Genomic DNA, 43,368 nt, shown 5'->3' with positions numbered 1-43,368 from the left:
CGGTCAAGCCGACTTCCATGAACTTGACCAGCGCATCCACTTCGTCGGGCGTGAGGTTGAGCGGTGTCATGTCCGGGTCGAGGTTCGAGGTGTTGTGCTGGTTGGCGCCTGGATGCTCGAAGCCGCTGGTGTTGTTGGCCTCCGAACCGCGCCGGTCGCCGCCACGGTTATAGAATTCGACCACTTGCTTGAGCGTCGAGCGGCTGCCGTTGTGGAAATACGGCCCGGTCAGCGCGATGTTGCGCAAGGTCGGGGTTTTGAACGCACCATCGATGGCATCGTGGAACCCGACGTTGGGTTTGAGCGTCGAGTCGCACGGCAGCCCCGCGCTCAGGAGCGCGTCAAAGGTGCAGACGTCGACGTCCAGCGGATCCGGTACGTTGCCGCCCTGCAATTGCGTGTTGTATTGGCGAGTGAACGACAGCGGATTGCCCCACGCGTCAGTCCCGCCGAGCGCCAGGTCCTCCGAGGTCGGGCGCACGCCGGTGTTATAGAAACCGTTGTCGTACAGCGCGGTCAGGTTGTCGGCCATTACCATCCGTTCGATGCGCTCGCGGGGATGGAACAGCAAGGGGCTGGCGGCGTTGGTCAGTTCCGCGCCGCCGTGGCAATTGACGCACTTGCCCTTGCCGAGAAACAGATTCATGCCCTGAACTTGCTGGGCGTTCAGCGCCTGTTGATTGCCTTGCAGATAGGCGTCGACGGGCGCCTGGTCCGAAACCAGCGTGGCTTCGTACAGTTGAATCGCCAGCCCGAAAAACAGCGGAAAGTTGGCCTCCATCTGGGTGTACGGCGCGCCACCGAGCGACACCTGCTGCGTGGCGTTCCACAACCGTGGCTGGAACGCGGCTTTGATCAGTTCACGGTAAGTCGGACGCCGTGCACCGGACACCGACGCCAATACCGAATCGGTGGAAGAAATCCGTTGCTGCTTGAGCATCAGCGTGTCGAGCATGCGGCGGCCGATGTCGGCGAAGGTGCGCCCGCCGCAAGACATTTCCACCGGGCTACCGGGAGGCCCGACGGCTTGCGAGGCGGCGGAAGCATCGTTGAGGGCCAGTCGCACTTTGGTCGCCACCCCGCTGCGGTCGCTGGTGACGAAAATCCCGGCATCGGGGTCGCGATTGCCGAACGGCGAGAAACCGTTGAACACGTTGTTGGCCCGCCCATCCCAGAAGTTGCGCACGTTGAACACGGCGTTGATCACCGTCGGCGCATTGCGCCCGGTACTGCGCCGGACATTGATGCCGCCGACCTGGAAAATGCCGTCCGGCTGCTGCGTGCACTTGTCGAAACGCGGCTGATTCGGCTTGACGAAGTTGGCGTCATAGACGCCTTGCGAGCCGACCACATCGTCGGTCGAGTAGAGAATGGGCGAGTTGCGGTCGAGCGGATCTGCCAGTACATGGGTCGGAAAATCGGTCTTCTTCAGCGTGTAATTCGGACCGCCCTTGCCGGCGGACAGGGTCGCATAGGACGCCACGTCGCCAGGGATGTCGGACGCTACGAAGGGTTTGTTGAAGATCGATGCCACGTTGGCATGGGTGCTCGCCTGGCCGGGGTTGATCTGGTTGGTGATTCGATGGTCGACGCCCGCGTGAAAGTGGCACGACGCGCACGCCGTGGAGCCATCGCTGCCGATCTCCATGTCCCAGAAAAGCGCCTTGCCCAAGAGGATGGCCGCGCTGCGATTGAGCACGTAATCGGTCATCAAATCGACTTTTCGCCCGCCTTCCGTTCCCGAGGGATCGGGCGGTGTGATGCCATGCAGCGTTTGCAGGGAAGGCACTTCGGGAACCGGCGGATCGACGTCTGGCGCGGTGGCGGCGAACGCGCCTTGGGCCGTTAAGGCGAGAAGGCAGGCCAAACGGATTATGCGAAGGATGTTCATGCGCTTCACCCTGACGACACTGGCGATTCATAGGCAGTTGTCAGTGGTTTTGCAATTAATCGGCCAAACCCTTAAAGGCGCATTCCGCGCGGCTCGGAACCCGCGAGGTCGCCTGTCACGCCCGATGTTGCTGGGGAAGAAACCCCAGAAACGGGGCCAATCCCAAGACAAAAAAAACCGCTGCTCCCGAAGGAACAGCGGTTTTTGAACAACCGCGTTAAGGCTTAGTAGCCCAGCGCGAAGTCTTCTTCTTTCATGTCCATCAGGTTGTTGGCGCCCGACAGCATGGTTGCCACGTGAGTGCGAGTACGCGGCAGGATGCGCTGGAAGTAGAAGCGCGCCGTTTGCAACTTGGCGGTGTAGAACGCGGTTTCGGAGGTGCCGGAGGCCAGTTTCTCGGCCGCCAGACGCGCCATGTCAGCCCAGAAATAGGCCAGGCAGGCGTAACCGGAATACATCAGGTAGTCCACGGAGGCCGCGCCGACTTCTTCGCGATCTTTCATGGCCGCCATACCGACCTTCATGGTCAGCTCGCCCCACTCTTTGTTCAGCGCAGCCAGCGGTGTCACGAATTCCTGAACGGCTTCGTTGCCTTCGTTGGTCTGGCAGAACTTGTGGACGATCTTGGTGAAGCCTTTCAGCGCCTCGCCTTGAGTCATCAGCACTTTACGGCCCAGCAGGTCGAGTGCCTGGATGCCGGTGGTGCCTTCGTACAGCATCGAAATGCGGCTGTCGCGAACGTTCTGCTCCATGCCCCACTCGGCGATGAAACCGTGACCGCCGTAGATTTGCACGCCGTGGTTGGCGGACTCGAAACCAACTTCAGTCATGAAGGCTTTGGCGATTGGCGTCATGAACGCCAGCAGCGCGTCGGCTTTCTTCTTCTCTTCTTCGTCCACGCCGTATTTGACGATGTCGACTTGTTTGGCGGTGAAGTAAACCATCGCGCGGTTGCCTTCGGCGAACGCCTTCATGGTCAACAGCATGCGACGCACATCTGGGTGCACGATGATCGGGTCAGCGGCTTTTTCCGGCGCTTTCGGGCCAGTCAGCGAGCGCATTTGCAAGCGATCACGAGCGTATTTCAGGCCGCCCTGGAAGCCGATCTCGGCGTGAGCCAGACCTTGCAGCGCAGTGCCCAGACGTGCGGTGTTCATAAAGGTGAACATGCAGTTCAGGCCTTTGTTCGCCGGGCCGATCAGGAAACCGGTAGCCGCGTCGAAGTTCATCACGCACGTGGCGTTGCCGTGGATGCCCATCTTGTGTTCCAGGGAACCACAGGTCACGGCGTTGCGCGCGCCGATCGAACCGTCTGCGTTCGGCATGAACTTCGGCACGATAAACAGGGAGATGCCTTTGGTGCCGGCCGGTGCATCCGGCAGACGTGCCAACACGATGTGGACGATGTTGTCGGCCATGTCGTGTTCACCGGCCGAGATGAAGATCTTGGTGCCGGAAACTTTGTAGGAACCGTCGGCCTGAGGCTCGGCCTTGGTGCGCAGCATGCCCAGGTCGGTGCCGCAATGCGGTTCGGTCAGGCACATGGTGCCGGTCCATTCGCCGGACACCAGTTTGGTCAGGTAGGCGTCTTGCTGCTCAGGCGTACCGTGTTCGGAAATGGTGTTCATCGCGCCGTGCGACAGGCCCGGGTACATGCCCCACGACCAGTTGGCTTCGCCAACCATTTCGCTGACCGCCAGCCCCAGGGACTCCGGCAGGCCTTGGCCGCCGTGTTCTACGTCGTGGGCCAGGCTTGGCCAGCCGCCTTCGACGAATTGCTTGTAGGCTTCTTTGAAGCCAGTCGGGGTTTTAACGCCGGACTCGCTCCAGGTGCAGCCTTCGATGTCACCCACGCGGTTCAGCGGAGCCAGCACCTGCTCACAAAACTTGGCGCCTTCTTCGAGAATGGCGTGAACCATGTCCGGAGTGGCATCTGCGCAAGCCGGAAGGCTCTGATAGTGCGCTTCGTAGCCGAGCAATTCGTCACGAACGAAGCGAATATCACGCAAGGGGGCCTTGTAGTCAGGCATAGCGATAAACCTCTGCTGATGTAACCGGGAATGAACGACCGCGTTGATTTGTTGTGACGGTCAAACAGTTGTTTGAAACATACGTTTACGCCCAAATCTTGTCAAGCATCGATCTTTTGCCGCTCGTCATCATCGCCACGGCAAATTGCACGCGCAGCCGCGCAACGCCGTTGAGTGAGCAACGTGTCGTCTATGAAAGATTAGTTGAGCGAGAAGGACTTACGCAGAAAAACGCCGCGAACAGACGCGGCGTTGGAGAAGCGGATTCAGCGAGTGATCAAGCGTAGGTATCAATCAACGTCCCAAGCATTTCATCGGAAGCCTTGGCGACTCGCACACCGGCTTCAACCTGAAACGTGCCTTGGGCCATTTCAATCATGTTGCTGGCCAGGTCCGATTGCTGGCTGCGATCAACCGAGAGCAAACGGTCGACCTGAACCTCGGAAGACTGACTGGTGACCGAACGCTCGATCGTATTGTTGGCGATCTGGCCGGCCGCCTGATCGACACGGTTCTGCCCAGTCTGAATAGTGCTCAGACCGGCATAAAAAGCGGTATTTCCTGAGATTTCCATGGGAGAACTCGTCCTGCAAAAGGGTCAACAGCCGCCATTGAAACAGAGATGATGGCAAAAGGCCCGTTAAAAACACTAATGGCACAGTGCCTTGTCATAGTTAAAAGCTCAAAGTCAAAACCTCAATCCAGCAAATCCAGTTGCAGATGCTCCGCCACCGCTTCTGCCGTCACAGACTTGAGCTTCGGCACCCGCCCAAGGCACGGCGCGGGAATGCGCTCGGCCAGTGTCGCGAGGTTTTCTTCCAGCCGCGAAGTCTTCGGATCGATGATGTTGGCCACCCAGCCCGCCAACTGCAAACCGTCCCGGGCAATCGCCTCGGCCGTCAGCAACGCGTGATTGATACAGCCCAAGCGCACGCCGACCACCAGAATCACCGGCAGATTCAACGCCTTCGCCAGGTCCGACAGATTGTCCTGATCCGCCAACGGCACGCGCCAGCCGCCGGCGCCTTCGATCAAGGTGAAATCCGCGTGCCGGTCGAGAATCTCGCGCATCGGCGTCAACAGCGACTGCACCGTCAGTGCCACACCGACCTCGCGCGCCGCCAGATGCGGCGCAATGGCAGGTTCGAACGCCACCGGATTGACCTGCGCATACGTCAGCGGCAGCGAACATTCGGCCAACAGCGCCAGCGCATCGGCGTTGCGCAAACCCTTGGGCGTCACCACGCAGCCGGAGGCAACCGGTTTGCCCGCCGCCGTGCTCATGCCGGCCGACCGCGCCGCGTGCAACAAGCCTGCTGCAACGGTGGTCTTGCCGACATCGGTATCCGTCCCGGTGATGAAATAGGCTTTGCTCATAGCGGTTTCTCCAACACGGCGTAGACCACTAGATAAGTCGCCGGCAATCCTTCGGCCTGACGAAACTGCTCATAAGCCTCGACCAGACCGAGGATCCGCGCCCGACCGGTCAAGCCACCCGGCCGGCCCGGGTTCAAATTGTGCGCGCCCAACGCCTTGAGTTCATGCGTCAGGCTGCGCACGTCCGGGTAATGCAGTACGTGAGCACGGGTTTGCAGGCTCACCACGTTCAAGCCGCTGACCGCGCACAGCTGCTGGTAAACACCGAACTCGCGGAAGCGGTTGACGTGCACCATGCCATCCACCTGACGCCAGCTGTCGCGCAACTCAAACAAGGTCCCAGCACAAAGACTAGCAAACGCGAAAATCCCGCCCGGTTTCAGCGTTCGATACGCCTCACTGAGAACCGATTCGAAATCCGCGCACCACTGCACCGCCAGGCTGGAGAAGATCAGATCGCAGGTCGAACCCTGTAACGGCAAACGCTCGGCGTCCCCGACGATGAAGTGCGTGGCACCGCCCAGTGGCCGCGCATGGTTGAGCATGCCTTCGGCAATATCCAGCGCCACACCGTGGCTGGCAGGAAAACGCACACCCAGCGCCCGACTGAAATGCCCGGTGCCGCAGCCCAGATCCAGCCAACGGCGCGGAACATATTCACTGGGCAAACGGCTGAGCAATTGGTTGCCGACGTCGCGCTGCAATTCAGCCACGCTGTCGTAGCTTGCCGCCGCACGGGAAAAGGAAGCCGCCACCTGGCGTTTGTCGGGCAAACCGCCGGAAAGGTTGGGAAGGGATAAATCAGTCATCACCGGACTCGTGCAAAAAGGCCTGAATCGCCCCCGCCACACCGTGGGGATCTTCCAGAAGAAACGCGTGGCTGGCCTGTTCAATCAGACCGATTTCAACATCCGGCAGCAACGCCAGCAGCTCGCCGGCAGCTTCAGCCGGAACCAGCGCGTCGAGGCCGGCGAATAAATGCAATTGAGGACCGCGGAACGCTTGCAGCGCCTGGCGATTATCCAGTTGTGCGAGCACTTCCAGACCGCTCATCAATATCGAAGCGCTGGTGTTTGGTGCGCCACCGAGCAACAACCGCGAGAGACCGCGTGAGTCTTCAGCGCCTTGCGCGCACAGCAACGAGAAACGCTTCAACGTCGTGCGCGGGTCGACCTGGCAGCCGGCCAGGAACGCGTCGAAAGTCGCGGCCGGCATCGCGCTCGGCCACTGCTCGTGAGCCACAAACGAAGGATTGCTCGCCAGAGTCAGCAAACCGCAGCAACGATCACCTCGCCGCGCCGCCAATTCAGAGGCGAGCATGCCGCCCAGGGACCAGCCGCCAAGCCAGGCGTCTTGCGGTATCGTCGAATCCAGTTCATCGAGCCATTCTTCAGGATCGCTCGATACCAGTTCCGGTAACGGTTCGATCTCGACCCGCAGGTGCTCATCCAGCCCTTGCAACGCGGCGGCCAACGGTTCCAGCGGCGAAATGCCCAGACCCCAGCCGGGCAGCAGAATCAGTCGGTCACGCATGGCTCGACTCCGATTCAAGGCGGGCAAAACAATCGGCCAGGCCATTCAACAACAGCAGCACCTGCGCTTCGCTGTGGGCGGCCGTCAGAGTGACCCGCAGTCGCGCACTGCCAGCGGGGACGGTGGGCGGGCGAATCGCCGTCACCATCAACCCGCGCTCGCGCAACATCTGCGACAGGCGCACCGCGCGTCCGGCATCGCCGATCATGATCGGCTGGATCGGCGTGAAGCTGTCCATCAACTCCAGGCCAATCTGCTCGGCGCCGTGACGGAATTGGCGGATCAACGCGTTCAGATGCTCACGACGCCAGTGTTCCGTGCGCAGCAGCTCGAGGCTTTTCAACGTCGCGCAAGCCAGGGCCGGGGGTTGGCTGGTGGTGTAGATGTAGGGCCGTGCGAACTGAATCAGGCTTTCGATCAGCTCTTCGCTGCCAGCCACGAACGCACCCGCCGTGCCGAACGCCTTGCCAAGTGTGCCGACCAACACCGGCACGTCTTCCTGGCTCAGACCAAAATGCTCGACGATCCCGCCACCCTTCGCCCCCAGCGGACCGAAGCCGTGAGCGTCATCGACCATCAGCCACGCACCTTTGGCCTTGGCTTCGCGCGCCAGCGCCGGCAGGTCGGCAATGTCACCGTCCATGCTGAACACGCCGTCGGTGACCACCAGCGTGTTGCCGGTGGCTTTTTCCAGACGCTTGGCCAGGCTGTCGGCGTCGTTGTGCAGGTAACGATTGAAACGGGCGTCGGACAGTAAACCGGCATCGAGCAACGAAGCATGATTGAGCCGGTCTTCGAGCACCGTATCGCCCTGCCCGACCAACGCCGTCACCGCACCGAGGTTGGCCATGTAACCGGTGGTGAACAGCAGCGCACGCGGACGCCCGGTCAGGTCAGCCAAGGCTTCTTCCAGTGCGTGATGCGGCGTGCTATGGCCGATGACCAGGTGCGAAGCGCCACCGCCGACGCCCCAACGGGACGCGCCGGCGCGCCAGGCTTCGATCACTTGCGGGTGATTGGCCAGGCCGAGGTAGTCGTTATTGCAAAACGCCAATAAAGGCTGGCCCTCGACCACCACTTCCGGGCCTTGGGGGCTTTCGAGCAATGGGCGCTGGCGGTAGAGGTTTTCGGCACGACGGGCAGCAAGGCGTGCGGCGAGATCGAAAGACATGCAGGCCTCGAAGATCAATATGGGTATGCACCCAGTCCCAATGTGGGAGCGGGCTTGCTCGCGAAGGCGTCAGCACAGTCGACATCAATGTTGAATGTCATACCGCTTTCGCGAGCAAGCCCGCTCCCACATTGGATTTGTGTCGGGTCAAACAGCAGCGTTATAGAACTGCTCGCTGCTCTTCTGCTCAACCAACGCCTGTTCGATAGCGGCCTGATGCACTTCATCGGCATGCTCTTCGCGGGCTTCCGGCAGGATGCCCAGACGCGAGAACAGCTGCATGTCCTTGTCGGCCTGCGGGTTGGCGGTGGTCAGCAGTTTGTCGCCGTAGAAAATCGAGTTCGCACCGGCGAAGAACGCCAGGGCCTGCATCTGCTCGTTCATCGCTTCGCGGCCAGCGGACAGGCGCACGTGGGATTGCGGCATCAGGATGCGGGCGACGGCGAGCATGCGAATGAAATCGAACGGGTCGATATCGTCGGCATTTTCCAGCGGCGTGCCCGCGACTTTCACCAGCATGTTGATCGGCACCGATTCCGGATGCTCCGGCAGGTTGGCCAACTGGATCAGCAGGTTGGCGCGGTCATCCAGCGACTCGCCCATGCCGAGGATGCCGCCAGAGCAGATCTTCATCCCCGAATCACGCACGTAAGCCAGCGTTTGCAGGCGCTCGCCGTAGGTGCGGGTGGTGATGATGCTGCCGTAGAACTCCGGCGAGGTGTCGAGGTTGTGGTTGTAGTAATCGAGGCCGGCCTGGGCCAGCGCTTCGGTCTGATCCTGGTCCAGACGACCGAGGGTCATGCAGGTTTCCAGGCCCATGGCTTTCACGCCCTTGACCATTTCCAGCACGTACGGCATGTCTTTGGCTGACGGGTGTTTCCATGCGGCGCCCATGCAGAAACGGGTCGAACCGATGGCCTTGGCGCGCGCGGCCTCTTCGAGGACCTTCTGCACTTCCATCAGTTTTTCTTTTTCCAGGCCGGTGTTGTAGTGACCGGACTGCGGACAATATTTGCAATCTTCCGGGCAGGCACCGGTTTTGATCGAGAGCAGCGTCGACACCTGGACCCGGTTGGCGTCGAAATGCGCGCGGTGCACTGTCTGCGCCTGGAATAACAGGTCGTTGAATGGCTGTACGAAGAGAGCTTTGACTTCGGCCAAAGACCAGTCATGACGCAGGGTTGCAGAGGTGCTGGCGCTCATGGGCGTTTCCTTGTTTATGCTTGGCAAGCGACTGAGGGACGTAATACCCACAGGCGCGACACGGATGTTCGGCATATTTAAGGAAGAGCGATGCGCTGTCAACCACGATACGTAGGACCGGTTTACATCTGGTTAAACAATGATCAACGCTGCTTGCTCTGCAACGAAGCCAGCGAAGAAATCAGGCCCATTTGCATGGCCTGCGAGGCCGACCTGCCCTGGCTCGGCGACCACTGTCAGACCTGCGCCCTGCCCTTGCCCGCGGCCGGCTTGACCTGCGGCCAATGCCTGAAGCGACCACCGGCCTTCGAACAGGTCGCCGCCCCATGGACCTACAGCTTTCCCGTCGACACGCTGATCACCCGTTTCAAACACGCGGCCAAGTGGCCGTTTGGCCACTTGCTCGCCGAACTTCTCGCCGAGTTCCTGCAACATCGCTTCGATGAAGACTTGAACCGACCTGACGCGTTAGTGCCCGTGCCGCTGGCCGGTAAACGCCTGCGTCAACGGGGTTTCAACCAAGCGGCGATGCTGGCTCGCTGGCTGGGCAGCCGTCTGGACATTCCTTGTGATGAAACGCTGTTGTCGAGAATCCAGGAGACCAGCGCGCAACAGGACCTGAATGCCGAGGCGCGGAACAAAAATCTGCGCAACGCCTTCGCGCTCACGTCTGATGCGTCGGTCAAAGGTCGCCACCTGGCACTCGTCGACGACGTGCTGACCACCGGGGCCACCGCTCAGGCGCTGGCGCGGTTGTTGATGGAGGCCGGGGCTGCGCGAGTTGATGTTTATTGCCTGGCCCGAACGCCCAAGCCTGGCGATGGGGTTTAACTCAAGGACACCATACCTGTGGGAGCGAGCTTGCTTTGGGCGGCGATCCGACGAAGAAGCCATAACATTCAGCATCCATGTCGAATTTCAAATTGCTTTCGCGAGCAAGCCCGCTCCCACAGGGAATTGCGCCTGACTTGACTCGCGCGTCTCAAGCGGCCAACGTCCCCTCCATCGCCACCGCCCAAAGCGTCTCGCCATGTCATTGCCTACATTGCTGTCCCAGCACATTGTCCGCCGCCCACAGCGCATCGCGTTGCTGCAACACATCGCCGAACAGGGCTCGATCACCCGCGCCGCAAAAAGCGCGGGCCTGAGTTACAAAGCGGCGTGGGACGCGATTGACGAGCTGAACAACCTCGCGCAAAAACCACTGGTGGAACGCAGTGTCGGCGGCAAGGGCGGTGGCGGCGCGAAACTGTCTGACGAAGGCCTGCGCGTGTTGCGTCTGTATCAAAAACTGCAAGCCTTGCAGGCCCAGGTGCTGGAAGCCGCCGAAGATGCCAGCGATCTCGACTTGCTGGGGCGGTTGATGCTCAGGACCAGCGCGCGCAACCAGTTGCACGGCAAAGTCGTGGCGATTGACGCTCAGGGCCGCAACGACCTGATTCGTCTGGAGTTGGCCGAAGGCTTGTGCATCGATGCGCAAATCACCCACGACAGTACGCTGCGTCTCGACCTGGCTCATGGCATGGCAGTCGTTGCACTGATCAAGGCCGGCTGGCTGGATCTGCTGGCCATCGAGCAAGCCGCAACACCTGGCAACAATCGCCTGAAGGGCGTTATCGAAGAGATTCTCGACGCCGAGGACGGGCCCTGCGAAGTGCGTATCGGCTTGCCCAACGGCCAAACGCTGTGCGCCCTGGCCGAGCCGCTGGATTTGAGAACTCGCGGGCTCAGCCTCCACAAACCGGTGCTGGTGCAGTTTTCACCGTCCAACGTTCTGCTCGGGACACCGCTCTGAAACAAAAGCGTCATTGAGGCTCTTTAAGGTGGCTGCAAAAACCCGCACGGAGCCTGATGTGAGCCTATTAGAAGAAAACCAGTCCACCGACCTTGAGCACATGGTCGGCTTCAGCCGCCGTGGTTTTATCAGCGCCGGCGCCCTGTGCGGGGCCGCGATGTTCCTCGGTGGCAACCTGCTGAGCCGCAGCGTGCTGGCCGCCAGTGTCAGTGCCGGCTCCAGCGAACTGCTGGGTTTCAACAGCATCCCCGCCGCCACCACCGACGCCATCACGCTGCCGCCGGGTTACAAAGCTTCGGTGCTGATCAGTTGGGGCCAGCCGTTGCAAAAGCATGGCCCGGCGTTCGACCCGAGTGGCCACGGCACCGCCGAGCATCAGGAAGTCCAGTTCGGCGACAACAACGACGGCATGAGCCTGTTCGAGTTTCCCGGTGATAAAAACCGCGCGCTGATGGCGATCAACAACGAATACACCAACTATCGCTACCTCTACCCGCACGGCGGCATGCCGCAATCGGCCGAAGAAGTACGCAAGGCGCTGGCTTGCGAAGGCGTGTCGGTGATTGAGGTGCAGCGCACCCGTGGCCAATGGCAGTTCGTCCAGGGCTCGCGCTACAACCGACGCATCCACGGCAACGCACCGATCAGCCTCAGCGGCCCGGCCGCCGGTCACGCCCTGGTGAAAACCAGCGCCGACCCGCAGGGCAAGAACGTCCTCGGCACCTTCCAGAACTGCGCCAACGGCAAAACACCGTGGGGCACTTACCTGACCTGCGAAGAGAACTTCACTGACTGCTTCGGCAGCAGCAATGCCGAGCAGACGTTCGACGCCGCCCAGAAACGCTACGGCGCCGTGGCCGCCAGCAAAGAAATCAACTGGCATCAACACGACGCGCGTTTCGACCTCGCAAAGAATCCCAACGAACTCAACCGTCACGGCTGGGTGGTGGAAATCGACCCGTTCGATCCGCAATCTACGCCGGTCAAGCGCACCGCCCTGGGCCGTTTCAAACATGAAAACGCCGCCCTGGCCGAGACCCATGACGGTCATGCCGTGGTGTACATGGGTGACGATGAGCGCGGTGAGTTCATCTACAAATTCGTCAGCCGCGACAAGATCAACCACAAAAACCCCAAGGCCAATCGCGACCTGCTGGATCACGGCACGCTGTACGTGGCGCGCTTCGACGCGGGCGACGGCAGCGCCGACCACCCCAAAGGTCAAGGCGAATGGATTGAACTGACCCACGGCAAGAATGGTATCGACGCCAGCAGTGGTTTTGCCGATCAGGCCGAGGTGCTGATTCACGCGCGCCTCGCCGCCAGCGTGGTGAAGGCCACGCGCATGGACCGTCCGGAGTGGATCGTCGTCAGCCCCAAGGATGGCCAGGTTTATTGCACGCTGACCAACAACGCCAAGCGTGGGGAGGACGGGCAACCGGTGGGCGGGCCGAACCCGCGCGAGAAGAATGTGTACGGGCAGATTCTGCGCTGGCGCACCGACCGCGATGATCACGGCGCCAAAAGCTTCGCCTGGGATCTGTTTGTGGTCGCCGGCAACCCGGGCGTCCACGCTGGCACGCCGAAGGGCGGATCGTCGAATATCACGCCGCAGAACATGTTCAACAGCCCGGACGGCCTGGGCTTCGACAAGGCCGGGCGGTTGTGGATTCTGACCGATGGCGATTCGAGCAATGCCGGGGATTTTGCGGGCATGGGCAATAACCAGATGTTGTGCGCCGATCCGGTGACGGGCGAGATTCGGCGATTCATGGTCGGGCCGATTGGCTGTGAAGTGACGGGGATCAGCTTTTCGCCGGATCAGAAGACGTTGTTTGTCGGGATTCAGCATCCGGGGGAGAACGGTGGTTCGACGTTCCCCGAGCATTTGCCGAATGGCAAGCCGCGGTCTTCGGTGATGGCTATTTCACGGGAGGATGGCGGGGTCGTCGGCGCCTGATCAATAGCCTTCGCGAGCAAGCCCGCTCCCACAGTAGTACTCAGGTGTGTCGCCAATCGCATTCACACTGAAGATCCACTGTGGGAGCGGGCTTGCTCGCGAAGGCGTCCGCCCAGACATCACTCATCTCAACCCCAACCACTATAGAAGCCCCGTCTGCGCTACCATGCTTGGCCCGACGCGGCAGCCTGCTGCGCGCAGGAGTCAGCATGGCCCACCCGTTTGCAACCCTCACCCCAGACCTCGTGCTCGATGCCGTCGAAAGCATCGGCTTTCTCAGCGACGCGCGCATTCTGGCGCTCAACAGTTACGAGAACCGCGTCTATCAGGTCGGCATCGAGGACTCCGAGCCGCTGATCGCCAAGTTCTACCGCCCGCAGCGCTGGACCAACGAAGCGATTCTCGAAGAACACCAATTCACCTTCGAACTCGCCGAGTGCGATGTCCCCGTGGTCGCGCCGATGATCCACAACGGCGCCAGCCTGCATGAACACGCCGGTTTTCGTTTCACCCTGTTCCCTCGCCGTGGCGGCCGCGCGCCGGAGCCGGGCAATCTCGATCAGCTGTATCGCCTCGGCCAATTGCTCGGTCGACTGCACGCCGTCGGTGCCACAAAACCGTTCGAACATCGCGAAGCGCTGGGCGTGAAGAACTTCGGTCACGACTCGCTGAACACCTTGCTCGAAGGCAATTTCGTGCCCAAGAGCCTGCTGCCGGCCTACGAGTCCGTCGCCCGCGACCTGCTCAAGCGGGTGGAAGAGGTGTACAAGGCCACGCCGCACCAAAACATCCGCATGCACGGCGATTGCCACCCCGGCAACATGATGTGCCGTGACGAGATGTTCCACATCGTCGACCTCGACGACTGCCGCATGGGCCCGGCAGTGCAGGACATCTGGATGATGCTCGCCGGGGATCGCCAGGAATGCCTGGGGCAATTGTCGGAATTGATGGACGGCTACAACGAGTTCCACGACTTCGACCCACGGGAACTGGCACTCATCGAACCGCTGCGCGCGTTGCGCCTGATGCACTACAGCGCCTGGCTCGCGCGTCGCTGGGACGACCCGGCGTTTCCACACAGCTTCCCGTGGTTCGGCAGCGAGCGGTATTGGGGTGATCAGGTGCTGGCGCTGCGTGAGCAGTTGTCGGCGCTCAATGAAGAACCGCTGAAACTCTTCTGATTCACCCCGCCCCCCTGTGGGAGTGGGCTTGCTCGCGAAAGCAGTTGTGCATTCAACATCAATGGCGACTGACCCGACGCCTTCGCGAGCAAGCCCCCACATTGGCCCGCGACCATTCCTACAAATCTCCTTACAATCCCCTCTTTGTTAGCTGCCTAAGCAAGGACTCTGCATGCAAGCCGCCAACCCCCGTCGCGGGTACATCCTGGGCCTGAGTGCCTACATCATTTGGGGACTTTTCCCGCTCTACTTCAAAGCCATCGCCAGCGTGCCTGCCGTCGAAATCATCATTCACCGCGTGCTCTGGTCCGCGCTGTTCGGCAGCTTGTTGCTGATGGTGTGGAAGCATCCCGGCTGGTGGCGCGAGCTGCGTGACAACCCCAAACGCCTGGCGATCCTCGCGCTGAGCGGCACCTTGATCGCGGCCAACTGGTTGACGTACGTCTGGTCGGTGAACAACGGACGGATGCTCGAAGCCAGCCTCGGCTATTACATCAATCCACTGGTGAACGTATTGCTGGGGATGTTGATTCTCGGCGAACGCTTGCGACGCATGCAGTGGCTGGCGGTCGGGCTGGCGGCGGTCGGTGTGGCGCAGCAAGTGTGGCAAGTCGGCAGCCTGCCATGGGTCTCGCTGGTGCTGGCGCTGACGTTTGGCTTCTACGGATTGATCCGCAAACAGGCGCCGGTCAAAGCGTTGCCTGGGCTGGTAGTGGAAACCTGGATGCTGGTGCCGATCGCCGTGGCGTGGCTGCTGTTCAATCCAACGGCAGCCAGCGCACAGCCTGCGTTCTGGACCACTTCCGAAGCCTGGTGGCTGGTGGCTGCCGGTCCGGTCACGTTGATACCGCTGGTGTGTTTCAACGCCGCCGCACGGCATTTGCCCTACACCACACTGGGATTTCTCCAATACCTGGCGCCGACGCTGGTGCTGCTGCAAGCCGTGCTGTTATTTGACGAGCATTTGTCGTCCAGCACCCTGGTGGCCTTCATCTTTATCTGGGCCGGTCTGGCGGTTTACAGCGTCGATGCGGTGATCAGCATGCGCCGCCGCAGCTGATCAAAAAACGTACAAACCTCTACAGGCCACGTCTGCCGTGGCCTGCATCGATCCTTCCCAAGGTTATCCACAGCGTGATCCCCGGCGTTTGTGCGCAACCTGTTGAAACTGATGGTTTTTTGATCAGATCCTGTAGAAGCCCGGCCGGCGTGGCCTGGCGGGCTGTCTCTACAGGTTATCCACAGGCAGGTGCACGTTTAACTTGGATAACACTGCCGGGACCGCTGGGTCAGGGTTCGCTGCGCAACACCAACTCAACCATCAAATCGTCCGCCAGGGTTTCCAGGCGCGACTGCAACACGTCCAGTGACAAGGTCAGGGGCACCGCAAGAATCGCCTCGGCGTGGAACAGCGGTTCGCTGCTCATCGGCGCCGGCCGGACTTCAGTGACCAGGCGCTCCAGGTTCACCCCCTGCTCGCTCAGCAAACGGGTGATGTCGCGCACGATACCCGGCCGGTCATTGCCGACCAGCTCCATGGCGATTGGCTTCCAGGTGCAGGATTGCTCGATGCCGCTCTCGGCAATCAGCACGCGAATGCCCTGGGCAGACAATGCCTGTAGGGCATCGACCAATTCGTCGTAGGCCTCGGCTGGCACACCTACTCGCAGAATCCCGGCGAACTGCCCGGCCATCCGTGACATGCGACTCTCCAGCCAGTTACCGCCATGCTCGGCGATGCATTGGGCGATGCGCTCGACCTGTCCGGGTTTGTCCGGTGCGAATACGGTGAGTACGAGGTGATCCATGGCGCAGCCCTCTTTTGTTATTGAGAGGGAAGTATAGGCAAGGGATGTTTCGGTGTCGGCGGTGCGTTCATTCGCGAGCAAGCCCGCTCCTACAGGTATTGCGCATGCCGTGTGGGAGCGGGCTTGCTCGCGAATGAAGGCACCGTCGACTGCTCTGAAAAAACAAATCGTGTACATGTTTTTATATTTAACTGGAACAATCCGATGGTTTTTTGAGAACATCCCGTTCCCCGACATGACTGCAATGCGTCATGGGGTCGCATAACGACGTAATTAGTCTAATTTTCACAAGCGCAATTGATCATGTAGTATGCCGCAGCGCGCACTACATAACGTTGGATCGATGTCTGCCACAGGCACACTCGCAACCCTGAAAGCCCTGTCAGCAAGGCCTCCAAGCCGTTGATCGGACCGAACCCAGCCGCCCGCGAGGGCATGTACTGGCGGACGGGTTTGTGGTTTAAATGGCCCGAGGCTTCATTGTCAAAATTGAAGAGCTGAAAAGCGAAATAGCTGAGCAGAGTGAGGCAAGCAATGACTGAACACGTTCAAGTCGGTGGCCTGCAGGTCGCCAAAGTCCTGTTCGACTTCGTGAACAACGAAGCCATTCCCGGTACCGGCCTCACCGCCGATAAGTTCTGGGCCGGTGCCGACAAGGTCATTCATGACCTGGCACCGAAGAACAAAGCCCTACTCGCCAAACGCGATGATTTCCAGGCTCGTGTCGACGGCTGGCACCAGGCACGTGCCGGTCAGGCGCATGACGCCGTGGCCTATAAAGCCTTCCTGCAAGACATCGGTTATCTGCTGCCAGAAGCGGCCGATTTCCAGGCAACGACGCAAAACGTCGATGACGAAATTGCCCGCATGGCCGGCCCGCAACTGGTGGTGCCGGTCATGAACGCCCGCTTCGCGCTCAACGCCTCGAACGCCCGCTGGGGTTCGCTGTACGACGCGCTCTACGGCACCGACGCGATCAGCGAAGCTGACGGCGCGGAAAAAGGCAAAGGCTACAACAAGGTTCGCGGCGATAAGGTCATTGCCTTCGCCCGCGCCTTCCTCGACGAAGCCGCGCCCTTGGCGGCCGGCTCGCATGTCGATTCCACCGGCTACAAGATCCTTGACGGCAAGCTGGTAGTCGCCCTTAAAGGCGGCAGCAACAGCGGCCTGCGCAACGATGCGCAACTGATCGGTTTCCACGGCGATGCCTCTGCACCGACGGCGATCCTGCTGAAAAACAACGGCCTGCACTTCGAGATCCAGATCGACGCCAGCACTCCGGTCGGCCAGACCGACGCGGCCGGCGTCAAAGACGTGCTGATGGAAGCCGCGCTGACCACCATCATGGACTGCGAAGATTCCGTCGCCGCCGTCGATGCCGATGACAAAGTGGTGATCTACCGCAACTGGCTGGGCCTGATGAAGGGCGACCTGTCGGAAGAAGTCGCCAAGGGCGGCAAGACCTTTACCCGCACCATGAACGCCGACCGCACTTACACCGGCGTCGACGGTAAAGAGCTGAGCCTGCACGGCCGCTCGCTGTTGTTCGTGCGCAACGTTGGCCACTTGATGACCATCGACGCGATCCTCGACAAGGACGGCAACGAAGTGCCGGAAGGCATTCTTGACGGTCTGGTGACGTGCCTTGCGGCAATCCACAGCCTCAACGGCCACAACTCGCGCAAGAACAGCCGCACCGGTTCGGTCTACATCGTGAAGCCGAAGATGCACGGCCCGGAAGAAGCCGCGTTCACCAACGAGCTGTTCGGCCGAATCGAAGACGTGCTCGACCTGCCGCGCAACACGCTGAAAGTCGGGATCATGGACGAGGAGCGCCGCACCACGGTCAACCTCAAGGCCTGCATCAAGGCAGCCAGCGAGCGCGTGGTGTTCATCAACACCGGGTTCCTCGACCGCACGGGCGATGAAATCCACACCTCCATGGAAGCCGGCCCGATGGTGCGCAAGGCTGACATGAAGGCAGAGAAGTGGATCGGCGCCTACGAAAACTGGAACGTCGATATCGGTTTGAGCACCGGCCTGCAAGGTCGCGCCCAGATCGGCAAAGGCATGTGGGCGATGCCCGACCTGATGGCGGCGATGCTCGAACAGAAAATCGCTCACCCGCTGGCCGGCGCCAATACCGCATGGGTCCCTTCGCCAACCGCCGCCGCCTTGCACGCGTTGCATTACCACAAGGTTGACGTGTTCGCGCGCCAGGCCGAACTGGCCAAACGTGCGCGCGCCTCGGTGGACGACATCCTGACCATCCCCCTGGCAGTGAACCCGCAGTGGACTGCCGAACAGATCAAGAACGAACTGGACAACAACGCCCAGGGCATTCTCGGTTATGTGGTGCGCTGGATCGATCAGGGTGTCGGTTGCTCGAAGGTGCCGGACATCAATGACATCGGCCTGATGGAAGACCGTGCAACGCTGCGGATTTCCAGCCAGCACATTGCCAACTGGCTGCGTCACGGCATCGTTACCGAAGCGCAAGTGATGGAAAGCCTCAAGCGCATGGCGCCGGTGGTTGACCGTCAAAACGCCAATGACCCGCTGTATCGCCCGCTGGCACCGAACTTCGACAGCAACATCGCCTTCCAGGCGGCGGTCGAACTGGTGATCGAAGGCACCAAACAGCCGAACGGCTACACCGAGCCGGTTCTGCACCGTCGTCGTCGCGAGTTCAAGGCTGCCAATGGCCTGTAACTGACTGCGGACGCCAGACATGAAAAAGCCCTGATCTTTAGATCAGGGCTTTTTCATTTGCGAATGCGATCTCCTGTGGGAGTGAGCCTGCCCTGTGGTGAGGGGGCTGGCCCTGTGGTGAGCGGGCTTTTGTGGCGAGGGGGCTTGCCCCCGTTCGGCTGCGCAGCAGTCGTAAAACCAGCGAACGCGGGATGTGAGGATAAATGAGGTAGCAGTCATTGGGGCCGCTTCGCAGCCCAACGGGGGCAAGCCCCCTCGCCACAAAAGCCCTTCAGCCTTCAGCCTTCAGCCTCAGAACTCAGAACTCAGAACTCAGAACTCAGACTTAAGAACTCAGCCCTCAGAACTCAGACTTCAGTGCAGCCCTCAGCCCTGAAACCTCAGGTAGCGTCAAGGCTCCATCCCCAACTCATGCTTGACCAGCGCCAGCAACTTGTCGGTATCAATCGGCTTGAGCAGGAAATCCACCACGCTCAAATGCATGGCGGCGATGGCGTCCTTCACGTCGGCATCGCCGGAGACGATGATGATCGGCATCGCCGCCCGGACCGACTCGCGCACCTGGCGGATAAGGTCCAGGCCATCCACATGCCCCATGCGCAGATCAGTAATCACCAGGCCGATCGAAGGTTTCTCGTCCAGCATCTTGAGTGCGGTTTCGCCACTGGCAGCGGTCATGCAATGAATGCCGTCAAGCGCGAGAATCTCTGACAGCAATTCCCGCGCATCCTTATCGTCGTCGACGATCAATACTCGCTGGGGCGGTAGATCGGGCAGCGACATGACGGCACTCAGCGCCTCGCGCTCGGCATCACTCAAAATATCTTGGTCGGACATGGTTTTCTCTACGGTTTCAATTCAATCCCCTAGCACATTCGTCAGACATCGCTAAGCAGGCCAACAATGTGCACTTCGTCGGAAACTTTTCCAAGAGGCAAATTGAGAGCTTTTTCGCTGATCTGCGTCAGGCACTTCCGAAATCGCGACCTGAATGGCCCATCCTAGACTTACGTCCAATGGGCACCCTGCATTCAGGGGCCGACCATGGCTGAGTCATCCGACAACCACAATTCCAAAAAGACTGCGGTAATGGTTATGAGTAAAGCGGACGCCTTCACACAGGCAGGGAAAACCGCGGTGTTGCAAAACATTCAGGGCACTTTGCAATTTCTTCAGCGCTTCCCGCCCTTCAATCAAATGGAACACGCTCACCTGGCGTACCTGGTTGAACAATGTCAGCTGCGTTTCTACGGCCCCGGCGAGAGCATCATCAAGCCTGCCGATGGCCCGGTTGAGCATTTTTATATCGTCAAACAGGGGCGCGTCGTTGGCGAACGTCCGCACACGGCCAAGGGCGGCACCGAAACCACTTTCGAAATCACCACCGGCGAGTGTTTCCCCCTCGCCGCGCTGCTGGGCGAGCGGGCGACGCGTACCGAGCACCTGGCCGCCGAAGACACCTTTTGCCTGCAACTGAACAAGCTGGCGTTCATCAAGCTGTTCGCGCTGTCCCACACCTTTCGCGACTTCGCCTTGCGCGGCGTCAGCAGCCTGCTGGATCAGGTCAACCAGCAAGTCCAGCAAAAAGCCGTGGAAACCCTCGGCACACAATATTCGCTGAATACCCGCCTGGGCGAACTGGCCATGCGTCACCCCGTGACGTGCAGCCCGGTCACGCCGCTGCGCGAAGCCGTGTCCCTGATGCACGAACAACAGGTCGGCAGCATTGTGGTGGTCGATGACCAGAAGGCGCCGCTGGGGATCTTCACCCTGCGCGACCTGCGCCAGGTGGTGGCCGACGGCACCAACGACTTCAACGAAGCCATCGAACGCCACATGACCCAGAAACCGTTTTCCCTGTCGCCGGACCACAGCGCCTTCGACGCGGCGATTGCCATGACCGAACGGCACATTGCGCATGTGTGTCTGGTCAAGGATCAGCGCCTGTGCGGCGTGGTGTCCGAGCGCGATCTGTTTTCCCTGCAACGGGTCGATCTGGTGCATCTGGCGCGGACCATCCGCAGCGCCCAGCGCGTGGAAAACCTGGTGGCGATGCGCGGCGAGATCGGCCAACTGGTCGAACGCATGCTCGCCCACGGCGCCTCTTCTACGCAGATCACTCACATCATTACGCTGCTCAACGACCACACCGTGTGCCGGGTCATTGAACTGACGCTCGCCGAGCGAGGCGACCCCGGCGTTCCCTTCAGTTGGCTGTGTTTCGGCAGCGAAGGCCGCCGCGAGCAGACGCTGCACACCGATCAGGACAACGGCATTCTGTTCGAAGCCCGGGACGCTGCGCACGCCGCCGAGATTCGCGGCAAGTTGCTGCCGATTGCCCAACAGATCAACCAGAGCCTGGCGCTCTGCGGCTTCACGTTGTGCAAAGGCAACATCATGGCCGGCAACCCCGAGCTGTGTTTATCCCGTGCCGAATGGGCGCGACGGTTTGCGGCGTTTATCCGCGAGGCAACCCCGGAGAACCTGCTGGGCTCGAGCATTTATTTCGATCTGCGGGTGGTGTGGGGCGATGAGCAAGGTTGCGAGCAATTGCGTCGCAGCATTCTCGATCAGGTCGGCGACAACCGTTTGTTCCAGCGGATGTTGGCCGACAACGCCTTGCGTCATCGGCCGCCGGTCGGTCGCTTCCGCGAGTTCGTGCTGGCGAAGAAGAATGGCGAGAAAGCCACGCTGGACCTGAAAGTCCAGGGACTGACGCCGTTTGTCGACGGTGCCCGGCTGCTCGCCTTGGCCAATGGCATCGAGGCGAACAACACCCTTGAGCGCTTCCGGCAACTGGTCGCCAAGGAGGTCATCGAGCGGCTGGACGGCGCGGCGTATGAAGAGGCTTATCACTTCATTCAGCAAACCCGCATGCAGCAGCACCAGCTACAGACCCGGGAGAATCTGCCCTATTCCAACCGCGTCGATCCGGACAGCCTCAATCATCTGGACCGACGGATCCTGCGTGAATCCCTGCGCCAGGCACAACGCCTGCAAAGCAGCCTGGCCCTGCGGTATCAGCTATGAGCCTGTTTTCATGGTTGCGCCCGGCAAGCCTGGTGCTGCCTGCCGAACTTCTGCGACGTCTTGAACGCTTGCCCGCCCTCGCCGAACTCAGCGAATGCAGCCTGCGCGAGCAGCGCTGGGTGGTGCTGGACCTGGAAACCACCGGGCTGAACCTGAACAGGGATCGGGTGCTGTCCATCGGCGCGGTGGTGATCGAGGACGGCGCCATCGATTTCAGCCAGCAGTTCGAGCGCACGCTGCAATGCGTCGACATGAAGCTGGCGCCCAGCGTGTTGATTCATGGGCTGGGCCCCAGCGCGATTGCCGCTGGCAGTGACCCGGCGCAGGCGCTGATCGAGTTCATGGAGTTCGTCGGCGACAGCCCGGTGCTGGCGTTTCATGCGCCGTTCGACCAGCACATGCTTGGGCGCGCGTTGAAAGATCATCTGGGCTACAAGTTGCAGCATCCGTTTCTGGACGTGGCGGAGATCGCGCCGCTGCTGTGCCCGCAGGCGAACATCAAGGAAGCCGGGCTGGATGAGTGGATCAGTTGGTTCAAGCTCGAAGTCTTCGAACGGCACAACGCCAGCGCCGATGCGCTGGCCACGGCGGAACTGGCGCTGATTCTGTTCAGCCGCGCGCGCCAGCAGCAGATTCATAGCCCGTTGAATTTGCAACAGCGGTTGAGCCAGTGGAAACGGCGCCAGCAAACGCCCTCCTTCTAATTGCCCCAGCGTCTTCGCGGCGCTCCGACGATCCGCCGCGAAAAAACGATAACGCGGTCTACCTGCCGCCCACCCGACCAGCGCCAATTGCTTACCTCCCGCGCCTCTGCCACAATCGCGAACAATTCTCGTTAGTTAACACTTCCCAAACGGTGATGCTGCGTGTCGTCAATCCCAAGCCCCCACAGTGAGCTGGTTGGTGCGTTATACCGCGACCATCGCGGTTGGCTATTGGCTTGGCTGCGACGTAACGTGGCCTGCCCGCAACGGGCCGAAGACCTGAGCCAGGACACCTTCGTGCGCTTGCTGGGGCGCGATGAGCTGAAGGAGCCTCGCGAACCGCGGGCGTTTCTGGTGGCGATTGCCAAGGGCCTGCTGTTCGACTATTTCCGCCGCGCCGCGCTGGAACAGGCCTACCTCACCGAACTGATGCTGATCCCCGAAGGCGAACAACCGTCGGTGGAAGAACAGCAGCTGATCCTCGAAGACCTCAAAGCCATCGACCGTCTGCTCGGCAAGCTCTCGAGCAAGGCGCGGGCAGCGTTTCTCTATAACCGTCTGGACGGCCTCGGCCACGCGGAAATCGCCCAGCGCCTGGGCGTGTCGGTACCGCGCGTGCGTCAGTACCTGGCCCAGGGCATTCGTCAGTGCTACATCGCGCTGTACGGTGAGCCGGTATGAGCCCGACCAGTTCCAAACCGGTGTCAGCCAAGGTGCTCGATGCCGCGATTGCCTGGCAACTCTCGCTGGATTCCGGCACGCCGGTCGAGCGCGAAGAGTTCGCCAAATGGCACGCCGCCCACGAAGAACACGCCCGCGCCTGGCGCCAATTGGGCATGCTCGATCAACGTTTCAGCGTGGCCAGCGGTCCGGCGCGCACGGCGTTGCTGCAATCGCGTGAAAGTATTCGCCGCCGGGTCCGCAAGCTTGGCAGCGGCGCGGCGAGCATCGTGGCGGTCATCGGGTTGGCGCTGTTTGCCGGCGAACGTTATCTGCCGCTCGACTATTGGCTGGCTGACGAACGCACCGCCACCGGCGAGCAACGCATGCTGCGCCTGACCGACGGGACCCTGATCAACCTCAACACCCACAGCGCCATCGATGTGCGTTTCGACGAGAAGCAGCGACGGATCGTCCTGCAGGAAGGCGAAATCCTCATCGAGACCGGTCATGGCGATGCCCGGCCGTTTATCGTCGAAACCCGCGAAGGCAGCATGCGCGCGCTGGGCACCCGGTTCCTGGTCAAGCGCGAGGAGGACGGCACGCGACTCAGCGTGTTGAAGTCCGCGGTGGCGGCGCACCCGGAGTCGACCCCTGAAGAACAGATCCTGCGCGAAGGCCAGCAAGTGCTGATACGCGGCAATGGCCTGGGGCCGATTGTCGCCCTCAACCTCGGCGCCGATGCCTGGACCCGTGGAATGCTGGTGGTGGACAACGCGCGGCTGGAAGACCTGGTGCACGAACTCGGGCGCTACCGTACCGGGCACCTGGGCGTCGCGCCCGAGGTCGCCGACCTGCGGATCACTGGCAGCTTCCCGCTGAACGACACGGACAAGGCGCTGAGTGCGTTGCTACCGACATTGCCCGTGCAGATCGAGCAACACACCCAGTGGTGGGTGACGGTGGCGAAGGCTGAAACCAGGCCCTGAGGTGTTGGGCGCCTGAGCCGACGCCTTCGCGAGCAAGCCCGCTCCCACATTCGAGCGCATTCCTCCAGGGAGAACTCGGTTAAATGTGGGAGATCAAGCAACACACCCAGTGGTGGGTGACGGTGGCGAAGGCTGAAACCAGGCCCTGAGGTGTTGGGCGCCTGAGCCGACGCCTTCGCGAGCAAGCCCGCTCCCACATTTAACCGAGTTCTCCCTGAAGGAATTGCGGGCAAATGTGGGAGCGGGCTTGCTCGCGAAGGGGCCCTCAGCGCCGCCACAAACCCCGGTTGGTTTAATGAATAAAAATTATTTCCATCCAGCCCTATCACTTTTCGACTCTCGTCCGGCACCAAGGCAATTGAGAAATATTTCCATTCAGGAGCCGCCGTATGTCCCGTTCGCTAGATACCTTGTTGCGCCCCAGCGTGTTGGCTGTCGCCATCGCCTTGTGCACCCCCTTGGCCAGCAGCCAGTTGATGGCCGCCGAGCAGGCGTCCAGCGTTCGCGCCTATAACGTGCCGGCCGCGCCACTGGCCAGCACGTTGAACCAGATCGCCAGTCAGGCCGGCCTGGCCCTGTCGCTGAATCCTTCGCTGGCGGCCGGCAAGACGTCCAATCCGGTCAAGGGCCAGTTCGATGCGGCCGGCGCCCTGCGTGAAGCTTTGCGCGGCACCGGTCTGCAACTGCAACAGAGCAGCGCCGGCACCTACAGCCTGATCGAGATTCCCGAGGGCGTGTTGGCGCTGCCGGAAACCGCGGTCATCGGCGTCGAGAACACCGAAAGCGCCTGGGGCCCGGTGGACGGTTACCTCGCCACTCGCACCGCCGCCGGCACCAAGACCGATACCTCTCTGCTCGAAGCGCCGCGCTCGATTTCGGTCGTGACTCGCCAGCAGATGGACGATCGCAATGTGCAAAACCTCGACGACGCCGTGCGCTACTTGCCCGGCACCACGGCCAGCAGCTACGGCAGCGATACCCGCGCCGACTGGCTGCGCGTTCGTGGTTTTGAACCGACCCAGTTCCTCGACGGCCTGCCACTGCCCAAAGGCGTGTACGCCAACCCGAAACAGGAAACCTGGAACCTCGACCGCCTTGCCGTGCTGCGCGGCCCGGCCTCCTCGGTGTACGGCCAGACCCCGCCGGGCGGCCTGCTGGACATGGTCAGCCGCCGTCCCACGGCTGAAGACAGCCACGAAATCCAGTTGCAATACGGCAGCGACAACCAGCGCCAGATCAACTTCGCCAGCACCGGCAAGATCGACGACGCAGGCCAGTTTCTCTACAGCCTGAGCGGCGTGGTGCGCGACAGCGGCACGCAGATCGACCACGTCGACAACAAGCGCTACAACATCGCGCCGAGCCTGACCTGGAACATCGACGAAGACACCAAGTTCACCCTGCTCACCCAATTCACCCGCGACGATACCGGCATCACCAGCCAGTTCCTGCCGGTGCAGGGCACGAAAATCGACATGCCGTTCGGCAAGGTGTCCCATCACAAAAATCTGGGCGATCCGGATTGGGAATACTACGACCGCACCTACTACGCGCTGGGCTATGCGTTCGAACATCGCCTGAACGATGTCTGGCAGTTCAAGCAGAACCTGCGTTACACCAAGTCGGACCTGTCGTTCCAGGCCCTGACCGTCGGCTCGTATCCGTTTACCCAAGTGGATGACCAAGGCAACGTCGGCCGCACCAGCACCGTCGTCGATGAAGACATCAGCCAGTTCGCCGTGGACAACAACTTCCAGGCCGACTTCGCCACCGGCGACATCCGTCACACCTTGCTCCTCGGTCTCGACCACCAGCGCAGCAACACCAACTACACCTCGATCTTCGGTGACGGTCTGACCACCAACGTCAACGACCCGATCTACGGCCAGCCGATCGTGCGTCCGCCACGCTCCAGCGCGTTCTACGACTACGACCAGAAGACTTACCAGACCGGCCTGTACGTGCAGGATCAAATGGCCCTCGACCAATGGCGCCTGACCCTGGGCGGCCGTGAAGACTGGGTCCACACCGGCACCGAGTTTTTCAACAAGGGCGATGCGACCAACACCCAGCGCGACAAGAACTTCAGCGGCAATGCGGCGATCAGCTATGTGTTTGAATCGGGCTTAGTGCCGTACCTGTCGTACGCCGAATCCTTCCAGCCAACCACCGGTGCTTCCGCCACGGCCACCGAGTCGTTCAAGCCGACCGAAGGCAAGCAATGGGAGCTGGGGGTCAAGTACCAGCCACCGGGCAGCAAAACCCTGCTCACCGCCGCCGTGTATGACCTGACCCAGAAAAACGTCTCGGTCACCACCACGGTCGGCGCCACGCCAATCACCAGCCAGACCGGCGAAGTGAAGGTCAAGGGCCTGGAACTGGAAGCCGTCTCCGACGTCACCGACAACCTGAAAATCACCGCGGCTTACACCTTGGCCAAGTCCGAAGTGCAAAAAGGCGACTACAAAGGCAACCGGCTGCAACTGATGCCCAACCAGCAAGCATCGCTGTGGGCCGATTACACCTGGCACAGCGGCGTGCTCGACGGTTTCGGCCTCGGCGCCGGCGCGCGCTACACCGGCAATACCTACGGCGACCAAGGCAATACCTGGCTGGGCAAGGCTGACGCCTATACCGTGTTCGACGCTGCCGTCCATTACGACCTCGGTCGCCTGGACAACAGCCTCAAAGGCGCGTCGTTGGCACTTAACGCCACCAACCTGCTGGACAAGGACTACATTTCCACCTGTGACAGTTTCTATTGCTACTACGGCGACCAACGCAGCGTCGTCGCCAGTGCCACTTACAAGTGGTAATCGCCTGACCTGACACGCCCAAGACCCGAGCCGTCCTTCATGGACGGCTTTGGTATTTCTGAAGGCTATGAAATGAAAAGTAAAACAATTCGCCGCTGGTCGTTCATCCACACCTGGACCAGCCTGATCTGCACCGTGTTCCTGCTGATGCTGGCGCTGACCGGTTTGCCGTTGATCTTCAGTCATGAGATCGACCACCTGCTGGGCAATGCGCCCGAGTTGAAGCAAATGCCAGCGGACACCCCGCAGCTGAATTTGCAGCAGTTGGTGCTGGCCGCGCAAAAGCATCGGCCCGGCGAGGTCATGCAGTATTTCGGCTTTGACGAAGAAGAGCCTAACGGCGCGTTTGCGATCATGGCGCCGACCGCCGGCACCGAGCCCAACTCGTCTCACACGTTCATGCTCGACGCCCGCACTGGCGAAGCGCTGGAAACGCCGTCGGCCAATGGCGGTTTCATGATGATCATGCTGCGCCTGCACGTGGACATGTTTGCCGGTTTGCCGGGCAAGTTGCTGTTGGCGTTCATGGGGCTGATGTTTGTCGTGGCCATCGTGTCCGGGACGGTGCTGTACCTGCCGTTCATGCGCCGGTTGAAATTCGCCACCGTGCGCAACGACAAATCCACGCGCCTGCGCTGGCTCGACCTGCATAACCTGATCGGCGTGGTCACCCTGACCTGGGCGCTGGTGGTGGGTGTGACCGGGGTGATCAGCGCCTGCGCCGACCTGCTGATCGCGGCGTGGCGCAATGACGCGCTGACCGCCATGATCGCGCCGTACCGCGATGCACCGCCGCTGACGCAACTGGCGCCGGCCACTCGCTTGCTCGACATCGCCAAGGACGTCGCGCCGGGCATGACGCCAGACTTCATTGCCTTCCCCGGCACCCGGTTTTCCAGCGAACACCACTACGCGGTGTTCATGAAAGGCAGCACGCACCTGACATCGCACCTGCTGACACCGGTGCTGATCGACGCCAGCACCCTGCAAGTCACCGCCGTCGCCGAGCGACCGTGGTACATGGACGCGATGGGCCTGTCGCAACCGCTGCACTTCGGTGATTACGGCGGCATGCCGATGAAAATCCTCTGGGCGACCCTGGATGTGCTGACCATCATCGTGCTCGGCAGCGGCGTTTATCTGTGGGTGGTGCGGCGCAAAGCGGCGAAACCTGTGCTCGAACAGACGAAGGCCAACGCATGAAGCCGAGGCAGTCGAACTTCTGGAAAGTCTTCGGCACCCCTACGGTGATCGCCCTGCTCAGTGGCGCGGGATTGTTTGCCGCGCTGCTCGGCGACGGAATCTGGGATGCCTTTAGCTGGCTCGGCCTCGGCGTGCCGGCCGCTTTCGCCCTGCGCGGCCTGCTGCAACGCCGCTGATCCATGGGTGGGAGCAACACGCTCCCACATTTGGCATGCATGCCTCTGTGGCAACGAATTTCCTGAAGTCATAGGACGACATCGCACGCCATCCTTCGCCTCACCCCGCAAGCCCGCCGACATATCTATTGACAATTTAGCCGTTGCACTTCTATAAAGGCGCATGTTGTACGACAACTTACAACAACGCTGCACGACACCAAAATCCAAAAATAATCCTGGTGAAGTAATGAAAGTCAAAGGCATCCGCTGGTGGATGGTCGGTCTGGTGACGGCCGGCCTGATGGTCAACTACCTGGCTCGCAATACCCTCTCAGTGGCCGCCCCGACCCTGATGAGCGAAATGAACATCTCCACCGAGCAGTACTCGCACATCGTGGTCGCGTGGCAGGTTTGCTATGCGCTGATGCAGCCAGTCGCCGGTTACATCATCGATGCCATCGGCACCAAAATGGGCTTCGCCATCTTCGCCTTTTCCTGGTCGGTCGCGTGTGCGCTGGCAGCGCTGGCCACGGGCTGGCAGGGGCTGGCGTTTGTCCGTGGCCTGCTCGGCCTGACGGAAGCGGCCGGTTTGCCGGCAGCGGTCAAAGCCTCCACCGAGTGGTTTCCGGCCAAGGAGCGCTCCGTCGCGATTGGCTGGTTCAACATCGGTTCGTCGATTGGCGCACTGCTCGCGCCACCACTGGTGGTCTGGGCCATTCTGCACAGCGGCTGGGAACTGGCGTTCCTGATCGTCGGCGGTCTGGGCGTGGTCTGGAGTTTTCTCTGGCTGATCCTCTACAAACACCCGCGCGACCAGAAGCGCCTGAGCGATGAAGAACGCGACTACATCCTCAGCGGCCAGGAAGATCACTTCAAAGACCCGACCAGCAAAAAGGGCAGCTGGAAGAAGATCATCGGCAGCCGCAACTTCTACGCCATCGCCAGCGCCCGGATGCTCTCCGAGCCGGCCTGGCAGACGTTCAACGCGTGGATCCCGCTGTACCTGATGACCGAACGTCACATGAACATCAAGGAAATCGCGATGTTCGCCTGGCTGCCGTTCCTGGCGGCCGACCTTGGCTGCGTCCTCGGCGGTTACCTGAGCCCGTTCTTCCACAAACACCTGAAAGTGTCGTTGTTCACCTCGCGCAAAATGGTCTTGCTGTTCGGCGCCTCGTGCATGATCGGCCCGGCCTGTATCGGTCTGGTGGCCAGCCCTTACACCGCGATTGCGCTGCTGTGCATCGGTGGTTTCGCCCACCAGACATTGTCCGGCGCGCTGTATGCGATCACCTCCGACTCCTTTGGCAAAAACGAAGTGGCCACGGCCACCGGCATGGGCGGTATGTTCGGCTACTTGGGCGCGGCGGCGTTCACCCTGGTGTTCGGCGTGATGGTGACCAAGATCGGCTACAGCCCGCTGTTCGTGGTGCTGGCGATTTTCGACATCGTGGCGGCGTTCATCGTCTGGACCGTGGCGCGTGAACTGAAGCCGCAACACACCGGGCCGGGTCTGCAAACCGCAGTGCCCGCCAGATAAGACGCGTAACCCTGTGGGAGCGGGCTTGCTCGCGAAGGCGGTGTGTCAGTCGAAATCGATGTTGACTGACCTGACGCCTTCGCGAGCAAGCCCGCTCCCACACGTGTGATCTTGAGCAATCGGACCAACGCGCTATGCTGCCCGGCACTGCCCCTACCGAGACGCGACCATGTCCACCCCGAGCATGACCCTGTTCCACAACTCGCTATCGCCCTTCGTCCGCAAAGTCATGGTGCTGCTGCACGAAACCGGTCAGACCGACCGCGTCGCCCTGCAAGACTGCGTCCTGTCCCCGGTCAGCCCTGACCCGGCCCTGAACGAAGACAACCCGATCGGCAAGATCCCGGCCCTGCGCCTGGCCGACGGCAACGTGATTCATGACAGCCGGGTGATCCTCGATTACCTCGACCAGCAACACGTCGGCAACCCGCTGATCCCGCGTGAAGGTTCGGCCCGCTGGCGGCGCCTGACCCTGGCCTCCCTGGCCGACGGGATCATGGACGCCGCGGTGATGGTTCGCTATGAACTGGCCCTGCGCGCGCCCGAGAAACACTGGGAAGCGTGGCTCGAAGGTCAGCGCGAGAAGATTCGTCGCGCCTTGGCGTTGCTGGAAAAAGACGCGATTGCCGAGCTGACCAGCCATTTCGATGTGGCGGCGATCAGTGTGGCCTGCGCCTTGGGTTACCTCGACTTGCGCCATGCGGATCTGGCATGGCGCGAGGCGAATCCGCAGTTGGCGGCGTGGTATTTCGAGGTCAGTCAGCGGCCTTCGATGGTGGCGACGATGCCCAAGGTTTAAATTTTCGCCAGCCTTACCGGCCTCTTCGCGAGCGAGCCCGCTCCCACAGGATATCTGCGGTTTGCACACACTTTGTGTTCACTGGAGATCCAGTGTGGGAGCGGGCTTGCTCGCGAAGGGACCACACCGGATCCACCGGAAACAACCCAACGATCAGCGCCGCCAACACCGCCCCCACCCGCTGATCTTCGCGCAACCCCAACGACCGGCTCATTGCACCGCCCCGAGATCAAACTCAAGCGGCTTGGCCGTCTTCTGCCCGATCCCGTACCAGTCCAGTTTGCGGGTCAGCACCATGAACACCCCGAGCAAACCGAACAGCAGCAACGAGCCCATCAACAACGCGTAATCCTCGGCACTCAACAAGCCGTAGAGCAAGCCATACAACGCCGCCAACCCCGCCGAAAAACTCAAGCCGTGGCGCACGCTGCGCAGCACGTGACAGACATAGAACCCGATCAACAGCACACAACCGCTCGCCGACACCAGGTACGCCAAGGCAAAACCAATGTGCTCGGACAGCGACAGCAACAACAGATAGAAGAACGCCAGCGCCACACCCACCAACGCGTACTGCACCGGGTGCACCGCCAGGCTTTTCAGCACTTCAAAGAGGAAGAAACCGGCGAAGGTCAGGACGATGAACAGCAGCGCGTATTTGATCGCCCGATCGCTCTTCAGGTATTGATCCACCGGGTTGATGAAACTCACGCCGAAGCTACGGTCGTTGTACGCCTCGCAGCCACCGCCCGACACGCAAGTGCTCAGCGCTTCTTGCAGGTTGGTGGAGAAAAACGAGGTCTGCCAATTGGCCGTGAACCCTTGATCGTTCACCTCTCGCTGGGCCGGCAAGTAGTTACCGATAAAGCTCGGGTGCGGCCAGTTGGCGGTCAGCGACACCTTGCTGGTTTTGCCCACCGGCAGCACTTGCAACTGGCCGGTGCCTTGCAGGCGCAGGTCGAAACCGAACGCCAGTTCCGTGGCTTGTCTGGTGTCCAGCGCCGGCAGCGTCACGTGCACGCCCTCACCCAGCCAGCCGACCTGACTGCCCGGAACGAAGTCCAGGCTCTGGCCATTGAGGTCGAGTTTCAAGGCGTTTTCGATGCCACGAATGTCGCTGATCCCGACCGCCAGGAACGGCTGATCGAACTGGTAATCGTCGAAGTCTTCCTTGATGCCCAATTGCGCCGGGACCGAAAAGTGCCCGCTGATGTGGTTGTCGGCGTGGAACAGGCGCGCTTCGTAAATGCCGCGCGCGCGCAGTTCGGTCTGGACCTGGCCATCGAGTTCGAAGTGCTCGGGGAGGAAATACAAGCGCCCGCGCTCTTCACCGACTTCCTGGTAACGCACGTTGGTTTTCTCGTTGAGCTTCCAGGTGCGCACCACTTTGCGGTATGGCACCACCATCAGCGGGCCGCTCAGTTGCTGGCTGAAACTGGAGCTGCGGGCGATGTCTTCGAGCACGCCGTCTCGCAGTTGCTGGCGGTCCTGGATGATGCCGTTGATCATCAGCAACGGGATCAGCAGTAGCAGGATCAAAAGGGCAATGGCCCCGAGTTTTAGAGTCAGGCTGCGGTTCATGTGGGTCTCTCCCTGTTCGAATGAGGGAGAGTCTGGCTTCGCTGTGTGGAGGCTTTGTGGGGGAAATGTGGAGAGTGTGTGGAAACTGAATGCCCTTCGCGAGCAAGCCCGCTCCCACAGTTGAACCGGATACTTCAGCAGAATGCGATCAACTGTGGGAGCGGGCTTGCTCGCGAAGGCGGCAACTCGGTCCTAAGCCAGGCACACCCTGACTTCAACCCCGCCCTCGACATTGCCAATGCTCATTGAGCCACCGTGTAACTGCACCACTTCTTCAACAAAGTTGAGTCCCAACCCGGTGCTCTTGCGCCCGGTGTCCGGACGCGGCAACGAATAGAACCGCTCGCTCAATCGCGGCAGCGCATAGTCCGGAATCGCCTCGGCCTGGTTGAACAGCCGGAACTCAATCGCCTGCCCGACCCGCTCGGCGCTGAAGCGCAACACCCCCAGGGCCGGGGTGAAATCCAGCGCGTTTTCCAGCAGATTTCCCAGCGCCTGACGCAGCAGAAACGGCTCGCCGGTGATCGCCAGCTCCGCTGCAATCGTCTGTTCCACACGCAACTGTTTGCCTTCGATTCGCCCGGCCTGAGCCTCCAGCAACTCGTCCACCAACGCGGCCAAGGGCACCTCGACGCGTTCTTCCAGCCCTTGACGCTGTTCAACCTGAGCCAGCGTCAACAACCGTTCAATCAACTGCTGCATCCGCACGCTTTCGTTGTCGATGTTGCTGACAAAGCGCTGCCGCTGCGCCAACGGCATGTCGCCTTGCAGCAATTCTGCCGCGCCGCGAATCGCCGCCAGCGGGCTCTTCAATTCGTGGGTCAGGGTGTGCACGTAACGCTCGACGTACGCCTTGCCTTCCAGCTGCGTGCGCATCTGCTCCACTGCCGACGCCAACTGCTGCAGTTCGCCGCCGCGATAATGCGGAACCTCGACCCGCCGCCCCTCGCTCACCGCTTGTGCATAAGCGGTCAAGCGCCGCAGTGCCGCGCTCAACCACCACGACAACAGCGCGCCGAACAGCAGGCCCAGGCCGATCAGCCCGGCGCCGTAAGCCAGCAAGCGGCGCTCGGTGCGATCCACGTAAGGCTGCAACGAGCTGTTGGGCTTGGCCACGGTGACCACGCCGATGATCTGGCCGTTGTCGCGAATCGGTGCGCCGACGTGCATCACCGATGAGTTCGCATCGCCGGGATCGCTGCGGGTGGACCGCGCGCCGTATTCACCGCGCAAGGTCAGGTAGACGTCGTTCCAGCGCGAGTAATCCTGGCCCACCGCGACGCCGCTGGAATCCAGCACCACGATGCCTTTGGCGTCGGTGACGTAGATGCGGTGGTTGACCTGGTTTTTCGGCAGGCCCCAGATGCTCGCCTTCGGTTGTCGCTCGCCGTAAGCCTTGAGCAGTTGCGGCCAGCGATTCTGGTTGAGGGTGCCGGCCTTGAAATCATCGCGCAGGATTTCGGCCATCAGGTTCGCGGTGTCGACCAGGGTTTCTTCGGTGGACTGGCGCACGCCGGGGCGGATTTCTTCCATCACGGTGTTGAGCACGAAGTAGCCGGTCAGACCGATGAACAACACGTACACGAGGAAAATCCGGATCCCCAGCGGCATCAGCTGTGCCCCGGGCTGTAGCTGTAGCCGAGGCCGCGATGGGTCTGGATCGGCTCGGCGTCGGCGTTCACCCGGCGTAATTTGGCGCGCAGGCTTTTGATGTGGCTGTCGATGCTGCGCTCGTAACCGGCGTCGGCGGCAACGCCCAACGCATCGAGCAGTTGCTCGCGGCTGAACACGCGTTCGGGTTGTTCCAGCAGGCATTGCAGCAGACGGAATTCGTGGCGCGTCAGGTTCAGCACCTGAGCGCGATAGCTGATCTGCACGCGCTCGCTGTCGACACTGAACAACGTCGATTCCGCTTCGACCACGGCACGCGGGGCCGCGCGCTTGAGAATCGCCCGGACCCGCGCCGCCACTTCCCGTGGGCTGAATGGCTTGACCACGTAATCGTCGGCGCCGATTTCCAGGCCCACCACGCGATCGATTTCCGCCTCGCGGGCGCTGAGAAAAATCACCGGCACTTCGCTGAAGCGGCGCAGTTGCTTGCAGGTCTCGAAGCCGCTGATGTCCGGCAGACCGATGTCGAGGATGATCAGGTCGGCGGGCGTCGCCCGCTGGTGCTCAAGCGCAGCGGCGCCGAGGCTCAGCCACGTGGTGGTGAACCCCTCGCACTGCAAGGCGAATATCAGGGTGTCGGCAATCGCCGCTTCGTCTTCGACTATCAGGATATGAGGCATGGCGTCCGAGCCCGGCAGTTAAGTGGGCGAACGGTGCCCCAAGCCTCACATCCCGTCAATCAGCAGTCGGGTTTGTCGGCGGTGAAACGCCGCGCCGGGTTCACCGCCGCGCCGAACTCACGCAAGGCTTTGGCGCCGATCAGCAACGGGTAGTTGAAGCTGCTGCGGTCGGTCAGGTTGACCTCGACGGTGCGCTTGACGTTGCCCAGGCACAGCTCCAGATCGACCACCGGGCGCTTGGTGGGTGCGACGACTTCACTGTCGTCCTCGTCTTCTTCGGAACGGGTCTTGATCTTGCTGATCCGCGCAACCTTGTGTTCGTAGACCTTATTGCTGGCGTCTTTGGTGGCGAGACGGAAACGCACCCAGTCTTCGCCGTCGCGGGTGAAGAGTTCGATGTCCTTGGCCGACAGCGACGCGGTCAGGGCGCCGGTGTCCATTTTGGCCTTGAGCACTTCACCGCCGATTTCCGGCAACGCGATGTATTCGTACCGTCCGTACAGGGTCGGCTCGGCGGCCAGGGCAGGCAGGGCCACCAGGGAAAGCAGTGCGAGGAGCGATTTCACGTAATGGGCATCCTTGGAAAATTGGGGCGTCGAACGCGAGATTTTAGACAGTCGGCAAGGGATTCGTTCGTTCCGGAGATCTTTCGCGAGCAAGCCCGCTCCCACAGGGGGCCAGGGCCATCACTCCACGACCCGCGCCGGATCAATATCACTCAAGCATATCGCTGCAAACGTGAAACATTCGTCGTCACGGATTTGGCCTGTCGCCCGAAGCTGCTTATCATGGCGCGCCCAAATGATTTCAAGAGTTACTTATGCGCCGCCTGCTCACCGGCTGTTTCGTTACCCTGCTGCTGTTGCTCAACACCCTGGTCCTGTTCGGGCCGCTGATGGTGTTTGCCCTGCTCAAACTGGTCCTGCCCGGGCGTTTGCGCGATTACGCCTCATGGGCGGTGATGTGGATCGCCGAGACCTGGGCCGAAATCGACAAGCTGATCTTCCGCCTGTGCATCCCCACGCAATGGGAGATTCGCGGCAGCGCCGACCTGCGGGTCGACACCTCGTACCTGGTGATCAGCAACCATCAATCCTGGGTCGATATCCCGGCGCTGATCCAGACGCTCAACCGGCGCACGCCGTTCTTCAAGTTCTTCCTCAAGAAAGAATTGATCTGGGTACCGTTCCTGGGCCTGGCCTGGTGGGCGCTGGATTATCCGTTCATGAAGCGCTACACCAAGGCGTTTCTGGCGAAGCACCCGGAACTGGCCGGCAAGGACCTGGAAATCACCAAAGCCGCGTGCGAGCTGTACAAGCGCCAGCCGGTGACGGTGGTCAATTACCTGGAAGGCACGCGATTTACCCCTGCAAAACGCCAGCAACAGCAGTCACCCTTCACCCATCTGCTGAAACCCAAGGCCGGCGGCGTGGCGTTTGTATTGGCGGCGATGGGCGAACAGCTGGACGCCATTCTGGACGTGACGGTGGTGTATCCACAGCCGAAAATTCCGGGTTTCTGGGATTTGATCAGCGGCAATGTGCCGAGGGTGATCATCGACATCAAGACCCGCGAGCTCGACCCGGCGCTGTGGCAAGGCGATTACGAAAACGACCCGCAGTTCCGTGAAACGGTGCAGAACTGGGTCAACCAGCTCTGGACCGAAAAGGATCTGCGCATCGACGCGTTGCGCGCCGAAAGCCGCTGAATCAGCTACCGGAACCGGCGCCCCAGATGCCGCCGAGGTTCTGCAGCAACGAACCGCCGACGCCCTGATCGCCCAGGTATTTGAGGATCACCGGGGCAAACTGGCCGACCATGCTGTTGTCCATGCCCAGCGCGCTGAAGGCACTGTTCAGGTCGTTGGTGTTTTTCACATTGCCCAGGGCATTTTCCAGGCCGGCCGACTTGCCGGACGAACCGAGCATCCCGGCCAGGGCGCCCATCTGACCGCCGCCGGACAGTTTGTCCAGCCCCGGCACCTCTTTGGCCAGTTGCGAGTAATCGGTCGAACTCAGTTGATTCTTCGCCAGCCCCAGCATCGCGCCAGTGCCGCCGACGGCTTGTTGCGGGGTGACGTTCAATTGCGAAGTCAGCGCGCCAAGCAGGCCAGCGGTTTCCTTCGTCGGTGCGGCAGCCGTCGCGGCGTTACCGCCTTGCATGCTCGCCGCCGCTTTGGTCACATCATCCAGGCTGAAACCGGCGAAGACCGGGCTGGCGGCCAGACTCATCAGCGAAGCCAGTGCAAAACCGCGTGAAATCTTCATCCAGACATCCTCTTTAGGCATAAAAACCACCCACCCGTGGGTGGCGCAAAAACTGTGTGTTCGACTGGCATCCCCGGGGATTGTTCCCAATCCACCTGTGGGAGCGGGCTTTGTGGTGAGGGGGCTTTTGTGGTGATGGGGCTTTCGTGGCGAGGGGGCTTGCCCCCGTTCGGCTGCGTAGCAGTCGTGAATCCAGAAAACGCGGTGTGTCAGTCAAACCGCGCTTATCAGAATTTAGGGCCGCTGCGCGACCCAACGGGGGCAAGCCCCCTCGCCACAGCAAGCCCCCTCGCCACAGCAAGCCTCCTCGCCACAATTGACCACAGTCGAAAAGAATCCCGTTGTGTTGCATCCAGTCTAGCCCGCCCCGCGTATATCAAGCACGGACAGAAACGTCTGGCCGGCTCTCCCCCTCAAGGGTTCCCCCGTGAATGGAACAACGGCGCGCCGTGAACTAACCTCTGCCTGCAACCGGCACCGCACGCAGCACAGCGCCATTCCCCCGATTGTCTGGAGAACCGTTATTTCCGTCGCCGATACCGACCAGCTCCGGCAGCTTCTGGCCCAGTGTTCGCTGGGTGACCGCCGCGCCTTCGAGACGCTTTACCGCAGCGTCGGCCCGCAGCTGCATGGCGTTGCCCTGCGTTTCATGGGCCGCCCGGATCTCGCCGAAGAAGTGTTGCAGGAAAGTTTTGTGCGCATCTGGAACAACGCTTCGCGCTACGAAGCGCACCTGTCGGCGCCAATGACCTGGATGATCAACATCACCCGCAACCAGGCCATCGACCAGTTGCGCAAACACCGCGACCGACCGCTGAGCGATCTCGAAGAACAGGCGCTGGTGGATGAAAGTCCCTCGGCCCACGAACAATTGAGCAGCGCCCGCGAGGCCAACGCCTTGAACCGCTGCCTGGACAGCCTCGACGGCATGCAGCGTGAATCGATCACCGTGGCGTACTTTCAGGGGCTGTCGTGCTCTGAACTGGCGCAACACCTGGCCGCACCGCTGGGCTCGGTGAAGTCCTGGATTCGTCGCGGCATGGAGCGCCTGCGCAGGTGCCTTGAATCATGAACTATCAAACCCCGACCCTGCGCCGCGCCCTCGCCGCCGATTACGCCATCGGCCTGATGCCGGGGGGCGCTCGCCGACGTTTTGAGCAGCTGTTGCTGGACGATGCCGCGTTGCGCGGGGAACTGGCGCAGTGGCAAGAAAGCCTCGCCAGCCTGACGCAAGCATTGCCCGAACAACCGGTGCCGGATCGCGTGTGGCACGGGATTACCGCGCGTATCGATCCGCAAGTGCTGCACGTGCCTGAGCAACGTCCGTTCTGGAACTGGCTGCGCGTAATGGCGGCGATTTGTACGTTGGCGGTGGTCGTGTTCCTGAGCGTGCTCTACAACCGCGATGAGCCGCGATACAGCGCCACATTGCTGACCGCCGACGCGCAGCCTGCGCTGAAAGTCGAAGCTCACGAAAACTACCTGAACGTCGAGCCGCTGACGTTGGCGGCCGTGACACCGGAGCAAAGCCTGGAGCTGTGGGCAATTCCGGCGGATGGCAAGCCGATTTCGCTGGGGGTCATTCCGGCGGGGGGCAAGGGTCGCGTAGCGCTAAGCGATGCGCAGCGGGCATTGATCGGCAAACCGATTGCGCTGGCGGTGAGTCTGGAACCGAAGGGTGGTTCGCCAACCGGGCAGCCGACCGGGCCGGTCCTGTATCAAGGCGCACTGGCCGCACTTTGACTTGCTTTTTGTGGTGAGGGGGCTTGCCCCCGTTGGGTCGCGCAGCGGCCCCAAATCCGCATAAACGCGGTGTGTCAGTCAAACCGCGTGTATCGGGATTTGGGGCTGCTTCGCAGCCCAACGGGGGCAAGCCCCCTCGCCACAGAAGCCTCCTCCCCACAGCAAGCCTCCTCCCACAGCAAGCCCCCTTGCCACAGCAATCCTCCTCACCACAGCAAGCCCCCTTGCCACAGAAGCCCCAAACCACAGTAGGCCCCTTGGCCATAGGGTTTTGGTGATCCCAATAAAAACGGCGACCCGAAGGTCGCCGTTTTGCTTTGCGTGAAGCCTTACGCCGCGCTGAACAGCTTATGCGGATCAATCACAAACTTCTTCGGCACACCCGCATCGAACTCGCCATACCCACGTGGCGCGTCATCCAGGCTGATGACTTCCACACCAACGATGTCGGCGATATGAATGCGGTCCCACATGATCGCCTGCATCAACTGGCGGTTGTACTTCATCACCGGCGTCTGGCCGGTGTGGAAGCTGTGGGATTTGGCCCAGCCCAGACCGAAGCGAATGCTCAGGCTGCCCATTTTCGCCGCAGCATCCACCGCACCCGGATCTTCCGTCACGTACAGGCCCGGAATACCGATTTTGCCTGCCACGCGCACCACGCCCATCAGCGAGTTGAGCACGGTGGCCGGGGCTTCGTGTTTCACACCGTCATGACCGTGGCCGCGCGCCTCGAAGCCCACGGCGTCGACGGCGCAATCCACTTCAGGCTCGCCCAGCAGTGCGGCGATTTGCTCGTGCAACGGAGTGTCGAGGGACAGGTCGGCGATTTCAAAACCCTGGGCCTTGGCGTGGGCCAGGCGGACGGTGTTGACGTCACCGATGATCACCACTGCCGCGCCCAACAGGCGAGCGGAAGCGGCAGCCGCCAGACCCACCGGACCCGCGCCGGCGATGTACACCGTGCTGCCCGGACCCACGCCCGCCGTTACGGCGCCGTGATAACCGGTGGGCAGGATGTCGGAGAGGCACGTCAGGTCGCGGATTTTCTCCATTGCGCGGTCGCGGTCCGGCAGTTTCAGCAGGTTGAAGTCGGCGTACGGCACCATCGCGTATTCAGCCTGGCCACCGGTCCAGTCGCCCATGTCGACGTAACCATAAGCGCCGCCTGGACGGGCCGGGTTGACGCTGAGGCAGACCCCGGTGTGCATTTCCTTGCAGGAACGGCAGCGCCCGCAAGCCACGTTGAACGGAACAGAGACCAGGTCGCCGATCTGCAGGTTCTCGACGTCACTGCCCTTCTCGATCACTTCGCCAGTGATTTCGTGGCCCAGCACCAGACCGGTCTGAGCGGTGGTACGACCGCGCACCATGTGCTGATCGGAACCACAGATGTTGGTGGACACCACACGCAGGATCACGGCGTGGTTAATCTTCCTGCCGCGCGGGTCCTGCATTTTCGGATAGTCGATTTTCTGTATTTCGACCTTGCCATTGCCGAGATACACCACACCACGATTGCCAGACATGCTTTCACCTCGCTGTTGTTTTTATGTAGCGGTCGCGTCGCCATGGAGCGGCGGCGCGTTGATTGCTCGGGTTATTGCCTGTGTGTCTTGTGTTGTTTGTTATGGCCTCTTCGCGAGCAAGCCCGCTCCCACAGTGGATCGGGGTGTACACAAGGTTTGCGATCCACACAAAACCCTGTGGGAGCGGGCTTGCTCGCGAAGGCGATCTAGAGAACAACCGTGCGATTGGCGTTAAGAAACACCCGTCGCTCAATGTGATAACCCACCGCCCGCGCCAACGTCAGGCCCTCGATATCCCGCCCCTTGGCGATCAAGTCTTCCGGGTAATGACTGTGGTCCACCACCTCGACGCCCTGGGCGATGATCGGGCCTTCGTCGAGGTCGTTGTTGATGTAATGCGCGGTCGCGCCGACCAGTTTCACGCCTTTGTTGTAGGCCTGGTGATACGGCTTGGCGCCTTTGAAACCGGGCAGCAGGGAGTGGTGAATATTGATCGCCTTGCCGTCGAGTTTGCGGCACAGCTCGGGCGACAGGACTTGCATGTAACGGGCAAGGATCACCAGTTCGGCACCGGACTCTTCGATCACTTGCCACACCTGGCGCTCTTGCGACGGTTTGTCGTTCGGGTCCAGCGGGAAATGGTGATAGGGAATCTGATGCCAGTCGGCCAACGGCTTGAGGTCCGGGTGGTTGGAAACCACGGCGGCGACGTCCATCGACAACTGGCCGATGCGCTGGCGGTAGAGCAAGTCGTTGAGGCAGTGATCGGCCTTGGAGACCATGATCACCACTTTTGGCCGGTAGTTCGGCGCGGTGAGTTCGAAGATCATCCCGAAATTCGCACCACGCTCTTCGAGGCCGGCGCGAAAGGCTTGTTCGTCGAAGCCGTCGGGCTGGCGGAATTCCACGCGAATGAAGAAACGGCCCGAGAGCCGGTCATCGAAGGAATGGTGCTCGGTGACGTAGCAGCCCTGCTCGAACAGAAAGCGGGTCACCGCGTCCACGGTGCCGAGGACACTGGGGCAATCGGCGGTCAGAATCCATGTGTCTGGGGCGCGGCTCATAGTGCGGTGACTCCTGCTGCGAAAACGGTGAACAGAGCGAACTCTGTGGCGAGGGGGCTTTTGAACTGGAGAGCTTTTGTGGCTAGGGACCTTTGTAACTAGAGCCCTTTGTGGCTAAGGGCTTGGTGTGGTGAGGAGCTTTTGTGGCGAGGGGGCTTGCCCCCGTTCGGCTGCGAAGCAGTCGTGAATCCAGAAAACGCGGTGTGTCAGTCAAACCGCGTTTATCAGGATTTGGGGCCGCTGCGCGACCCAACGGGGGCAAGCCCCCTCGCCACAAAAGCTTCCTCACCACACCAAGCCTCCTTGCCACAGAAGCCCCAAACCACAGCAAGCCTCCTTCCCACAAAAGCTCTTCTCCACAGCAAGCCACCTGCCACAAAAAGCTCTGGCGCCGCGATTACGCCTGGACGCTAAGTCCGTACTCAGCCGCTGCGTCCTGCAACCACAACCACCAGTAATCCGAGAAGCTGCGGCGGATCAGCAGTTCCCAGGTGTCTTCGGCGGTGTGGCGGATCACCAGTTGCGACTTGGCGAACACGGTGCCGACAGCCTTGCCCACCGGGAAGCTGTTGGGGTGCACGTCGTAGCTGGTGGATTTCATCAGCACCTGGCGCACGTTCGGGCCGCTCAGTTCGAGGATCTGCTGGCCGCCGCTGACGTTGACGATCTGGATGTGCAGGTCGCCCAATGCTTCACGCAGCTTTTGCTCGGCGGCGAATTCTTCACCGGTCGGCACGATGAGCAGCCATTCATCCGGCCCCATCCATTGCAGGCTGGTTTCGCCTTTGACGATAACGGTCAGCGCGCCCGGCAATTCGATGCCCAACGCCTTGTGCACGCCAGCGCTGAACGCCGCATCGTGACCATCGCCACGGAGGGTCAGGTGGCCGAGGAGTTTTTTCTCACGCACGATCACGCCGGCGCTTTTGCGGCCCTTGCCCACCAGGCTGGCGAGGTCGGCATGATGCAGCGACGACTCGGCCTTAGCCCCGGTGGCTGGGCGTTGTTGGTAAACGTTGGCTGTGGTCATAAAGCACCTGTTCCTGAATTCTGTTGTGCGGTTGGTCTCAACCCTGTGGTGACTGGGCTGCCGTCTTCGCCAGCAAGCCCGCTCCCACATTTGGACCGCGTTCCCCTGTGGGAGCGGGCTTGCTCGCGAATGGGCCGACTCGGTGTCATTGCCCATCCACAAGCTCTAGAGCCACTAGATGTTCTGGCGATCACCCTTCGGATCGAAGAACACCGAAGAAACAATCTCCGCCTCGATCACGCGGCCATCCGCCAGCGGTGCAAACACGCGCTCACCGATGCGCTTCAAGCCGCCCTTGACCACGCCCATGGCAAACGAATAGCCCAAGGAGTTGTGCAAGTAGCTGGACGTGACGTGACCGACCATCGTCATCGGGATGGTCTGCTTGGGGTTGAACACCAACTGCGCGCCTTCCGGCAGCCATTGGGTCGGATCGATCGGCTTCAGACCGACCAGCTGTTTGCGTTGATCACGCACGCAGTCTTCGCGGTTCATGCCACGCCAGCCGATCCACGAGAAAGGTTTGGTGCGACCGACACACCACCCCATGTTCAAGTCGTCCGGGGTCATCGAGCCGTCGGTGTCCTGGCCGACGATGATGAACCCCTTCTCGGCCCGCAGGATGTGCATGGTTTCGGTGCCGTACGGCGTCAGGTTGTACTGCTTGCCGGCCTCGACGATTTTTTCGAGCACGCCCATGGCGTAATCGGCTTGCACGTTGACTTCGTACGACAGCTCGCCGGTAAACGAGATCCGGAACACCCGCGCCGGCACACCGCCGACCAGGCCTTCTTTCCAGGTCATGAACGGGAACGCTTCGTTGCTCAGGTCAATGTCGGTCACTTCGGCGAGCAGCTTGCGGCTGTTCGGCCCGGACAGGGTCATGGTTGCCCAGTGATCGGTCACGGAGGTGAAGTACACCTTCAGGTCTGGCCATTCGGTCTGTTGGTAGATTTCCAGCCATTGCAGCACGCGTGCCGCGCCGCCGGTGGTGGTGGTCATCACGAAATGGTTGTCGGCCAGGCACGCCGTTACGCCGTCGTCGAAGACCATGCCGTCTTCTTTGCACATCAGGCCGTAACGCGCCTTGCCCACGTCGAGCTTGGTCCAGGCGTTGGTGTAGATGCGGTTGAGGAACTCGCGGGCATCCGGGCCTTGAATGTCGATCTTGCCGAGGGTCGAGGCATCCAGCAGGCCGACGCTGTCGCGCACGGCTTTGCATTCGCGTTTCACGGCGGCGTGAATGTCTTCACCGTTTTTCGGGAAGTACCACGGACGTTTCCACTGCCCGACGTCTTCG

Annotated in this window: 37 protein-coding genes; 18 read left to right on the top strand and 19 right to left on the bottom strand. The window is 61.3% G+C overall.

Going from position 1 to position 43,368, the window contains the following annotated elements; all coding sequences use genetic code 11:
- The 8 genes from ACQKP4_RS17235 to bioB all read right to left on the bottom strand — a co-directional run.
- A partial coding sequence (locus ACQKP4_RS17235) for a cytochrome-c peroxidase (RefSeq protein WP_427634865.1) occupies window positions 1–1,891 on the bottom strand: 1,891 nt, incomplete at its 3' end.
- Between the two features lie 224 nt (window positions 1,892–2,115).
- The gene (locus tag ACQKP4_RS17230; protein ID WP_427634864.1) at window positions 2,116–3,921 is read right to left on the bottom strand and encodes a phenylacyl-CoA dehydrogenase; all 1,806 of its coding nucleotides are present in this window, start codon (window positions 3,919–3,921) and stop codon (window positions 2,116–2,118) included.
- A 277-nt stretch (window positions 3,922–4,198) separates the two neighbouring features.
- A complete protein-coding gene (locus tag ACQKP4_RS17225) occupies window positions 4,199–4,495 on the bottom strand; it encodes a pyrroloquinoline quinone biosynthesis protein PqqE (protein ID WP_427634863.1) in 297 nt (98 codons plus the stop codon).
- 122 nt (window positions 4,496–4,617) lie between these two features.
- Entirely contained in the window at window positions 4,618–5,298 is a 681-nt protein-coding gene (gene bioD, locus ACQKP4_RS17220; RefSeq protein ID WP_427634862.1) for a dethiobiotin synthase, read from the bottom strand.
- The gene (bioC, locus tag ACQKP4_RS17215; protein ID WP_427634861.1) at window positions 5,295–6,107 is read right to left on the bottom strand and encodes a malonyl-ACP O-methyltransferase BioC; all 813 of its coding nucleotides are present in this window, start codon (window positions 6,105–6,107) and stop codon (window positions 5,295–5,297) included. The genes bioD and bioC overlap by 4 nt, the downstream gene beginning before the upstream one ends.
- Window positions 6,100–6,831, bottom strand: a complete 732-nt coding sequence (locus ACQKP4_RS17210) for an alpha/beta fold hydrolase (protein WP_427634860.1) — start codon at window positions 6,829–6,831, stop codon at window positions 6,100–6,102. Before ACQKP4_RS17210 ends, bioC begins: the two co-directional genes overlap by 8 nt.
- Window positions 6,824–8,002: an 8-amino-7-oxononanoate synthase gene (gene bioF, locus ACQKP4_RS17205; protein WP_427634859.1), complete on the bottom strand. Its 1,179-nt coding sequence runs from the start codon at window positions 8,000–8,002 to the stop codon at window positions 6,824–6,826. The genes ACQKP4_RS17210 and bioF overlap by 8 nt, the downstream gene beginning before the upstream one ends.
- A gap of 147 nt (window positions 8,003–8,149) precedes the next feature.
- On the bottom strand, window positions 8,150–9,205 hold the full coding sequence (bioB, locus tag ACQKP4_RS17200; RefSeq protein WP_427634858.1) for a biotin synthase BioB: 1,056 nt from the start codon (window positions 9,203–9,205) through the stop codon (window positions 8,150–8,152).
- 90 nt (window positions 9,206–9,295) lie between these two features.
- On the opposite strand from bioB, the gene ACQKP4_RS17195 reads away from it, so the two are divergent.
- The 5 genes from ACQKP4_RS17195 (at window position 9,296) to rarD (ending at window position 15,204) form a co-directional block, all read left to right on the top strand.
- A complete protein-coding gene (locus ACQKP4_RS17195; protein ID WP_427634857.1) occupies window positions 9,296–10,036 on the top strand; it encodes a phosphoribosyltransferase family protein in 741 nt (246 codons plus the stop codon).
- Window positions 10,037–10,235: 199 nt separating this feature from the next.
- Window positions 10,236–11,000, top strand: coding sequence for a TOBE domain-containing protein (locus ACQKP4_RS17190; RefSeq protein WP_427634856.1), 765 nt, complete (start codon window positions 10,236–10,238; stop codon window positions 10,998–11,000).
- A gap of 58 nt (window positions 11,001–11,058) precedes the next feature.
- Window positions 11,059–12,960: a PhoX family protein gene (locus ACQKP4_RS17185; RefSeq protein WP_427634855.1), complete on the top strand. Its 1,902-nt coding sequence runs from the start codon at window positions 11,059–11,061 to the stop codon at window positions 12,958–12,960.
- 209 nt (window positions 12,961–13,169) lie between these two features.
- On the top strand, window positions 13,170–14,144 hold the full coding sequence (locus ACQKP4_RS17180; protein WP_054616850.1) for a serine/threonine protein kinase: 975 nt from the start codon (window positions 13,170–13,172) through the stop codon (window positions 14,142–14,144).
- A 172-nt stretch (window positions 14,145–14,316) separates the two neighbouring features.
- On the top strand, window positions 14,317–15,204 hold the full coding sequence (rarD, locus tag ACQKP4_RS17175) for an EamA family transporter RarD (RefSeq protein WP_427634854.1): 888 nt from the start codon (window positions 14,317–14,319) through the stop codon (window positions 15,202–15,204).
- A 229-nt stretch (window positions 15,205–15,433) separates the two neighbouring features.
- On the opposite strand, the gene ACQKP4_RS17170 is transcribed toward rarD, so the two are convergent.
- Window positions 15,434–15,952, bottom strand: a complete 519-nt coding sequence (locus tag ACQKP4_RS17170) for a glycine cleavage system protein R (protein ID WP_046029919.1) — start codon at window positions 15,950–15,952, stop codon at window positions 15,434–15,436.
- A gap of 534 nt (window positions 15,953–16,486) precedes the next feature.
- On the opposite strand from ACQKP4_RS17170, the gene ACQKP4_RS17165 reads away from it, so the two are divergent.
- Entirely contained in the window at window positions 16,487–18,664 is a 2,178-nt protein-coding gene (locus ACQKP4_RS17165; protein WP_427634853.1) for a malate synthase G, read from the top strand.
- A 390-nt stretch (window positions 18,665–19,054) separates the two neighbouring features.
- Here the strand turns inward: ACQKP4_RS17165 and ACQKP4_RS17160 are convergent, their stop codons facing one another.
- Window positions 19,055–19,501, bottom strand: a complete 447-nt coding sequence (locus tag ACQKP4_RS17160) for a response regulator (protein ID WP_427634852.1) — start codon at window positions 19,499–19,501, stop codon at window positions 19,055–19,057.
- Window positions 19,502–19,753: 252 nt separating this feature from the next.
- Between ACQKP4_RS17160 and ACQKP4_RS17155 the strand changes: the two genes are divergently transcribed.
- The 9 genes from ACQKP4_RS17155 (at window position 19,754) to ACQKP4_RS17115 (ending at window position 30,563) form a co-directional block, all read left to right on the top strand.
- A complete protein-coding gene (locus ACQKP4_RS17155; protein WP_427634851.1) occupies window positions 19,754–21,694 on the top strand; it encodes a putative nucleotidyltransferase substrate binding domain-containing protein in 1,941 nt (646 codons plus the stop codon).
- Window positions 21,691–22,398 carry a 3'-5' exonuclease gene (locus tag ACQKP4_RS17150; protein WP_427634850.1) on the top strand — a complete coding sequence of 236 codons (708 nt, stop codon included), beginning with the start codon at window positions 21,691–21,693 and terminating at the stop codon, window positions 22,396–22,398. The genes ACQKP4_RS17155 and ACQKP4_RS17150 overlap by 4 nt, the downstream gene beginning before the upstream one ends.
- A gap of 162 nt (window positions 22,399–22,560) precedes the next feature.
- Window positions 22,561–23,079, top strand: coding sequence for an RNA polymerase sigma factor (locus ACQKP4_RS17145; RefSeq protein WP_427634849.1), 519 nt, complete (start codon window positions 22,561–22,563; stop codon window positions 23,077–23,079).
- Window positions 23,076–24,047 (top strand): FecR domain-containing protein, encoded by a 972-nt coding sequence (locus tag ACQKP4_RS17140; protein ID WP_427634848.1) that lies wholly within the window; start codon window positions 23,076–23,078, stop codon window positions 24,045–24,047. Before ACQKP4_RS17145 ends, ACQKP4_RS17140 begins: the two co-directional genes overlap by 4 nt.
- 389 nt (window positions 24,048–24,436) lie before the next feature.
- On the top strand, window positions 24,437–26,863 hold the full coding sequence (locus ACQKP4_RS17135) for a TonB-dependent siderophore receptor (protein ID WP_427634847.1): 2,427 nt from the start codon (window positions 24,437–24,439) through the stop codon (window positions 26,861–26,863).
- 72 nt (window positions 26,864–26,935) lie between these two features.
- Window positions 26,936–28,066, top strand: coding sequence for a PepSY-associated TM helix domain-containing protein (locus ACQKP4_RS17130; protein WP_427634846.1), 1,131 nt, complete (start codon window positions 26,936–26,938; stop codon window positions 28,064–28,066).
- Window positions 28,063–28,242: a hypothetical protein gene (locus ACQKP4_RS17125; RefSeq protein ID WP_427634845.1), complete on the top strand. Its 180-nt coding sequence runs from the start codon at window positions 28,063–28,065 to the stop codon at window positions 28,240–28,242. The genes ACQKP4_RS17130 and ACQKP4_RS17125 overlap by 4 nt, the downstream gene beginning before the upstream one ends.
- A gap of 229 nt (window positions 28,243–28,471) precedes the next feature.
- On the top strand, window positions 28,472–29,764 hold the full coding sequence (locus tag ACQKP4_RS17120) for an MFS transporter (protein WP_427634844.1): 1,293 nt from the start codon (window positions 28,472–28,474) through the stop codon (window positions 29,762–29,764).
- A gap of 169 nt (window positions 29,765–29,933) precedes the next feature.
- Window positions 29,934–30,563 (top strand): glutathione S-transferase, encoded by a 630-nt coding sequence (locus ACQKP4_RS17115; RefSeq protein ID WP_427634843.1) that lies wholly within the window; start codon window positions 29,934–29,936, stop codon window positions 30,561–30,563.
- 210 nt (window positions 30,564–30,773) lie between these two features.
- Here ACQKP4_RS17115 and creD read toward each other — a convergent pair whose 3' ends face one another.
- From creD to ACQKP4_RS17095, 4 genes are all read right to left on the bottom strand, one after another.
- Entirely contained in the window at window positions 30,774–32,144 is a 1,371-nt protein-coding gene (gene creD, locus ACQKP4_RS17110) for a cell envelope integrity protein CreD (protein WP_427634842.1), read from the bottom strand.
- 192 nt (window positions 32,145–32,336) lie between these two features.
- Window positions 32,337–33,755 (bottom strand): two-component system sensor histidine kinase CreC, encoded by a 1,419-nt coding sequence (gene creC, locus ACQKP4_RS17105; RefSeq protein WP_427634841.1) that lies wholly within the window; start codon window positions 33,753–33,755, stop codon window positions 32,337–32,339.
- Window positions 33,755–34,435: a two-component system response regulator CreB gene (gene creB / locus ACQKP4_RS17100; RefSeq protein ID WP_427634840.1), complete on the bottom strand. Its 681-nt coding sequence runs from the start codon at window positions 34,433–34,435 to the stop codon at window positions 33,755–33,757. Before creB ends, creC begins: the two co-directional genes overlap by 1 nt.
- A 59-nt stretch (window positions 34,436–34,494) precedes the next feature.
- On the bottom strand, window positions 34,495–35,001 hold the full coding sequence (locus tag ACQKP4_RS17095; RefSeq protein ID WP_427634839.1) for an ATP-dependent zinc protease family protein: 507 nt from the start codon (window positions 34,999–35,001) through the stop codon (window positions 34,495–34,497).
- Window positions 35,002–35,255: 254 nt separating this feature from the next.
- Between ACQKP4_RS17095 and ACQKP4_RS17090 the strand changes: the two genes are divergently transcribed.
- A complete protein-coding gene (locus ACQKP4_RS17090) occupies window positions 35,256–36,143 on the top strand; it encodes an acyltransferase (RefSeq protein WP_427634838.1) in 888 nt (295 codons plus the stop codon).
- Window position 36,144: 1 nt separating this feature from the next.
- On the opposite strand, the gene ACQKP4_RS17085 is transcribed toward ACQKP4_RS17090, so the two are convergent.
- Complete coding sequence (locus ACQKP4_RS17085) at window positions 36,145–36,702, bottom strand: DUF2780 domain-containing protein (RefSeq protein WP_427634837.1); 558 nt, start codon at window positions 36,700–36,702, stop codon at window positions 36,145–36,147.
- Window positions 36,703–37,129: 427 nt separating this feature from the next.
- Between ACQKP4_RS17085 and ACQKP4_RS17080 the strand changes: the two genes are divergently transcribed.
- Together ACQKP4_RS17080 and ACQKP4_RS17075 are read left to right on the top strand one after the other, a co-directional pair.
- Window positions 37,130–37,774 carry a sigma-70 family RNA polymerase sigma factor gene (locus ACQKP4_RS17080; protein WP_427634836.1) on the top strand — a complete coding sequence of 215 codons (645 nt, stop codon included), beginning with the start codon at window positions 37,130–37,132 and terminating at the stop codon, window positions 37,772–37,774.
- A complete protein-coding gene (locus tag ACQKP4_RS17075) occupies window positions 37,771–38,445 on the top strand; it encodes an anti-sigma factor (RefSeq protein ID WP_427634835.1) in 675 nt (224 codons plus the stop codon). The genes ACQKP4_RS17080 and ACQKP4_RS17075 overlap by 4 nt, the downstream gene beginning before the upstream one ends.
- 329 nt (window positions 38,446–38,774) lie before the next feature.
- Here ACQKP4_RS17075 and fdhA read toward each other — a convergent pair whose 3' ends face one another.
- The 4 genes from fdhA to ACQKP4_RS17055 form a co-directional block, all read right to left on the bottom strand.
- Window positions 38,775–39,974 (bottom strand): formaldehyde dehydrogenase, glutathione-independent, encoded by a 1,200-nt coding sequence (gene fdhA / locus ACQKP4_RS17070; RefSeq protein ID WP_007947729.1) that lies wholly within the window; start codon window positions 39,972–39,974, stop codon window positions 38,775–38,777.
- A gap of 206 nt (window positions 39,975–40,180) precedes the next feature.
- Window positions 40,181–41,038, bottom strand: a complete 858-nt coding sequence (gene purU / locus ACQKP4_RS17065; protein WP_427634834.1) for a formyltetrahydrofolate deformylase — start codon at window positions 41,036–41,038, stop codon at window positions 40,181–40,183.
- Window positions 41,039–41,435: 397 nt separating this feature from the next.
- On the bottom strand, window positions 41,436–42,068 hold the full coding sequence (locus tag ACQKP4_RS17060) for a sarcosine oxidase subunit gamma (protein WP_427634833.1): 633 nt from the start codon (window positions 42,066–42,068) through the stop codon (window positions 41,436–41,438).
- Between the two features lie 174 nt (window positions 42,069–42,242).
- Window positions 42,243–43,368: glycine cleavage T C-terminal barrel domain-containing protein (locus tag ACQKP4_RS17055; protein WP_427634832.1), on the bottom strand; the 1,126-nt coding region annotated here is incomplete at its 5' end.

The sequence above is a fragment of the Pseudomonas sp. NPDC086278 genome (assembly GCF_050280905.1).
Lineage (GTDB): Bacteria > Pseudomonadota > Gammaproteobacteria > Pseudomonadales > Pseudomonadaceae > Aquipseudomonas.
This window is presented reverse-complemented; position numbering and strand designations above follow the sequence as displayed.

Coding starts and splice junctions, on each gene's coding strand:
- ACQKP4_RS17140 (WP_427634848.1), top strand. CDS start 23,076: ATGAGCCCGACCAGTTCCAAACCGGTGTCAGCCAAGGTGCTCGATGCC.
- bioD (WP_427634862.1), bottom strand. CDS start 5,298: ATGAGCAAAGCCTATTTCATCACCGGGACGGATACCGATGTCGGCAAG.
- bioC (WP_427634861.1), bottom strand. CDS start 6,107: ATGACTGATTTATCCCTTCCCAACCTTTCCGGCGGTTTGCCCGACAAA.
- ACQKP4_RS17190 (WP_427634856.1), top strand. CDS start 10,236: ATGTCATTGCCTACATTGCTGTCCCAGCACATTGTCCGCCGCCCACAG.
- purU (WP_427634834.1), bottom strand. CDS start 41,038: ATGAGCCGCGCCCCAGACACATGGATTCTGACCGCCGATTGCCCCAGT.
- ACQKP4_RS17230 (WP_427634864.1), bottom strand. CDS start 3,921: ATGCCTGACTACAAGGCCCCCTTGCGTGATATTCGCTTCGTTCGTGAC.
- ACQKP4_RS17120 (WP_427634844.1), top strand. CDS start 28,472: ATGAAAGTCAAAGGCATCCGCTGGTGGATGGTCGGTCTGGTGACGGCC.
- creC (WP_427634841.1), bottom strand. CDS start 33,755: ATGCCGCTGGGGATCCGGATTTTCCTCGTGTACGTGTTGTTCATCGGT.
- ACQKP4_RS17150 (WP_427634850.1), top strand. CDS start 21,691: ATGAGCCTGTTTTCATGGTTGCGCCCGGCAAGCCTGGTGCTGCCTGCC.
- creB (WP_427634840.1), bottom strand. CDS start 34,435: ATGCCTCATATCCTGATAGTCGAAGACGAAGCGGCGATTGCCGACACC.
- fdhA (WP_007947729.1), bottom strand. CDS start 39,974: ATGTCTGGCAATCGTGGTGTGGTGTATCTCGGCAATGGCAAGGTCGAA.
- ACQKP4_RS17195 (WP_427634857.1), top strand. CDS start 9,296: ATGCGCTGTCAACCACGATACGTAGGACCGGTTTACATCTGGTTAAAC.
- ACQKP4_RS17135 (WP_427634847.1), top strand. CDS start 24,437: ATGTCCCGTTCGCTAGATACCTTGTTGCGCCCCAGCGTGTTGGCTGTC.
- ACQKP4_RS17180 (WP_054616850.1), top strand. CDS start 13,170: ATGGCCCACCCGTTTGCAACCCTCACCCCAGACCTCGTGCTCGATGCC.
- ACQKP4_RS17075 (WP_427634835.1), top strand. CDS start 37,771: ATGAACTATCAAACCCCGACCCTGCGCCGCGCCCTCGCCGCCGATTAC.
- ACQKP4_RS17210 (WP_427634860.1), bottom strand. CDS start 6,831: ATGCGTGACCGACTGATTCTGCTGCCCGGCTGGGGTCTGGGCATTTCG.
- ACQKP4_RS17155 (WP_427634851.1), top strand. CDS start 19,754: ATGGTTATGAGTAAAGCGGACGCCTTCACACAGGCAGGGAAAACCGCG.
- ACQKP4_RS17165 (WP_427634853.1), top strand. CDS start 16,487: ATGACTGAACACGTTCAAGTCGGTGGCCTGCAGGTCGCCAAAGTCCTG.
- creD (WP_427634842.1), bottom strand. CDS start 32,144: ATGAACCGCAGCCTGACTCTAAAACTCGGGGCCATTGCCCTTTTGATC.
- ACQKP4_RS17125 (WP_427634845.1), top strand. CDS start 28,063: ATGAAGCCGAGGCAGTCGAACTTCTGGAAAGTCTTCGGCACCCCTACG.
- ACQKP4_RS17085 (WP_427634837.1), bottom strand. CDS start 36,702: ATGAAGATTTCACGCGGTTTTGCACTGGCTTCGCTGATGAGTCTGGCC.
- ACQKP4_RS17160 (WP_427634852.1), bottom strand. CDS start 19,501: ATGTCCGACCAAGATATTTTGAGTGATGCCGAGCGCGAGGCGCTGAGT.
- bioB (WP_427634858.1), bottom strand. CDS start 9,205: ATGAGCGCCAGCACCTCTGCAACCCTGCGTCATGACTGGTCTTTGGCC.
- ACQKP4_RS17115 (WP_427634843.1), top strand. CDS start 29,934: ATGTCCACCCCGAGCATGACCCTGTTCCACAACTCGCTATCGCCCTTC.
- rarD (WP_427634854.1), top strand. CDS start 14,317: ATGCAAGCCGCCAACCCCCGTCGCGGGTACATCCTGGGCCTGAGTGCC.
- ACQKP4_RS17060 (WP_427634833.1), bottom strand. CDS start 42,068: ATGACCACAGCCAACGTTTACCAACAACGCCCAGCCACCGGGGCTAAG.
- bioF (WP_427634859.1), bottom strand. CDS start 8,002: ATGTCTTTCGATCTCGCCGCACGCCTTGCTGCCCGTCGTGCCGAAAAC.
- ACQKP4_RS17130 (WP_427634846.1), top strand. CDS start 26,936: ATGAAAAGTAAAACAATTCGCCGCTGGTCGTTCATCCACACCTGGACC.
- ACQKP4_RS17090 (WP_427634838.1), top strand. CDS start 35,256: ATGCGCCGCCTGCTCACCGGCTGTTTCGTTACCCTGCTGCTGTTGCTC.
- ACQKP4_RS17225 (WP_427634863.1), bottom strand. CDS start 4,495: ATGGAAATCTCAGGAAATACCGCTTTTTATGCCGGTCTGAGCACTATT.
- ACQKP4_RS17170 (WP_046029919.1), bottom strand. CDS start 15,952: ATGGATCACCTCGTACTCACCGTATTCGCACCGGACAAACCCGGACAG.